Annotated in this window: 60 protein-coding genes, 1 other RNA gene, 1 pseudogene and 1 riboswitch (2 of these 63 cut by a window edge); of the genes and pseudogenes, 12 read left to right on the top strand and 50 right to left on the bottom strand. The window is 41.2% G+C overall.

The features are described from left to right. The 5 genes from ilvD to NSU11_RS10040 form a co-directional block, all read right to left on the bottom strand. Positions 1-1105, bottom strand: the 5' portion of a protein-coding gene (gene ilvD / locus NSU11_RS10020) for a dihydroxy-acid dehydratase (protein ID WP_024422739.1). Its footprint begins 572 nt before the window's first position; 1105 of the gene's 1677 nt are visible here — the first part of the coding sequence; its start codon is at positions 1103-1105; its stop codon lies beyond the left edge, outside the window. Between the two features lie 307 nt (positions 1106-1412). Further along, positions 1413-2549, bottom strand: a complete 1137-nt coding sequence (locus NSU11_RS10025; protein ID WP_034623507.1) for a conserved virulence factor C family protein — start codon at positions 2547-2549, stop codon at positions 1413-1415. Between the two features lie 30 nt (positions 2550-2579). Next, positions 2580-3191: an HD domain-containing protein gene (locus tag NSU11_RS10030; protein WP_226340829.1), complete on the bottom strand. Its 612-nt coding sequence runs from the start codon at positions 3189-3191 to the stop codon at positions 2580-2582. A gap of 13 nt (positions 3192-3204) precedes the next feature. Continuing rightward, the gene (locus NSU11_RS10035; RefSeq protein WP_025093096.1) at positions 3205-3687 is read right to left on the bottom strand and encodes a glutathione peroxidase; all 483 of its coding nucleotides are present in this window, start codon (positions 3685-3687) and stop codon (positions 3205-3207) included. Between the two features lie 74 nt (positions 3688-3761). After that, on the bottom strand, positions 3762-5444 hold the full coding sequence (locus tag NSU11_RS10040) for a formate--tetrahydrofolate ligase (RefSeq protein ID WP_044335198.1): 1683 nt from the start codon (positions 5442-5444) through the stop codon (positions 3762-3764). Positions 5445-5583: 139 nt separating this feature from the next. On the opposite strand from NSU11_RS10040, the gene metA reads away from it, so the two are divergent. Both metA and NSU11_RS10050 read left to right on the top strand, forming a co-directional pair. After that, complete coding sequence (metA, locus tag NSU11_RS10045; protein ID WP_024428133.1) at positions 5584-6492, top strand: homoserine O-succinyltransferase; 909 nt, start codon at positions 5584-5586, stop codon at positions 6490-6492. A 228-nt stretch (positions 6493-6720) separates the two neighbouring features. Continuing rightward, the gene (locus NSU11_RS10050; RefSeq protein WP_024422744.1) at positions 6721-7872 is read left to right on the top strand and encodes a diglucosyl diacylglycerol synthase; all 1152 of its coding nucleotides are present in this window, start codon (positions 6721-6723) and stop codon (positions 7870-7872) included. Positions 7873-7904: 32 nt separating this feature from the next. Here the strand turns inward: NSU11_RS10050 and NSU11_RS10055 are convergent, their stop codons facing one another. Next, entirely contained in the window at positions 7905-8606 is a 702-nt protein-coding gene (locus NSU11_RS10055) for an AIM24 family protein (protein ID WP_024422745.1), read from the bottom strand. 262 nt (positions 8607-8868) lie between these two features. On the opposite strand from NSU11_RS10055, the gene cspD reads away from it, so the two are divergent. Further along, complete coding sequence (cspD, locus tag NSU11_RS10060) at positions 8869-9069, top strand: cold-shock protein CspD (RefSeq protein ID WP_024422747.1); 201 nt, start codon at positions 8869-8871, stop codon at positions 9067-9069. 51 nt (positions 9070-9120) lie between these two features. On the opposite strand, the gene NSU11_RS10065 is transcribed toward cspD, so the two are convergent. The 3 genes from NSU11_RS10065 to NSU11_RS10075 all read right to left on the bottom strand — a co-directional run bounded on the left by NSU11_RS10065 (position 9121) and on the right by NSU11_RS10075 (position 10331). Further along, positions 9121-9303, bottom strand: coding sequence for a hypothetical protein (locus NSU11_RS10065; protein WP_008346368.1), 183 nt, complete (start codon positions 9301-9303; stop codon positions 9121-9123). A gap of 172 nt (positions 9304-9475) precedes the next feature. Continuing rightward, a complete protein-coding gene (locus NSU11_RS10070; protein WP_024422748.1) occupies positions 9476-9658 on the bottom strand; it encodes a zinc-finger domain-containing protein in 183 nt (60 codons plus the stop codon). A 1-nt stretch (position 9659) separates the two neighbouring features. Next, on the bottom strand, positions 9660-10331 hold the full coding sequence (locus tag NSU11_RS10075; RefSeq protein ID WP_024422749.1) for a ribonuclease H family protein: 672 nt from the start codon (positions 10329-10331) through the stop codon (positions 9660-9662). A gap of 94 nt (positions 10332-10425) precedes the next feature. Here NSU11_RS10075 and NSU11_RS10080 point away from each other — a divergent pair, with 94 nt between their 5' ends. Genes NSU11_RS10080 through NSU11_RS10090 form a run of 3 tightly spaced genes read left to right on the top strand, consistent with a single transcriptional unit; the run spans position 10426 to position 11680 of the window. Beyond that, the gene (locus NSU11_RS10080) at positions 10426-11115 is read left to right on the top strand and encodes a queuosine precursor transporter (RefSeq protein ID WP_025093094.1); all 690 of its coding nucleotides are present in this window, start codon (positions 10426-10428) and stop codon (positions 11113-11115) included. A 1-nt stretch (position 11116) separates the two neighbouring features. After that, positions 11117-11512, top strand: a complete 396-nt coding sequence (locus NSU11_RS10085; protein ID WP_025093093.1) for a reverse transcriptase-like protein — start codon at positions 11117-11119, stop codon at positions 11510-11512. A 42-nt stretch (positions 11513-11554) separates the two neighbouring features. Continuing rightward, positions 11555-11680 carry a small, acid-soluble spore protein L gene (locus NSU11_RS10090; RefSeq protein WP_135032195.1) on the top strand — a complete coding sequence of 42 codons (126 nt, stop codon included), beginning with the start codon at positions 11555-11557 and terminating at the stop codon, positions 11678-11680. Between the two features lie 14 nt (positions 11681-11694). Here NSU11_RS10090 and NSU11_RS10095 read toward each other — a convergent pair whose 3' ends face one another. From NSU11_RS10095 to NSU11_RS10125, 7 genes and pseudogenes are all read right to left on the bottom strand, one after another. Beyond that, positions 11695-12582, bottom strand: coding sequence for a 5'-3' exonuclease (locus tag NSU11_RS10095; RefSeq protein ID WP_135032193.1), 888 nt, complete (start codon positions 12580-12582; stop codon positions 11695-11697). Positions 12583-12860: 278 nt separating this feature from the next. Continuing rightward, complete coding sequence (locus tag NSU11_RS10100) at positions 12861-13124, bottom strand: YpbS family protein (RefSeq protein WP_024422753.1); 264 nt, start codon at positions 13122-13124, stop codon at positions 12861-12863. Between the two features lie 41 nt (positions 13125-13165). Beyond that, a complete protein-coding gene (locus NSU11_RS10105; RefSeq protein ID WP_197172699.1) occupies positions 13166-16762 on the bottom strand; it encodes a dynamin family protein in 3597 nt (1198 codons plus the stop codon). 133 nt (positions 16763-16895) lie between these two features. After that, complete coding sequence (gene fbpC / locus NSU11_RS10110) at positions 16896-17003, bottom strand: Fur-regulated basic protein FbpC (protein WP_306299200.1); 108 nt, start codon at positions 17001-17003, stop codon at positions 16896-16898. 64 nt (positions 17004-17067) lie between these two features. Beyond that, positions 17068-17577 (bottom strand): isoprenylcysteine carboxylmethyltransferase family protein, encoded by a 510-nt coding sequence (locus NSU11_RS10115; protein ID WP_034623498.1) that lies wholly within the window; start codon positions 17575-17577, stop codon positions 17068-17070. After that, positions 17574-18674: a 3-oxoacyl-[acyl-carrier-protein] synthase III C-terminal domain-containing protein gene (locus NSU11_RS10120; protein ID WP_197172698.1), complete on the bottom strand. Its 1101-nt coding sequence runs from the start codon at positions 18672-18674 to the stop codon at positions 17574-17576. Before NSU11_RS10120 ends, NSU11_RS10115 begins: the two co-directional genes overlap by 4 nt. Before the next feature lie 321 nt (positions 18675-18995). Then, positions 18996-19361, bottom strand: a pseudogene (locus tag NSU11_RS10125) (hypothetical protein); the annotation flags it as partial. Positions 19362-19653: 292 nt separating this feature from the next. On the opposite strand from NSU11_RS10125, the gene NSU11_RS10130 reads away from it, so the two are divergent. Further along, on the top strand, positions 19654-20511 hold the full coding sequence (locus NSU11_RS10130) for a polysaccharide deacetylase family protein (RefSeq protein ID WP_197172696.1): 858 nt from the start codon (positions 19654-19656) through the stop codon (positions 20509-20511). 189 nt (positions 20512-20700) lie between these two features. Here the strand turns inward: NSU11_RS10130 and pbuX are convergent, their stop codons facing one another. The 12 genes from pbuX to NSU11_RS10190 all read right to left on the bottom strand — a co-directional run bounded on the left by pbuX (position 20701) and on the right by NSU11_RS10190 (position 33659). Then, a complete protein-coding gene (gene pbuX / locus NSU11_RS10135) occupies positions 20701-22020 on the bottom strand; it encodes a xanthine permease PbuX (protein WP_254966250.1) in 1320 nt (439 codons plus the stop codon). After that, entirely contained in the window at positions 22017-22601 is a 585-nt protein-coding gene (gene xpt, locus NSU11_RS10140) for a xanthine phosphoribosyltransferase (RefSeq protein ID WP_125587080.1), read from the bottom strand. The genes pbuX and xpt overlap by 4 nt, the downstream gene beginning before the upstream one ends. 117 nt (positions 22602-22718) lie before the next feature. Continuing rightward, positions 22719-22818, bottom strand: a riboswitch (purine riboswitch). Positions 22819-22954: 136 nt separating this feature from the next. Beyond that, positions 22955-24460, bottom strand: coding sequence for a carboxypeptidase M32 (locus NSU11_RS10145; RefSeq protein WP_025093083.1), 1506 nt, complete (start codon positions 24458-24460; stop codon positions 22955-22957). A gap of 125 nt (positions 24461-24585) precedes the next feature. Further along, a complete protein-coding gene (locus NSU11_RS10150; RefSeq protein ID WP_024422761.1) occupies positions 24586-26523 on the bottom strand; it encodes an ATP-dependent DNA helicase in 1938 nt (645 codons plus the stop codon). Between the two features lie 75 nt (positions 26524-26598). Continuing rightward, positions 26599-26796 carry a hypothetical protein gene (locus NSU11_RS10155; RefSeq protein WP_024422762.1) on the bottom strand — a complete coding sequence of 66 codons (198 nt, stop codon included), beginning with the start codon at positions 26794-26796 and terminating at the stop codon, positions 26599-26601. A 105-nt stretch (positions 26797-26901) separates the two neighbouring features. Then, on the bottom strand, positions 26902-28056 hold the full coding sequence (locus NSU11_RS10160; protein WP_056767100.1) for a class I SAM-dependent RNA methyltransferase: 1155 nt from the start codon (positions 28054-28056) through the stop codon (positions 26902-26904). 108 nt (positions 28057-28164) lie between these two features. Continuing rightward, an RNA gene (gene rnpB / locus NSU11_RS10165) (RNase P RNA component class B) lies at positions 28165-28551 on the bottom strand. A gap of 61 nt (positions 28552-28612) precedes the next feature. Continuing rightward, the gene (gene gpsB / locus NSU11_RS10170; RefSeq protein WP_012010336.1) at positions 28613-28918 is read right to left on the bottom strand and encodes a cell division regulator GpsB; all 306 of its coding nucleotides are present in this window, start codon (positions 28916-28918) and stop codon (positions 28613-28615) included. Positions 28919-28993: 75 nt separating this feature from the next. Continuing rightward, positions 28994-29536, bottom strand: coding sequence for a DUF1273 domain-containing protein (locus NSU11_RS10175; RefSeq protein ID WP_056767102.1), 543 nt, complete (start codon positions 29534-29536; stop codon positions 28994-28996). 48 nt (positions 29537-29584) lie between these two features. Continuing rightward, entirely contained in the window at positions 29585-29824 is a 240-nt protein-coding gene (locus NSU11_RS10180) for a CotD family spore coat protein (protein ID WP_073206049.1), read from the bottom strand. Positions 29825-30140: 316 nt separating this feature from the next. Beyond that, positions 30141-31388, bottom strand: a complete 1248-nt coding sequence (locus tag NSU11_RS10185) for a ribonuclease H-like domain-containing protein (RefSeq protein ID WP_024422764.1) — start codon at positions 31386-31388, stop codon at positions 30141-30143. A gap of 24 nt (positions 31389-31412) precedes the next feature. Next, the gene (locus tag NSU11_RS10190) at positions 31413-33659 is read right to left on the bottom strand and encodes a DEAD/DEAH box helicase (protein WP_056767104.1); all 2247 of its coding nucleotides are present in this window, start codon (positions 33657-33659) and stop codon (positions 31413-31415) included. 159 nt (positions 33660-33818) lie between these two features. Here NSU11_RS10190 and NSU11_RS10195 point away from each other — a divergent pair, with 159 nt between their 5' ends. After that, positions 33819-34937 carry an NADH-dependent flavin oxidoreductase gene (locus NSU11_RS10195; RefSeq protein ID WP_342493572.1) on the top strand — a complete coding sequence of 373 codons (1119 nt, stop codon included), beginning with the start codon at positions 33819-33821 and terminating at the stop codon, positions 34935-34937. 54 nt (positions 34938-34991) lie between these two features. Here the strand turns inward: NSU11_RS10195 and NSU11_RS10200 are convergent, their stop codons facing one another. After that, a complete protein-coding gene (locus NSU11_RS10200) occupies positions 34992-35498 on the bottom strand; it encodes a PTS glucose transporter subunit IIA (RefSeq protein WP_024422767.1) in 507 nt (168 codons plus the stop codon). Between the two features lie 169 nt (positions 35499-35667). Here NSU11_RS10200 and NSU11_RS10205 point away from each other — a divergent pair, with 169 nt between their 5' ends. Next, positions 35668-36087: an Hsp20/alpha crystallin family protein gene (locus tag NSU11_RS10205; protein WP_056767106.1), complete on the top strand. Its 420-nt coding sequence runs from the start codon at positions 35668-35670 to the stop codon at positions 36085-36087. A 19-nt stretch (positions 36088-36106) separates the two neighbouring features. Here the strand turns inward: NSU11_RS10205 and NSU11_RS10210 are convergent, their stop codons facing one another. The 3 genes from NSU11_RS10210 to NSU11_RS10220 all read right to left on the bottom strand — a co-directional run bounded on the left by NSU11_RS10210 (position 36107) and on the right by NSU11_RS10220 (position 37343). Beyond that, positions 36107-36568 carry a YppG family protein gene (locus NSU11_RS10210; RefSeq protein ID WP_024422769.1) on the bottom strand — a complete coding sequence of 154 codons (462 nt, stop codon included), beginning with the start codon at positions 36566-36568 and terminating at the stop codon, positions 36107-36109. A 108-nt stretch (positions 36569-36676) separates the two neighbouring features. Further along, entirely contained in the window at positions 36677-37057 is a 381-nt protein-coding gene (locus NSU11_RS10215) for a YppE family protein (RefSeq protein ID WP_226340828.1), read from the bottom strand. Between the two features lie 49 nt (positions 37058-37106). Beyond that, a complete protein-coding gene (locus tag NSU11_RS10220; RefSeq protein ID WP_025093077.1) occupies positions 37107-37343 on the bottom strand; it encodes a DUF5446 family protein in 237 nt (78 codons plus the stop codon). 194 nt (positions 37344-37537) lie between these two features. Here NSU11_RS10220 and sspM point away from each other — a divergent pair, with 194 nt between their 5' ends. Further along, the gene (gene sspM / locus NSU11_RS10225) at positions 37538-37642 is read left to right on the top strand and encodes an acid-soluble spore protein SspM (RefSeq protein ID WP_024422772.1); all 105 of its coding nucleotides are present in this window, start codon (positions 37538-37540) and stop codon (positions 37640-37642) included. 24 nt (positions 37643-37666) lie between these two features. On the opposite strand, the gene NSU11_RS10230 is transcribed toward sspM, so the two are convergent. Then, positions 37667-38623, bottom strand: coding sequence for a DUF2515 domain-containing protein (locus NSU11_RS10230; protein ID WP_056767111.1), 957 nt, complete (start codon positions 38621-38623; stop codon positions 37667-37669). 46 nt (positions 38624-38669) lie between these two features. Between NSU11_RS10230 and recU the strand changes: the two genes are divergently transcribed. Further along, entirely contained in the window at positions 38670-39305 is a 636-nt protein-coding gene (gene recU / locus NSU11_RS10235; protein ID WP_024428112.1) for a Holliday junction resolvase RecU, read from the top strand. A 19-nt stretch (positions 39306-39324) separates the two neighbouring features. After that, positions 39325-42042 (top strand): PBP1A family penicillin-binding protein, encoded by a 2718-nt coding sequence (locus NSU11_RS10240; protein WP_056767113.1) that lies wholly within the window; start codon positions 39325-39327, stop codon positions 42040-42042. Between the two features lie 36 nt (positions 42043-42078). Here NSU11_RS10240 and NSU11_RS10245 read toward each other — a convergent pair whose 3' ends face one another. The 17 genes from NSU11_RS10245 to NSU11_RS10325 form a co-directional block, all read right to left on the bottom strand. Then, the gene (locus tag NSU11_RS10245) at positions 42079-42588 is read right to left on the bottom strand and encodes a YpoC family protein (protein ID WP_025093074.1); all 510 of its coding nucleotides are present in this window, start codon (positions 42586-42588) and stop codon (positions 42079-42081) included. Beyond that, positions 42585-43247, bottom strand: coding sequence for an endonuclease III (gene nth / locus NSU11_RS10250; RefSeq protein WP_024422776.1), 663 nt, complete (start codon positions 43245-43247; stop codon positions 42585-42587). The genes NSU11_RS10245 and nth overlap by 4 nt, the downstream gene beginning before the upstream one ends. A gap of 17 nt (positions 43248-43264) precedes the next feature. Then, positions 43265-43969, bottom strand: coding sequence for a DnaD domain-containing protein (locus NSU11_RS10255; protein ID WP_024422777.1), 705 nt, complete (start codon positions 43967-43969; stop codon positions 43265-43267). Between the two features lie 99 nt (positions 43970-44068). Next, entirely contained in the window at positions 44069-45361 is a 1293-nt protein-coding gene (gene asnS / locus NSU11_RS10260; RefSeq protein WP_024428109.1) for an asparagine--tRNA ligase, read from the bottom strand. A 114-nt stretch (positions 45362-45475) separates the two neighbouring features. Then, entirely contained in the window at positions 45476-45961 is a 486-nt protein-coding gene (gene tseB, locus NSU11_RS10265; RefSeq protein ID WP_056767115.1) for a cell wall elongation/penicillin-binding protein regulator TseB, read from the bottom strand. A 12-nt stretch (positions 45962-45973) separates the two neighbouring features. After that, entirely contained in the window at positions 45974-46144 is a 171-nt protein-coding gene (locus NSU11_RS10270; RefSeq protein ID WP_065214698.1) for a YpmA family protein, read from the bottom strand. 132 nt (positions 46145-46276) lie between these two features. Beyond that, the gene (gene dinG / locus NSU11_RS10275; protein ID WP_056767117.1) at positions 46277-49069 is read right to left on the bottom strand and encodes an ATP-dependent DNA helicase DinG; all 2793 of its coding nucleotides are present in this window, start codon (positions 49067-49069) and stop codon (positions 46277-46279) included. 113 nt (positions 49070-49182) lie between these two features. After that, the gene (panD, locus tag NSU11_RS10280; protein ID WP_024422780.1) at positions 49183-49566 is read right to left on the bottom strand and encodes an aspartate 1-decarboxylase; all 384 of its coding nucleotides are present in this window, start codon (positions 49564-49566) and stop codon (positions 49183-49185) included. Next, positions 49559-50425 carry a pantoate--beta-alanine ligase gene (gene panC / locus NSU11_RS10285; RefSeq protein ID WP_056767120.1) on the bottom strand — a complete coding sequence of 289 codons (867 nt, stop codon included), beginning with the start codon at positions 50423-50425 and terminating at the stop codon, positions 49559-49561. The genes panD and panC overlap by 8 nt, the downstream gene beginning before the upstream one ends. After that, a complete protein-coding gene (gene panB, locus NSU11_RS10290; protein WP_024422781.1) occupies positions 50422-51261 on the bottom strand; it encodes a 3-methyl-2-oxobutanoate hydroxymethyltransferase in 840 nt (279 codons plus the stop codon). Before panB ends, panC begins: the two co-directional genes overlap by 4 nt. Before the next feature lie 197 nt (positions 51262-51458). Beyond that, on the bottom strand, positions 51459-52442 hold the full coding sequence (locus NSU11_RS10295) for a biotin--[acetyl-CoA-carboxylase] ligase (protein ID WP_056767122.1): 984 nt from the start codon (positions 52440-52442) through the stop codon (positions 51459-51461). Next, entirely contained in the window at positions 52415-53617 is a 1203-nt protein-coding gene (locus NSU11_RS10300; protein ID WP_056767124.1) for a CCA tRNA nucleotidyltransferase, read from the bottom strand. The genes NSU11_RS10295 and NSU11_RS10300 overlap by 28 nt, the downstream gene beginning before the upstream one ends. After that, a complete protein-coding gene (gene bshA / locus NSU11_RS10305) occupies positions 53610-54755 on the bottom strand; it encodes an N-acetyl-alpha-D-glucosaminyl L-malate synthase BshA (RefSeq protein ID WP_342493573.1) in 1146 nt (381 codons plus the stop codon). The genes NSU11_RS10300 and bshA overlap by 8 nt, the downstream gene beginning before the upstream one ends. A 2-nt stretch (positions 54756-54757) precedes the next feature. Continuing rightward, complete coding sequence (bshB1, locus tag NSU11_RS10310) at positions 54758-55462, bottom strand: bacillithiol biosynthesis deacetylase BshB1 (RefSeq protein WP_024422785.1); 705 nt, start codon at positions 55460-55462, stop codon at positions 54758-54760. Further along, on the bottom strand, positions 55449-55868 hold the full coding sequence (mgsA, locus tag NSU11_RS10315; RefSeq protein ID WP_024422786.1) for a methylglyoxal synthase: 420 nt from the start codon (positions 55866-55868) through the stop codon (positions 55449-55451). The genes bshB1 and mgsA overlap by 14 nt, the downstream gene beginning before the upstream one ends. Positions 55869-55885: 17 nt before the next feature. Continuing rightward, positions 55886-56689: a 4-hydroxy-tetrahydrodipicolinate reductase gene (gene dapB / locus NSU11_RS10320; protein WP_041109607.1), complete on the bottom strand. Its 804-nt coding sequence runs from the start codon at positions 56687-56689 to the stop codon at positions 55886-55888. A gap of 5 nt (positions 56690-56694) precedes the next feature. Further along, positions 56695-57012, bottom strand: partial view of a nucleotide pyrophosphohydrolase gene (locus NSU11_RS10325; protein WP_342493574.1) — the 3' portion only. 18 nt of this gene lie beyond the right edge of the window; the window shows 318 of its 336 coding nt (coding positions 19-336); the start codon falls outside the window, past its right edge; its stop codon occupies positions 56695-56697.

Below are 57012 nucleotides of genomic sequence, written 5' to 3' on the forward strand. Positions count from 1 at the left end.
CAATTGGATAAATGACGTTATAATCTTTTACCTCATGCCCCGCAATGTTCTCGCCAAGCGTTTTCGCAGTGACGGTCATTGTATCTAAATGAAGAGCTCCTTCTTTTTTAGACAATTCATTTAGTGCTGCTGTAACGCCGCCTGCTTCATGTAAATCCTCAATATAAACGTCTGAAGCTGGAGCAAGTTTTGATAAATGAGGCACACGTTCTGCTACTTCATTGATACGTTCAAGTGAATATTCAACACCTGCTTCATTCGCAATCGCCAATGTGTGAAGAACGGTATTGGTTGAACCACCAAGTGCCATATCTAATGCAAATGCATTATCAATTGCTTTTTCAGTGACAATATCCCGTGGTTTAATATCTTTTTTGATAAGCTCCATGAGTTGTTTTGCAGACTTCTTCGCAAATTCTCTTCGCTCTGGTGATGTCGCCAAAATCGTTCCATTGCCAGGAAGAGCGATCCCTAGTGCTTCCGCTAAACAGTTCATTGAGTTAGCTGTAAACATACCTGAACAAGATCCGCAGGTTGGACAGCCAAACTGCTCTAATTCATTTAATTCCTCTTCATTGATTTTACCTGACTGGTATGCACCAACGCCTTCAAATACAGAAGAAAGAGAAATTTTTCTGCCATCACTTGTTCTACCCGCTTCCATCGGTCCCCCGCTCACAAAGACAGTCGGGATATTCACGCGCATCGCTGCCATCATCATTCCTGGTGTGATTTTATCGCAGTTAGGAATACAAACCATTCCATCAAACCAATGAGCAGATACAACGGTTTCCACAGAGTCCGCAATGATTTCACGGCTTGGCAATGAATATCTCATCCCGATATGACCCATGGCAATTCCATCATCGACGCCAATCGTATTGAATTCAAATGGAACCCCGCCAGCTTCACGAATGGCTTCCTTCACAATCTTCCCGAATTCCTGAAGATGGACATGTCCTGGGACAATATCAATATAGGAATTACATACGGCAATAAATGGCTTGCCGAAATCCTCATCCTTTACCCCCGCCGCTCTTAGCAAGCTTCGGTGAGGTGCTCTGTCGATTCCTTGTTTAATCATATTACTGCGTAGTTCTGCCATCTGTTTAAAAAGCCTCCTATACTACAAGTCTTGTTGACTGCATGATTTTGAGTTGATTTTATTTTACAAATTTTCTGTTTATTTAGCCACCTATGAATGACTGATGACTAACATGGCTGCTGAAGCAAGCGCTCAGCAAGGTTCGTGTCATAAAATCTGACCTCCAATATTCTATATTGGTACTACTATATAGAGTTTTTTCGCATATTTCAACAATATTCAAAATAATTTTTCTAAAAAAATTTTTCTGTCTATCCTTTTTAGAAAAACAAGCTGCTTTTCATTGGCAGCTTGTTCATCTATCTCATCATTCTGATGCGTTCTTTCTACTTTCTGTCATTTGCTTCCATACTGAGCCTTTTGCTTCTTCTCCATGCTCAATACGCTCAATCGCCATTTTCACTTGAAGACTGACTTCAAACTCAGGGTCTTGCTCTGCTTCTTTTAATGCTGAAAGTGCCGTTTCGTCCCCTTCTTCATAAAGGAACATAGCTGCACGCCAGCGGACGAGCTTACTCGGGTCCTTTAATGCTGCGATCATGGCTTCGCTAGCACTTGGGTCACCAAGGTCTGAAATACAGTCGCCAGCCGTTCTGCGGACCGTCACTGTTTTGTCTTCGAGCCCCTTATATAAAATAGGCAGAATGGCAGGATCTTCAATCATACCAGCATTCACAACGGCTTGTCTGCGAATAGACGTTTTTGGATCCTCCATTGCTTTCATTAAAACAGGTATGTCCTTTAGCTCTGGCTGCATTTGCTCTAAATGGGCAAAACGTTTTTTCCAATCTTCCTCTTGCAGCATGTCTTCTGTTACATCATATGCCTTTCGGTTCACCTGTCTATCTACAGCTTCCTGACCTTCTTTAACCGCCTCTGTTAATCGGGCTAAACGCTCGTCATCATAGGCTGCTTGCAGCTCCTCTGTGACTTCCTGACCGATATCAGCAAATTCTCCAAAACGAACGCCGTGTTCTTTCCACACACGTTCAAACACGACATTGTCTGAGCTGCTTCTAAGCTTTAAAATGGCTGCTTGAAAACGTTCAGGCATGCCAAACCGTTCTTCTCTTTCACCGTCTGACAGTTTGACCTGCATTGGAATCCCATTAAACATTTGGACAAACACTTTCACTTCACCAAATGTGTCATCGCCTGACTGCGATCCTTCCTGAAGACCTTCTGTTTCTTGTCCAAAGGCTTCTCTGACCTGTTGTAAAATACCCTGCCAGTCAAACTTTGCATTTCGCTCAACCGCTAAGAAATCTGCAACATGATAAACCCCTTTTACACCTTCAATGCTTAAAATACGCTTGATCATTTCTGGTGCTTCATCTTTTTGATCCTTTTTGTAGTTGTTGCTTTTACCGCCGGCAAGTGCTTCTGTCAAAATCACCTTCATGGTATTCGGACTTGGCGTTGGTTCTATTGCTGTTATTTTCATTGATATATCCTCCTTACACACATAAAGACCCTACTCATCTGTAAGGCCGCATTCTTCTTTCCACTTCTTGATAAATAAACTCATCAATTCATGCCGCTCATCAGCAAGCTGCTTTCCTGCATGAGTGTTCATCAAGTCTTTTAATTTGAGCAGTTTTTCTTCCATATGCTTTAGCACAGAGCCCTGCTGCGTGTCCTCTGTATAATGGGGCTCACCTGTAGCGCCAGCATACGTAAACACTCTAGCGATACCGCTTGCTCCTATCGCATCCAGCCTATCCGCATCTTGAACAATGGCCCCTTCTAACGTCATTGGCCTAAACTGCTTATGCCGATGACGAAAAGACATCGTTGTAATAATGTCCATGATATAGCGGATATCCCGCGTGTCCAATTCCCACAAAAGGAGCTGGTTCTCAAGCTGCTCCTTCGTAACCTTCCATTCACTTGACAGCTTTTCATCAATGACATCATGTACAATCGCCGCCATTTCGATGATAAAAAGAGAGCCGCCTTCCTGATTTGCAATACGAACGGCAAGCTGACGCACACGAGCAACATGAGCCGCATCGTGTCCAGTCGGTTCATTCTTCAGCCTGTCTGAAACAAAGGAGGCTGCTGCCTCCAATTGTTTTCGTTGCATGACTGTCACCATCTTATTTGTTAAGCAGAGCAATGATTGAGCTTTCTAATTCTTTTGGTGGTGTTTTCGGAGAGAATCGTTCAGTGACTTCTCCGTTTTGGTCCACGATAAATTTGGTGAAATTCCATTTCACTGTTTTTGTCCCAAGCACACCTTTCGCTTCACTTGTTAAATGTTTGAACAGCGGGTGCGCCTCTTCGCCATTGACATCTACTTTCGCAAACATAGGGAAGGTCACTCCATAATTCAAAGAACAGAACTCTTGAATGGCTTCTTCTCCTTCTGGCTCTTGGTTCATAAATTGGTTACACGGAAATCCTAAAATTTCAAGGCCCTTTTCATGATATTGATCATATAGCTCTTGTAATTGTTTAAATTGAGGAGTCAGTCCACATTTGCTTGCTGTGTTTACAATAATGAGCACTTTTCCTTTGTAATCTGCCATCGATTTTTCCTGACCGTTAATGGTCTTGACCTGAATATCATAAATTGACATCTCATAGCCTCCTAGGATTCACTTTTTCCTATCGTAACATGCTTCTTTTAGAAAATCGCTTTTTATGCTCCCGTTTAAAAGAGTCCTGTCACACTGCCGTCTTCTAATAAGTCCATTTCGAGAGCCGCAGGTTTTTTAGGTAAGCCAGGCATTGTCAAAATGCTTCCGGTTAAGGCTACAATAAACCCTGCTCCTACAGATGGCTTTAACTCTCGAATCGTAATGGTAAAGCCTTTAGGTCTGCCGATTAAAGCTGGATCATCTGAAAGAGAATATTGTGTTTTTGCCATACAAACCGGCAAATGAGCCCAGCCGTTTTCCTCAATGGCAGCCAGCTGCTTTCTTGCTTTAGTTGTGAGCGTGACCCCATCTGCCCCGTAAACCACTTTGGCCACTTTAGATAACTTTTCTTCGATGGAATCGTTCTCTTCATACAAATAGGTAAAGTTGTTCTTTTTCTTTTCAATGAGTGCTGCTAGTTCCTCGGCAAGAGCTGTCCCGCCTTCTCCTCCTTCTTCCCATACATTCACGGCTTTGACTGGATGGCCATGTTTGCCGCACCAATCTTCTATCGCTTGAATCTCTTCTTTTGTATCCGTTATAAATCGGTTTACCGCCACAATATATGGAAGACCAAAAGCTTGCACGGTTTCAATATGCTTTTCTAAATTATGTATACCTTCTAATACGGCGTGTGCATTCTCTTCTTTGAGTTCGGTTTTCTTCATTCCGCCATGCATCTTTAATGCTCTCACTGTTGCGACAATGACAACTGCACTAGGTTTGAAATCACCAGCTCTTGTTTTAATGTGCAGGAACTTTTCTGCTCCAAGGTCTGCACCAAATCCAGCTTCTGTAACGACATAATCAGCTAATTTTGCTGCCATTTTGGTTGCAATTAAACTATTGCATCCATGTGCAATATTAGCAAAAGGACCGCCATGGACAAGGGCTGGGGTTCCTTCAATCGTTTGAACAAGGTTCGGTTTGAGTGCGTCTTTTAAAAGTAGCGTCAGAACACCTTCATATCCAAGTGCTCCCACTGTGACTGGCTCGCCTTCTTGATTATAGGCAACAACAATAGAAGAAAGACGTTTTTTTAAGTCGTTTAAGTCTTCTGCTAAACAAAGGATCGCCATCATTTCGGAAGCCACTGTAATATCAAATCCGTCTTCTCTAGGATATCCATTTAACTGACCGCCAAGTCCGACAACGACCTGTCTTAATGCACGATCGTTTAAATCAAGCACCCGCTTCCACACAATGCGCCGCGTGTCGATACCGAGTTCATTTCCGTGATGGATATGGTTATCAATAAATGCAGATAAGGCGTTATGTGCAGATGTAATGGCATGAAAATCCCCTGTGAAATGAAGATTGATTTCTTCCATTGGCAGCACCTGTGAATATCCTCCGCCCGCTGCTCCGCCTTTAATCCCCATTGTAGGACCTAATGATGGCTCACGCATCGCAATGATCGCTTTTTTGCCAATTTTTTCGAAGGCTTGACCAAGGCCGACAGTTACGGTGGATTTCCCCTCACCTGCTGGCGTAGGGTTAATCGAAGTGACAAGAATCACGTGTCCTTCTTTTTGTTTCTTTAAACGGTCAAAAATAGTCAAAGAAATTTTCGCTTTTGTGAAACCATAGCATTCTAATTCTTCGTCATGTATTTGCAGCTTTGCTGCGATGTCTTGAATCGGTCTCAGCTTAGCCTTTTGGGCAATGTCAATATCTGATAAATGCTTTGTGATCATAACAAAACGGCCTCCTTTTTTTACAGAAACAGCATTCTTTTTTGCTCTATTTTTCATTGTAACATAATTGAAACATTGAAATATCGCCAGAAAGTTCCTATAATGAAGTGAAATTAGCTTTGGTTCAGGGGGTGGCGAGTTGCCTATAAACATACCAGTTCATCTGCCGGCAAAACAAATACTAGAGAGCGAAAATATTTTCGTCATGGATGAGACAAGGGCATTCAAGCAAGATATCCGTCCTTTGAATATCGTGATCTTAAATTTAATGCCAAAAAAAATACAAACTGAAACGCAGCTGCTGAGAATGCTCGGAAATTCTCCTTTACAAGTGTACTTTACGTTTTTGATTCCAAGTACACATACACCGAAGAATACGTCGAGAGAGCATCTAGATGAATTTTATACGACCTTTGAATCGATTCGCCATAAAAAATTTGATGGAATGATCATCACTGGCGCACCAATCGAGCACTTACCTTTTGAAGAAGTCTCTTATTGGAAAGAGCTGCAGGACATTTTGGACTGGAGTAAAACCAATGTGACGTCTACCCTTCATATTTGCTGGGGTGCACAGGCAGGTTTATATCACCATTACGGGATTGAAAAAATCAAGCTTCCTGAGAAAAAATTTGGCGTATTTGAGCATATTGTGAAAGAGAAAAAAGAAAGATTAGTCAGAGGTTTTGATGAAGTATACTATGTCCCACATTCTAGGCATACAGATATTAATACAGAACAATTAAAAAACACGCCGAATTTGAAAGTCTTGAGTATGTCTGAAGAAGCGGGTGTTTGTTTAATTGTTTCAGATGATGATAAACAAGTATTTTTAACTGGACATCCTGAATATGATACAGATACATTGATGCAGGAATATGAAAGAGATTTGTTGAAACATGATACAGTCCAAAAACCTGTCCACTATTTTATAGAAGATGGTGACACATTAATCCCAGTAAATCGCTGGAAAGCCCATGCAACCTTATTGTTTATGAATTGGCTTAATTATTATGTTTATCAAGAAACACCATATGTTTGGGAATAAAATAGACTGTGGTCTGATGATAAATCGTCAAAATGTGTTAAAATACAAATGGCTCTGTCTTCCATTATCAATTGAATCTGTTTGTTTTTTAAAATTAGTTTAATTCTTTCGTAACGAATGATATGCTCTAACTGTTTATATGTTATCTTTATGTATATGTAGACCTATGAGATTAATAGTTTTCGTACGAAGTTTTGTTGTTGTTGATTACATTTGAGGTGAATATTCTTGAATACCAATAAAAAAATATTAATCTTGACCGCAAATTATGGAAATGGACATATGCAGGTAGCAAAAACACTGTATGATGAATGCAAATCCCAAGGATTTGAACATGTTGTAGTTTCTAATTTGTATCAAGAATCGAATCCCATTGTGTCAGAAGTGACTCAATATTTATACTTGAAGAGCTTTTCCATTGGGAAACAATTTTATCGCTTGTTTTATTACGGTGTAGATAAAATTTACAATAAACGCAAATTTAACATTTATTTAAAAATGGGAAATAAGCGTCTCGATGAATTAATTCAGTTACACAATCCGGACATCATCATTATTACATTCCCAATGATTGTGGTACCAGAATACCGAAACAAAACAGGTAAAGTGATTCCGACTTTTAATGTCATGACAGATTTTTGTCTCCATAAGATTTGGGTACATGAAAACATCGACCGATACTATGTTGCAACCGATTATGTGAAACAAAAATTAGTGGAAATCGGCACACATCCAAGCGATGTCAAGGTGACAGGTATTCCTATTAGACCACAGTTTGAAGCAGACGTGCCAAAATCGATGATCTATAAGAAATATGGATTATCATCAGATAAAAAAGTTCTTCTCATCATGGCCGGTGCTCACGGTGTACTAAAAAATGTGAAGGAATTATGTGAGGCGCTGCTTCTCGACAGTGAAGTACAAATTGTTGTTGTATGCGGAAAGAACGCCGCGCTGAAACAATCGCTTAGCGTTCTTGAACAAGCACACCCAGATCAATTGAAGGCGCTTGGATATGTGGAACAAATTGATGAATTGTTCAGAGTAACAGATTGTATGATTACAAAACCAGGCGGCATTACTTTAACAGAAGCAACTGCAATCGGTGTCCCGGTCATTCTTTACAAGCCTGTCCCTGGTCAAGAAAAGGAAAATGCTCTTTTCTTTGAGGATTATGGCGCTGCCATTGTCATTAACAGACATGAAGACATTTTAGAATCTGTGACCAACTTGCTTCAGGATGAAGAAAAATTAGAAACAATGAAACAAAACATGAAAAAACTGCACTTAAAACAATCTTCTCAAACCATTCTGGAAGATATCGTCGAGCAGTCAGATCTCATCATGAATAACAAAACTTATGCTCGCGCATTATCATAAAAAGGTGTCCGTCAATGACGGACACCTTTTCTTCATCCTTGATTTCCATTTGTTGTGTATACTTCTTCAAACGGCTGAACGACAACAAAGCCGCTTCCGGTAAACTTCATTTGAATGGACTCTCCGCTTCCCCTGCCAATAAAAGTTTTAAATGAAACATCTGTCACAAATTCAGTTTTTAAATCCCCTGACCACGCAACAGTCGCATTCGGATCTGTATAAACAGAGTCACCTGGCTGAACAATGAGTGTCAGCGGCTCATAATGACTTGTGATTGCTACTAAGCCCGGCCCTTCTAATTTGACATTAAATAATCCACCTGCAAGCATGCCAGACACTTTTTTCATCAATTTGATATCCCAGCGGACAGATGGTTCAAACGCGAGCAGATCGTTTCCATTCACAAAAATGGATTCTCCTTGAGCCAAACGAAGAATCGAGATTTTTTTACCTTGATCTGCCACATATAATTTCCCATCACCTGTCGCCTTCATTAGTGAGGTGCCTTCTCCTGAGAGCATTTTTTTGAACATTTTTGAGACGCCGTGCTCAAAAACACCTTCACGTTCAAATTTGATTTTCCCACGATAGGAAACCATAGAACCCGTTTTTGCCCAAATCGTGTCAGTCAAATTAATTTCTAAAAGTCTTGATGTTTCAAGTTCGAAGACACCTTCTCCTTTATCTTCTTGCTGCGTATTCTGAACAAATTCTTCAAGTGTATAACGATTCATGATTGCACCTCTTTCTGTATTTTTTTTATATACGGACAAACTGCACGTGAGGTTCCGAAAAGAACGTTTTATATTTCATTGTTATTCACCAAAAAAACAAAAAAATCAAACATTCTGCTCAAAATTTGGCTCGCCTGCTTGACGCTTTACTTTTGATGGTGTATAGTGGAACCATCATTTAACAACTGCAAAGTCGTTAGGTGATGAAAATTTTTTTTAGTATGCCAAAAGGTGTGCTACAGTACTAGGAGGAAAAAGCAATATGCAAAACGGTAAAGTAAAATGGTTCAATAATGAAAAAGGTTTCGGCTTCATTGAAGTTGAAGGCGGAGACGATGTATTCGTTCACTTCACAGCTATCGAAGGTGACGGCTACAAGTCTTTAGAAGAAGGACAAGAAGTTTCTTTTGAAATTGTTGAAGGTAATCGTGGACCTCAAGCTGCAAACGTAACAAAACTTTAATCAACTAAATCAATGATGAAACGACAAAATAAAGAGAGGCCTATGCCTCTCTTATTTGATTTTCAGCTGAATTTCAATGGCTAAAATATTTTGCTTCAGTCGTTGTTCAATTTCAGAAATATCTTTTTCGAGAAAAGGTCTTCCCTTCTTTGCTACATCTACTAGCTGCTCTAGATCGCTGTATACCTCTTGAAATGTTCGATGTAATACCGTTTCGAAATCCTTATTATCCATGCCGGCCTTCCCCTTTTCCTCTATTATCCGTCACTTAGTCAAAAAGTAACTCAACCAAAACTTTCTATAGTTATATCGGCTCATTTTTCAGAATATGTTCTTTTTTTACACATTCTATCCGTTTTTTTTCATGAGCGGATGTTTGAGCAGGGAAAACCGGGGCGGCAGCGGCTTACTTTTTAAGCAGCGTCTGTCCGTATTCTTTTATTTTCTCTCCTACTGTGCATTGCTGAATACAAAAGGAATGGGCGTATTTTTTGCCATATTCCTTTCGGAAGTGCTTCTTAATCAAACAATCTGAACAATACGTGTCTTGGAGATCCGTCAATTCTTGTACTGCTGTTTTTTTATCCACATTATTCAGCTCCGTCTGCTTCTAATTTCAATTTACTTTCAATTGGAACGTCTGCAAGCATCTGCCTTGCAAGCTGATCCGCTTCTGCATTTTGTTTACGATCGATGACTTCATAGGTTGGCGTAAGCCTCAGCTCTTTTAAAGCCGATTCAATCCGGTCGAGCCATTTGTTATGTATATCATCATAACAAGGCCATTCTCCTTTTAATTGATTCATGACAACAAGTGAATCGCCTCTAATCGTGACAGAATTTCTGCTTGCTCCAAGGTCTTTTAATGCTTTGACTGCCTCAAATAAAGCCGCATACTCTGCTTCATTATTGGTGATTCCTTTGAAGGGCTGATTTTTTCTCAAACGATAAGCATCTTCTCCGAGCTTATAGTAGACGACAACCCCAAGACCAGAGTCGCCTGTTTCTTTGTGAAAACTTGCATCAAAATAGACCTGAAGCTGATCAGGTTCAAGCTTTAGTTCTTCATTTAGCTTTTCAAGTTCTTTAATAGACCACATCGCCCCTTTTTCATCTTCAAATGATAGGAGGGACTGTGGTTCTTTTTTATCGATATGTTTGGCTAAAATCAAGGCCTCTTTTAGCTCCATCCAATCTTCTTGGAAAAAAGCAATGGACCCAATTGATTTCACTTTCATTGTGTAGTGTGCTCTTAATTTCATTGATCACATCGCCTTCCTGTGCTTTTAAGGTAAACATACGTTATGCTATAATCAAAAAGTTACATTTTACAATGAGAAAGGAAGTTCATGTCACTTGTTTAATGAAGGTATTTGGATCTTATTTGCGATCATTAATTTTATCATTGTTCTTCTATTTTATAAAGGATTTGGCAAGATGGGCCTTTTCGTCTGGATTGGCTTTGCGACGGTTGCTGCAAATTTACAAGTGGTCAAAACCGTTGAATTGTTTGGCTTAACGGCAACACTTGGAAACATTTTATACGGCAGTGTATTCTTTGCAACGGACGTATTGAATGAAAAATATGGACAAAATGAAGCAAGAAAAGCTGTCTGGATTGGCTTTGCCACCCTTTTAACGCTAACCGTTGTCATGCAAGAGGCTTTACTTTTCCATCCCGCTCCATCTGACATTTCTCAAACATCGCTGGAAACCATATTTGGCTTTATGCCAAGGGTCGCACTTGGCAGTCTTGCTGCTTATATCATCAGTCAAATGTTAGATGTTTATGTATATTCGTTTATTCGCCGGATATTTCCTTCTGATGGTGCGCTCTGGGTGCGCAACGCTGGAAGTACGATGATCAGCCAGCTGCTTGATACATTGATCTTCACAACTATTGCCTTTCTTGGCACCTATCCATTTCATGTATGGATCGAAATCTTCATCACGACTTATGTGATTAAATTTATCGTCGCCGCGATTGCGACACCATACGCGTATGCAGCGAAAAGAATGGTTCCACTTGATGAAAGGGGGAAATAAATTGCCAGCTGAAATATACATTGATGGTGCTAGCGCAGGTAATCCGGGTCCTTCTGGCATCGGCGTTTTCATTAAATATGATGGAAAGGCAGAATCTTTCTCGATTCCTCTTGGATCAATGAGCAATCACGAAGCAGAATTTACCGCTCTCATTGAAGGGATGAAAATCTGCGTAGAAAAAGGACTGCGATCCGTTTCGTTTCGAACAGATTCACAGGTAGTTGACCGTGCGGCCAATGCAGGATTTGCTAAAAATCCAGCCTTTCAGCATTTTATAAAAGAGATGATCGAGCTTCAAAGCCAGTTTGATTTATTTTTCATTAAGTGGATTCCAAGTAAGGAAAATCAAGTAGCTGATCAGCTCGCTAGAAAAGCGATTCACCTTTCTAAAGGATGAATCGCTTTTTTTCGGTTATGCTAATGTATGAGGTGATACTGATTGGATAAAGAAAATAAAGGTCGTGTCACAAATGGGACAACCCCTCAAGGTGATGCGCAAACAAATGATAAGCAGCCACTATCTCAGCTCGAAAATAGAGCGAAGAAAAGCAATACAAAAAGATGACCTTAGAGATCGGCTTAGCTGATCTCTATTTTACTTAATCGATTCACCATCGGTTCAATCCCTTTGATTTGATGGTATCGCAGCATGGCAGCAGCCCGTTCTTGATTGATGTTCACCTTCGTCTCATCAATTGGACAGCTCAGCGGGACATCACATTTGATCTCTGCCAATAGACGAGAAAGCTTCAAATCTTCTAATCCTGCTTGCATTTTCTTTTGCTGGCCAGCCGTTAGTTCATGAACATTTTCTAATAATCCGTCAATGGTTTGATATGTTTGAATAAATTTTAATGCTGTTTTTTCTCCGATTCCTTTGACGCCTGGATAATTGTCACTTGAATCCCCCATAAGTGCTTTCATATCGATCAGCGCCTTTGGAGAGATACCCATTTCCTCTTCAAATAAGGCTTTTGTATAATGTTTATAGTTCCCGATTCCTTTTTGCATTAGAGCAACCGTCACTTGTTCATTCAATATCTGCAGCAAATCTCTGTCCCCAGTTAGGACAGTCACACGTGCTTCATTCCGATAGAGTGCCGCCAGGGTGCCGATACAATCATCTGCCTCAAAGCCCTTTATACCAACGTTTACAATTCCTAATTCTTCTGTCGCTTCCTTTGCTAAATCGAATTGCGGAATGAGCTCGACAGGCGCATCTCCTCGATTTGCTTTATAATCTTGAAACAATTCATTTCGGTATGTTTGGCTTCCCATATCCCAGCAGCAAACAATATGAGTTGGCTCAAATGTCTGAACAGCGGTTAATAAATGCTTCAAATAGCCATTTACTCCATTCGTTGGGACGCCGTGATCATTTATCATAAAATTGCGATGGACAGCCGTTGCATAGAACGATCTGAACAGAAGCGCCATGCCATCAACAAGCAATACGTGTTTATTCATTCTTATAAACTCCCTTTTTCAAAACAATACTCCTATTCTATCATAGAACATCGAATTCGACATAAAAAAGGCGCCTTCTTCTTTTGGAAAAGAAGTGGCACCTGAGGGATTACTTTTGACCGTATTGCATTTTTTTCGATTCTGCTTCTGCGTAGGACGGCATCTCTTTTTGTTTAGGGTGACGCTCATCCTGCTTTTTTGCATGCTGCTTTTTTTCCATCATCATTCCCCTTTCTCGGTTCACTTGTTAAGATGACCTAAAAAGAGAAAGTTACTCTTTACTTCTGTTTTCGTTCGACATACTCCCTGACCATATCAATCGTGACATGCTTACGCAGCGGAACAATTCCGCCTCGTGCAAGCTCATTCATCTTCGAGGTAATTTCATTGATCTCGTCAGTTGTAAATGGTTCGTTTTGCTCACACTTCAAAACAGCAGTCTCTATTGCCTGCTCTCTTTTCTGTTCAAGCGCAAGAAACGATTTGATATGAGCATTCTGTTTTTGTGAATGTGCGGAAATTTCTTCGTGTACGCTCGTCATTTTTTATCAACTGCTTTCTTTTTTATATAGTGTATCATGACTCAAATGGTTTTCAACTGGTTCTTCCATTCATTTGTTTGCTTGTATACTTGTTCTATCATCGCCTGCTCTTTCGCATCTGTCGTTAAGCTCATGATAAATGTTTGTTTTTGTTCACTCAGCTGCTTAAGCGCTTCTGTTTCATATCTTTCAGTAAAGGTCTTTACCATCATATCGTATCTGCTCTGTAATTCTTCTTTTTCTTTATCTGCCCATTTCGTCGTTAATTGGAAAAGGACATCTCGAATCGCTTCAATAAACGCTGCCTTCCCGTTTTGTTCAAAGAAAGCTTTCGCTGATTTTTGCTTCTTTAAGAGCGGCTCAAACGGCGTCAGGTCCGCTTCCACTTCAATTTGTTTCAGCTCGGCATTCTTCTCATCTGGCGGCGACAGCCGGAGAGAAAAGTAAGGATCTTCTGCACACGCAGCCTGTAACCCTTTCTCCCACTCCTCTTTGAAATATTGAGTGATAAACGATTCCATTCGAATATCAAGCGCTTTTATCTCCTGTACAAATTCAAATTCATAATCCTTTAACGCTTGTTCCAGCGCTTTTTTCAACTCCTGTCTGAAGTCCCCTTGAGATATTCCAGGATAAAAGGCTGTCTTTAACAGATCGTTTGCATAAAGTGACAAGCGCTGAACAATGTGGTACAGCTGTTCGTGCAAGTCCTTTTTCACACTTTCTGTTACTAGCTTAGATCGTTTAATATGGCTCATTTGATCAACGATCGCTTCATAGGATGTGTTTATCTTTTTCTTTTCTGCTTGCTTTTCATCTTCCGACTGATGCAGCGTCTCATGCAGCTTGTCAACTGTTCTACATAATGTACTCGCTTCAAAATACAGCAGCTCAATCGCATCTTTCGTTAATTCTTCCTCAATAAAATAGTCAAGCTGTGTTCTAAGCTGTGCATACTGGTTATAAGGCGACTGTCCCTTTCCTTCGATCTCTTCCTTGCTGGATACGTGATGAAGGTTTGGATGCCGGATGCCTTCTTTTGTGAGCTCATTTTTCACATAGTCAAAGACGGTTTCAAGCTCTGTTTGATCCTTTGCGAGGTCAGCTGCATTGATAATAAAAAACATTTTATCCATGCTAAAAGAATCTTTTACAAGCCCGAGTTTACGTAAAAATGACCGGTCTGCTTTTGAGAAAGAATGCTGGTAGTAAGTTAAATAAAGAAGGGCATCAGCATCCTTCATATATTGAAAGGCAATCTCTGTGTGACGTTTATTCATACTGCTGGCGCCTGGTGTATCAACAATCGTCAGTCCTTTATCTGTTAAAGCTGTACTTAAATAGACCGTCACTTCCTTCACCACACAAGAAACAGCCTCTTCTGCCACATATGGCTTTAATTCTTGAAGGGTGACATTGAGCGGCGTTTGTTTTTGAATCGAATCACGGAACTTTTCATGAGCGTTTAAAAAATGGTCAACAATGATGCGGTGATCTTGTTCAAGCTCTCTTTTTTTCAGCGTTCGCTCGAGTTTCGCTTGAAACGTATCTCCCTTTTCTTCTGTTATAGAATAACCGAGAATTTGATCGAGCTCTTCTAATATTTCCTGCTCGGTTTTAAACACCACTTTCACACTTTCATGCGGATGGTCTTCTGTCGGCCGGGTCAGCTTATTGATCGTGGCCGTCGTTGGTGTAGGAGATGATGGCAGCACCTTTCTCCCAACAAGGGCATTGGCAAACGAAGATTTCCCCGAACTAAAAGCACCGAATAAGGCGAGTGTAAATTCCTTCGCTTGCAGCCGCTTTGTTCGTTTTTCAAAGGACTTTCTTTGAGATTGAAGCGCGTTTAATGGCATTAAAATTTGAGAAAGCTGCTCAAACTGGTCAATCGACTGCGCTGTCGGGATATGCTGTGATTGTCGCATTTGATCAAGCTTTATCTGCTGCTGATTTTCTTTTTCGCTTTCTTCCGTATGAGTTGATGCTTGATTCTGATTTAGCTCGTCATGCTGCATCCGGTGTTTTTTCACATAAAACCAATCTTCTTCGATCTGCTCATTTGTTCCGTTTTGCCATATATCCCATACATGCTCAATATCTTTTCTGATTTGATCATTTTTTTCCATGCATTGCTCCAGCGCTTGGAGCTCCTGTGCTGCCTGGGCCCATTTATTTTGCTGCTTTCCCTTTTCATTCAGGAGCTGGGTTTTCAGCATCTCGGTCATTTGTTCAATCAATGGTATTGCTTTCTGTTTCGTCTGTCTTTTCAGTGCTTCACCAGCATCTTTTGCATATTGCAAAACGTATTCATTTGAAAATGTCGCACCGTGATGAATCACGTTTTCAAGCAGTGATTCTTCTACAGGCGTTTCAAACGCCATCACTTGATTTAATAATTCTTCACCAAGCTGATGCTTCTTGACTTCTTTTTTGAGCAGTTCAGCAATATGCCAGTCTACTTCTGCTTTCATTCTTGCTTTGACATCTGCTAAGAACTCGTTCGCCCGCTTTTCTTTTTCCTGCTCGGTTTTATTTTTCGCGAACAGCAGTCCTACCTTAAAGCCAGGTGCTTTCGATTCAATATAATCACTTGCTAGCTCCCTCATTTTAAATGGGGTTAGATTTGCATTTTTTAAAATGTTCTCAACTTCAGAAGACACTTCATCTTCTAACTGTTTTGCTCCATTTTCAATGAAGCTGCTTTTCGCTTCGAGTTCCTTCACTTCTTTTCTTTTTTCTTGAAGCTGAAAATCCAGACCCTCTTCCTGCAGCTCTTCTTTTAATGAGTCAATATGTTCTTTTAAAACGTGCTCTATTTTCTGCTCGGTATAGGCGCGAAGCGATGCTTTCGGCAATGTTTGTAATTCTTGCAGTTTCTCGATTAAACGAATCATTTCGTTTCTTGGATGCGCCTCATCGGTTACAGATGTAAAGTATAGGTGTTCTTCTTCAATGCCTTCTTTTTGAAGCATATCAACTACTTGATTTTTGTAGTCTTCAAACGCTGTCTCATGCTCATCATGTCGATCGACTTGATTTACGATGAAATAAAGATTTGGCACTTTCTCTTTAATGGAGCGAATGAAACGAATGTTTTCCTCCGAATGAACATGGTTGTAATGAACAACATAAAAAAGAGCATCTGCTTGATGAAGAATAGACGCAGCAGATAAAAAGTGAGCATGATCCGTTGAATCAATTCCGGGTGTATCAATCACTGCCACCTTTTCTTCCAGTCCTCTATAGTCCCCGCTAATTTCCACCATTTCAATCTGTTCTCCATCCTTACAAAAACGCTGAACTGCTTCTTTATCATAAGAACCGCTCATTTTTGCAAAACGGCCATCTGAGGTGTGAAGCTTTACTTCACTCTCCCCTTTCCTCACGACGACCAAGTTTGCACTTGTTGGAATTGGACTCGTTGGCAGGATGTGATCATGAAGCAGATGATTCACAAGTGATGACTTTCCAGCTGAATAGTGGCCGGTAAATGCGATATACACTTCTTCTTCTGCTTCCTTTTTGATAATTGATGCAAGTTTGGCTGCGCGTTCATGATCATCCCTTTTGAGAAGGCTTTGATATAAAGCACCTGTAGTTTGAACGAGCGAATCTCGAATAGACAAGTCTTCCATGACGATAAACCCCTTTGTTTTTAGAAAAGTCAGTTATGTATGTGATACCATTTTACACAAAATGAAGAGATTTTTCTTCTGATCTGAGGAAATAAAAAAAATCTGCTGCCCGATCAGTCGCAATTGACTGCGATCAGGAAGCAGATTTTTTAGAAACACCTTTTAATACGAAGCCAATTAATAGGCTGTATACACAGACCGTACCGAGTAAGAAAACCATTGTCATGTGATCACCGTCCATCCTTCGTGATTGAGAATGCTTATCATTAATGAAAGTGTATCACAATTGATAATGATTTTCAATATTAATTTAACAAATACTGATTGAGCGCTTTCTCTTCTGTTTGAATTCTCACAGCCATCATCCATGCATTTAAACATGTGAACAAAATGGCGGTAAAATAAGCATTAAACAAAAGCGGGATCAGCATAAGCTCAATCGCCACCACTACATAGTTAGGATGCTTTAACCAGCGATAAGGTCCTTTTTTCACCATCATCGCATTTGGTACAACTAAAATCTTTGTATTCCAATACGTCCCAAGAGAACATAATGCCCAGTATCGAATCACCTGTGTGGCCAGCAGGAAAACGAGAAGCACAAGAAAATAGCGCGACGGCGGCCTGTTTAACCCCCATACCTCAACCATAAGTGAGAGAAAAAAGCCCGCATGCATAGCGACCATATAAGGATAATGACTAGCACCAAATTCAATGGCACCGATCGCTTTTACTTTCTTTTCATTTCTTTTAGCCACAAGCATTTCAATAAGCCGCTGACAAACGAAGAAACCAATGACGAGCCAAATGATCATGATAAGACCTCCTCCCATTTCATGAGCAGCAGCTCTGAGGAAAAGCCCGGACCAAGCGCTCCGCAAAGACCCATATCTCCCGCTTCAGCAGATCGATGTTCAAGATAATGTTTGATCACATACAAAACTGTGGCAGAGGACATATTTCCGTGTTGTTTAAGTACCTCTTTTGATGAAAAAAGTTGATCGTCTTGTAAGGATAGACTTTCAATATAGGCGTCAATCACTTTTTTTCCTCCAGGATGAGCAAGAAAAACTGATAGATCTTCTGCCGAATACCCTTGCTGCTCTAAAAATTGATCGACCTGCTCTTTTAACCAGCCGGAAATAATGGAAGGAATGTCACGGGAGAAAATAACCCGAAAGCCGTCACTTGTAAATTCCCAGCCCATCACATCTTCAGACTCTTTCATTGTGACGGATTGTGTACCAATCACTTTAGGGACTGTTTTGAGATGGGTATATTCTGATACACCTTTTTCTCCAGTTAAGAGTACCGCGGCTGTCCCGTCTCCGAACAAAGATGTCCCGATTAAATTGCTTTTTGATTGATCTTGCGGCTGGAAAGTTAAACTGCACAGTTCACAGGCGACAACCAGCACCTTTGCTTCTGGAAATGCCCTTATGTATTCGTAAGCCCGGGACAACCCTGCCGCTCCGCCCCCGCACCCTAATCCCCAGATCGGTACTCGTTTCGTATAAGGCGAAAAAGGAAGAACATTCATCAGTTTTGCATCAAGACTTGGTGTCGAAAGGCCGGTGCTTGAAATAAAAAACAATGCATCGATCTCATCAAACGGAATCGGTTTTTTCAGGAACGCCTTCTCATGGAGACAGTGTATGACCGCTTCTTTTGCATGAGCCAATGCTTTTTCCAAATAGAGATTGTTTTTCTCCTCAAAAGAGTGGTGCGTCTGATACCATTCAATTGGCTGCACAAACTGTCTGCTCTCGATTTCTCCGTTTTGAAAAGCTCTGAGCAGCCGGTCGATATCTTTAAACGATCGTTTAAATTGGGATCTAGCAAAATCAGCCGCCTTTTTCTGATCCACATGATGTTTTGGCAGACTCGTTCCAACAGAAAGAATGTACGCCATCGGCTTCACCTCTTTTTCGATTAATATCCCCTATCGAAAAAAGGATATACATGCCAAAACGTCACAATTCAGTCAAAATATTTTCCTCCGGCTAACTTTTTGTCTTGACGACAATTGATAAATATTGGATAATATAGGTGAAAACATGATGTAGTTTTCCTCCTTCACAGGTTCGTTCTAAGCCAAGCGAACCTGCTTTTTTTATGCAAAAAAACACCTCTAAAAGAGAAGTGTTCAGACCGTAGAACCCCCCTTACTTTAAATAAAAGTGGGGGTTTCACTATAATTATAAAGGGTTTACGCTGGACATAGTGTTTTCCATGTATGATTTTGACTTGGTGTATAGTTAACTAGAAAAGAACAAGTTTTACAAACCTCTGAACCGGACACATATTGTTTAAATCCTTCTCTAGTCGTTGTACGGTAAGAGAGAATTTGCCGATATGGGCACAATATGCGTCCATACACGCATTCATTCTTTTTAAAATAATCTGCTGCTATTCTCGGACGAATGTAAGGCTTGACAGGTTTATCTCTTGATCTATAAAAAGTTAGCTCTGATTCAGTTGTACTGACTTTGATTTCTTTTGTTTCTTCTTTATTTTGTAGTGGTAAGAACTTTTCTCTATGATTTTTGAGATTAATCGCCTCTGTCTCCACTTTCCACATGAGCACCCTTTTTTCAATGAAATCGTCATTATACAACACTTTCATAAGGAATCTCCCTTTCGCTTCGAATTAATGGTCAAATCTGCTGCTATCTTAGCGTATAAATATTAACGTTTCGATCATTATTCGGAATGATTTTATTTAAACATGAATGGATCACCTTTTTTGCTGATCAACACAAAGTAACAACCATATAAAAAGGATTTTTTCCACTATATACTTAATCAATATGAGTACCAAGAAAAACAGTGAAAAAGAAAGGATCTACAACATGGTTCGGCTCTAAATTTAATTGACTGGAGTGATTGTAATGAAAAAGGTTTCCAGAAAAAAGACACCCTACAACACGATACTTCTCTCAAAGGTAATTGGTTTAGTGCTTCTTACACTGTTTCTCTTTTTTATCTGGGATATGTCTAAACCCCATTTGCAGGCGACAAATGGGCAAGCAAAAAATGTTGCCAGCAGTGACTTCCGTGACACAAGCATCAGTCTGATAGCAAAAGATCAGTCTACAAGAACATTGGATACACATTTTAAGACCAATCCAAACCAACAGGCAACGAATAAAACGGTCTTTTTAACATTTGATGATGGTCCTTCTGCTACATCAAATCAGCTGTTAAATGTATTAAAAGCACATCACGTGAAGGCGACGTTCTTCATGCTTGGACCGCAAATTCAAGCACACCAATCAACTGTGAAAAGACTTTATCAAGAAGGACATCAATTAGGTCTTCATGGCATGACGCATGATATAAACCTCTTTTATCAGAACAGCGAGTCTCCCGCAAATGAAATGAGAGAAGCTCAGCGTATTCTTGCCTCTGTTACAGGCGTCTACAGCCGTCTTGTAAGAACCCCCTTTGGCAGTGTTCCAAATTTAACATATCATCAAAAAGTACGTTTAAACCAAAATGGCTTTATTTACTGGGACTGGACGATTGATAGCCTTGACTGGAGATATAAAAACTCACAATATGTTCCAGAGGTATTGAATCAATTGCAAATGTTTGAGAAAAATAAACCATGGGAACCAAAAGTTATATTAATGCATGATCAACCCTCTACCACAAACTATTTAGACAGCCTGATTATACAGCTAAAAGCAAGGGGCTATACATTTGCAGTCATTAACGAAACAATGCCGCCGGTACAACATGAATAGTGCTAATCACAAAAAGCCCGTATCCAAAAGATGCGGGCTTTCAGCTTGTAGACAAACCCTCACACGCTCCTTCCTAGGATCCTAGGACTTCAAAGGTTTTTTATCAAGCTAAAAAGAAGACAAAGAGCTAAAATAAAAGGTCATTTTAGCTCTTTGTCCATCATCTGAACCCCTCTCCAAGAGAGGGGTTTACATAACAGATTGCTTAGGTTCTTCTACCAGGTCATGCCCGGCTTCTTTTTTAAAAGGAATCATGTGATAAATAATATGAAGCAAAATAGCGGTAAAGCTTCCGGCCACAATGCCGTTACTTGTTAATAATTTCATCGAATCTGGCAGATGCTCAAACATTTGCGGTACGACAGTAACTCCTAAGCCGATTCCCACGGAGCAAGCGACGATCAGCAAGTTCTCCTGCTTTGCAAAGTCCACGCGCGAGAGCATTTTAATACCGTATGCAATGACCATGCCAAACATGGCAACCATTGCACCGCCAAGAACTGATTTTGGAATAATCGTCGTAAAGGCAGCGATTTTAGGAAAAAGACCAAATAACATGAGCAATGCCCCTGTGACGACAATGACTTGGTTTTTCTTGACGCCTGTTAACTGGATCAATCCAACATTTTGCGAGTAGGCTGTATACGGAAAAGCATTAAAGATTCCGCCTAATAACACAGCAATCCCCTCTGCCCGATAGCCTTTAGCCAAATCCTTCTCTTTTAATGACCGGTTTGTTAAATCACCTAATGCGAAATAAACGCCTGTTGATTCAACTAATGACACAATCGCAACTAACGTCATGGTCATGATCGGTGCAAATTCAAAGGTCGGCATCCCAAAATAAAATGGCTCAATCATACGGAAAACCTGAGCGTTTGCCACCTCAGCTGTTTCCACTTTCCCCATAAACGCAGCAACTGCTGTCCCAAGAAGAATACCGATTAAAATGGCGATCGCCTTCATAAATCCTTTCGTGAATCGATAGAGCAGTACAATGATAAACAGTACAAGGAAAGCGAGTCCTAGATTTTCAAAAGAACCATAGTCCGCACTTCCTTCTCCTCCTGCCATATTGTTCATCGCTACAGGAATGAGGGTGATACCAATAATGGTGACGACAGAACCAGTGACAACAGGCGGGAAAAATTTCACAAGCTTTCCAAAGAAAAATGAAAGAAGAATGATAATACATCCTGAAGCGATAATACTTCCATAGATAGACGAAATCCCATACTTAGAGCCAATCGCAATCATAGGCGAAACCGCAGTAAATGTACAGCCTAATACAACGGGCAGACCGATCCCAAAGAAGCGGTTTTTCCATACTTGAAGCAATGTGGCAGCCCCGCACATGAAAATATCCGCCGAGATTAAGTAAGTCAGCTGTGCAGGCGTGAGCCCGAGCGCATCTCCAACAATGAGCGGTACAAGAACAGCACCGGCATACATCGCCAGCACATGCTGAATACCCAGTGAGAGCATTTTGACTTTTTTAGCGGCACTCATGATTGTACCTCCCGTACAAACGTGACTTTCCCTTCCTCAAGTGATTCAATACGTGCGAGCGACTCAACGCGGTAGCCCATTTGCACAAGCGCATTTCTTCCAGGCTGGAATGATTTTTCAATGACAATGCCAAATCCGGCTACTTTCGCCTTCGCCTGCTTTGCAATCGCAGCCAGTCCTTTCGCAGCTTCACCATTCGCTAAAAAGTCATCGATGATTAACACACAATCATTTTCACTAAGATGCGTATTTGAGACAGCAATCGTGCTTTCTACTTTTTTTGTAAAAGAGTACACACTGGCTGTTAACAGGTTATCCGTTAATGTGAGTGATTGACGTTTTCTTGCAAACACAACAGGTACTTGAAGAGCAAGTCCAGCCATCACAGCAGGTGCGATGCCAGAAGATTCAATTGTGATGATTTTTGTAATGCCATCATGCTGAAATAATCTAGCGAACTCTTGTCCGATCTCATGCATTAACACAGGATCAATTTGATGATTTAAAAAAGCATCTACCTTTAACACTTGATTTGACAGAACGATTCCTTCGTTCTCAATTTTTTGACGTAACAATTCCATCATTCTTCCCCCTAGCATATTGGCAAACATTCAATTTTTGGTATAAAAAAAGCATTGCTGTCCATGAGGAGCAAGCAATGCGAAAACGATCAACGGATCTTCAGCTCAAACAAGAGCTGTTTCATTTTGCTCACTCATAGTCGGACCGTATCGGTGTCCGGTAGAAACTTGCGTGCCATCATCACGCGATTATATGAGTGTTATAGTGTTCAAATTATAACAAGATTTCAGACGCTTGGAAAGCACTTTTCTAGAAAAATACCGAACTTAAATAATAGATCAGAACAAAATGTTCGTTTTTAGAATATTCAAGCATCAAAAAAGCACCCCTCTCATGAAAGGGTGCCCTTCTTTTATGATAAATACAGTTTCGTATATTTATCCGTTAAGTAGTCGATTAAATATTGCACATTTAATTCTTCACCTGTTGCATCTTGAATAATTTCAGATGGCTTTTTCCGTTTACCATGCTGGTGAACATGTTCCGTCAGCCATTCTTTTATCGGTGCAAAAGACCCAGTTTGAATGAGCTCATCAAAATTTGGTAAATCTTTGATCATTTGCTGCTTTAATTGCGCTGCATACATATAACCAAGGGCATATGAAGGGAAATAGCCAAAGCTTCCATCAGACCAGTGAACATCCTGCAAGATACCGAGTGCATCATTAGGAGGCGTAATACCAAGATACGCTTGATATTTTTCATTCCAAAGTGCAGGCAAATCTTCAACTGCTACTTCTTCATTGAAAATCGCTTTCTCAATTTCATAGCGGATGATAATGTGAAGCGGATATGTCAGTTCATCGGCTTCAATTCGAATGTAAGTCGGCTTCGATTCATTCACTGCATGCACAAAGTCTTCTAAAGAAACATCTTTAAATTGCTCAGGAGAAGCTTCTTGCAGCTTTTGATAATACGTTTTCCAGAAATCTTCGTGTCTGCCGATAAAGTTCTCAAAGAAAAGAGACTGTGATTCATGGATACCCATCGAAGTCCCATCACATAAAAGTGTTCCGCTCAGTGCTTCATCAATGTTTTGCTCATAAATCGCATGACCACATTCATGAATCGTGCCAAAGATCGCCATTCGAAAATCATGCTCATCATAACGGGTCGTCACACGTACGTCACCTCTGCTTAACGTTACAGCAAAAGGATGGACTGTTGTATCAAGGCGGCCTGCGTCAAAGTCATATCCTAATTCTTTTAAGAAAAAGAGACTCAATTCCTTTTGTTTATCGATTGGGAAGCTTTTCGATAAAAATGAAGTATCCGGCTTATTAGGTGAGGCTTCGATTTTTTTCACTAGAGGAACAATAGCGTCACGAAGTGCACCAAATTTTTGATCAAGCTGTTCAACCGTCATATCTGGCTCATAGTTATTGAGCAGCACATCATAAGGCGTTTTTTTCACGCCCCAATATTGGATGAAACGCTTGTTAAAGTCAATAAGCTGTTTTAAGTATGGTGCAAAGAGTGAAAAGTCTGATTTCTCCCTTGCTTCTACCCATACATGCTCCGCTTTTGATTGCAAAATCGAGTATTCTTTAAATTCTTCTTTCGGAATTTTACTGTTTTCATCATACTCTTTTTGTGATAATTCGAGCGCCTTCTGTGTATCTTTTGACAGCTCATCTCGATGTTTGTTTAATGCGAGAAGAAGATCTCTCATTTCATCAGAAGTCTTCATATTAAAAATATCACTTGATAATTGACCGATCGTTTCAGCTCTAAAATCCGCACTTTTTTTAGGTGCTTGTGTTCTAGAGTCCCAATAAAGTAAATGGAGCGCCTCTGTATAATGGGCGATTTTCCCTAGTAATTGATAAAACGCTTTCTCAGTTGCTTCAAGACTCATGCGTTTGTTCCCCCAATCAATAAAATATGTATGTACGTTTCAAGGCTACTTCAATGAATGTTCTTTTGTCAATGAAAAAGGAGGATACACCGTGGTATCCTCCTCATTTGCAAGTTTTCACCTATTTAAGATGTGATGATGGGCTTCACTGGCAGGACGGATTCAATTTTACTTTGAAGCTTAGTATCTTCCTGACGATCAAAGTAAATATGAATGCTTCCTGCGTCTTGGCTTGTCCGGATCAGTCTTCCGATCCCTTGGCGTAAGCGAAGCAGCATATACGGAAGGTCAACTTCAGCATGTGCATCCTTTGCTTCATTCCTTTTCGCTTCAAATACTGGATCATGCGGCGGATAAGGAAGTCCCCAGATGATCACATTCGTTAATGATTCACCTGGAATATCAAGCCCTTCCCACAGATGAACTGAGCATAACACGGATGTCTCATCAGCTTGGAACTTTTGAACAATCGTGCTGATTTCCTCGTCTCCCTCAAAATATACGTCAAACGGCAGTGATTCATTTGCTGCTTCAAGTTGTTTTCTAAAGAAATGAAGTTCATCAAATGAAGGGAAGAGAATCAGAGATCGTCCTCCATTTTCTTTCAGCTGAGTCATCACTTGCTGTGCTTTTGCCTCTTGCTCAGCGAGCTGCTGAATTCCATGGAAATAAATCTTCATTTGTTCATCGTAATCATACGGCGAAGCGACACTCATTGATAAGTAATCTTTAATCCCAAGACTTTCAGCTAAATAATCAAAGGATTGATTCTCAGACAATGTAGCGGAAGAGAAAATATATGGTCTTTTTTGAGAGAATACTTTTTCGCCAAGTACCTCTGCGACCGTCTTCGGCATCACAACAAATGTTGTATCTAATTCCTGTTTTTCCAGCCAGCTAATGGCATTTTTTTGATAAAGCGATAAAGAATACGCCATTTGTTCAATGTATTCTTCCACAACAGATAATTCGTATTGATCGATCGTATACATCTCAGATTCAAACACGAGCGCTTCTCCGATTTTTTCAAGCAAGTCACACAATTCACTTGCAGAACGCTTCACCTCATCGACACGCCCAATTTCAAGCCGGTGCGAGCCTTTGACTTCTTTGGCATGCGTTTTTAAGAGATAAAAGAACTCATCGTTTGTTGCAAGTGCATCTTCAACAAGCTCTGCAAATTCTTCGCGTATGTCGTTTTGCAAAAGACGTTCCAAAAATGTTTCGAGCGTTGATTGCTTCACTCGGTACGTTAACGCTTTTTGTGCGGCAAACTCGAGAAGATGTCCCTCATCAAATACGACGGAGCTATGCTCAGGAAGCAGCGGAAGCTGACCCTCACGTTTCCGGGATTCCTTCGTCCACACATGCTCCATGTAAAAATCATGTGAACAGATGATGAGATCTGTCGCTTTCCGGTAATGATCTCTTGATAAATTCAGACCGCAGCGATGACGCATATCGCACGTCAGGCAGTCCTGAAACGAGTCATAGCCAATTCGTGACCATTCATCATTTGATAACTCTGGATACTCTTTTCGATCGCCATACGGATAAAAGGTTTGCATGCCATGTGATTCATGAACAAATGAAGGCAGTGATTCATAAATATCGAGCCACTTTTCATCATCTTCACGCTGCATCGTTTTCTCCAGCTTTTTTAAGCATAAATATTGATCATGCGATTTACTTAATCTCGCATCTATTTGAATATCAAGGTGATTGGCAATTTTATAGATATCACCTTCTTGTTTAACGAGCTGTTCAATTAACGTTTCGTCTGCACATGCAATAATCGCAGGCTTCCCTGTATACCTTGCATATGTGACGGCAAATAATAAATAGACGATGGTTTTGCCTGTGCCTACCCCAGCTTCGGCAAACATCACACTTTTTTCTTTAAAGGCTCTTTCTAGTTGAAAAGCCATAAATATTTGTTCATCTCGAAGATCAAAGCCCTTTTCTGGCAAAATGTCATAAAACACATCACCAATCCAGTTGCCCAGTTCTTCGTAAAAATTGTGTTCTTTTGATAATGAAAAAGGCAAACGAGATGCTGTCACCTGCTTCAACCCCCAACTTTTGAATCATTCAGACATTCAATAGTACCATTTACGCTGGGGAAAAACAATCTTTTTTTATGAGCGCAGGCGATGCTGATAGCTTTCCTTCATTAAAAATGCATGCTCAGAACGTTCTATGTATGCCTGAGCCAGCGCCAAATCTTCAATGGCTGCCGTAAGCTGAGCAGATTGTCCACCTTCATGCCCTTCAATTTCTTGAGCAGTCGAAGCGAGTGCTTTTTGGATTAACTGAATTTGATCATAATGAATCATGAAGACACCTCTTTTTTTAAAATCAAGTTCAGTTTATTCCGTCTTGCTGAGAGTTATACCTTTTCAGCATAAAAAAGCCGCACCTTCTTTCGGTGCGGCTCTTTATTACGATTCAGTTGATTGCTTTCTAGGCGGGCGTTTTCCCCAATATTGATAATAGTCTGTTTTGATAAATCCGTTAAACAGTTTTCTCTTTTTCGTCGCTTTTCTTCCGAAGCACTCTTCGAATTTTTCGTGTGACGTCAAGATGTAAATGGACCATGTATCTAGGTTCTTAAACGCTTCACCCATTCCTTGATACATTTTTTCAACTGCTGGTTTATCACTCAGTCGTTCACCATAAGGAGGATTTCCGACAATCACACCGTACTCTTCTTTTGTTTGAAAGTCTTTTACTTGCATTTGTTTAAACTCAATCAGTTCACTCAGTCCTGCTTCTTCTGCATTCATTTTTGCGATATCTACCATACGATGGTCGATGTCACTTGCAATAATGCGGAGCGGCTGATCATAGTTTGCTTTTTCTTCTACTTCCACACGCGCTTTGTTCCATACGTCTTCACCGATCCATTCCCATGATTCAGACGCAAAATCCCGGTTAAATCCTGGGGCAATGTTTTGTCCTATCATCGCTGCTTCAATGGCGATTGTTCCTGATCCGCAGAAAGGATCAACAAACGGACGGTCAGGTGTCCAGTTCGTTAATAAGACGAGCGCAGCAGCAAGCGTTTCTTTAATAGGTGCTCCGCCTTGATCCATGCGGTATCCGCGTTTATGAAGACCTACACCAGATGTATCAAGCGTAAGAACCGCTTTATCTTTTAAAAGAGCGATCTCGATTTTATATTCAGGTCCCGTTTCTTCAAGCCATTCAGACTGAATGTTGTAGGAGGATTTAAGCTTTTGCGCAATGGCTTTTTTGACGATGCGCTGGCAGTCCGGCACACTGGCAAGCTGAGATTTAACAGATTTCCCGATGACAGGAAACGTACTGTTTTTTGGTAAAAAAGCGGCCCAGTCAATCGCTTTCGTCCGTTCAAAAAGCTCATCAAATGTTTTAGCCGAAAATTCAGCAACTTGTACCTTGATCCGGTCTGCTGTACGCAGCCAAAGGTTTGCACGGCAAATCGCAAGAGCATCCCCCTTGAAAATCACTTTTCCGTTGTCGACTGTGCACTCATAGCCAAGGTCTCTTACTTCTTTTGCAACAATTGCTTCAATTCCCATTGGAGCTGTTGCGATGAGTGTATAGGTTTTCATTGATTTATCACCTGTTTTCTCGTCCTTTTATGTATTCAAGATAAAAGCTCTCCATATGTTGAAATAGGAGAGCTTTGTTTCATCATGTTTATTATAACGGATTTAACGTTCTGTAAGCCATGTTTTGTTCCATCGTACTGCAAACGGCAAATGCCTCGTACTCAGGTGGTAATCATCTATCTACAGAATTCTCTGTCCTTCTCTCCGTTTGGTTCCTTTGAGAAAGTTCCCCTACCAAGTTTGGGTTTCTCGCTCGAGGGGTTTACCGCGTTCCACTCTCACCATTTCTAGTGAGACTTCGTCACTGTGGCACTTTCAAGGATACTTTGCCATATCCTAAAAAGGACGTAGGCATTTTTCCTGCCGTCAGCCTTTCCCAGGCTGCCCTGGCTTATTTTTTCGCCAGGCACGAACACTACGGGCATCTCAGCACCGTGCGAGCATGGACTTTCCTCTGCAATGCCCTAAATAGCATTACAGCGATTACCCGAACGTTAATCAATAAGCGTTATTATAAACGACAATGACATCTGACACAAGCTTTTTTCAGCAACACTCAATCATAAAGTTTGCTGCCGAAAACGTGTTTCTCAAGGTTCGATAGTCTTTTTAAAATATCAAAGTTTGTTGTATTAGACTGTGCAGGCTGTCTTTTCCCTTGTTCAACAGCTTCTTCAAGCTGTTTTGACAAGTGGAGGTTTTCTTGTTGAAGTTTTTCGATTTCTTGGTTGAATGTCTCATAGTCTTTAATGACCATATCTAAAAATTTATCGACTTCTTCTTGTTTGTACCCTCTGACACCTGTTTTAAATTCTTTTTCTAAAATTTCTTTCGCAGAAAGCTTTACTTTATCAGCAAGCATCTTTTTCACCTCATATCGTGAATTCATAGTATATTTTTTCAGAAATACGTGACGTTGTCAAATTTTCTCTTGCTTTTAATCAAAAAACGGATCTTCCGCCTCAACCTGCGCTCTTAGATCATCCATCGTGATGTACATAATCGGGTAATCGGTATAGGCTTCCGCCTCCCTGATCATATACTTCGGCGATCCCTCATGCTCGGGATCATATAAGACGAGAAGACCATCTGTTTTTTCAATAAAAAAGCGGTTCTTTTGTTTAAATTGTGCCGGACTTTCGTACGGTCTATGCGTGACACTTTCTACAAAATCGGCCTGTGCAAGAATTCCTTCATACAACACTTTGTTTTGTTCATTCCAGCGCTCTTCCTGTTCATAAAATGGCGTAATGACTGCAAGTTTTAACGCTGGATATTCCTCCTGAAGCTCAAACACCACTTCGGCTGTCCAAATTTCTGCCCCAAGCTGGCCTGATATGAGAACCCATTCCAGACCTTCTTCGATAAGGGCTGTCAGCCTTTTTTGAAGCTCCGCTTTTATGTATTGAAGTGCAGGCTCGTCTTGTTTGAATATCCCAAGCTCAAACGGCTTGTACCCTGTGACAGCAATAATTTTCATTTTTTCACCTGCTTTTAAAAAATGGGACTTATAAAAGTCCCATTCACTTTATCTGTTACAGCAAGGTCCACCGCAGTTAAAGTGTTGATGTGTTGTCGGGTCCACCTGAGAAAACGTATGCGGGAAGTAGTGAACATGTTTGAAATTATGGTGGTGAACATTTGTCACATGCTGCGGGTGGATATGCGGCACAATTGTTGTTGACTCGCTGTGTGTACAGCAATGATTCGTCGGATGAACAATTGGCTGTGTAACATTCGGATGGCAATGATGGTGATGATGGTACATGTAGCATTCCCCTCTCCTTTATTTTCTTACATTAACAATGTATGAATTAAGAGGTGTACATGTACTAATGCATTAACCTATTTTAAAAGTTGGCAAGAAAAATATCTTTATAGTTTGAAAACACAAAAGCGACCAAAATGACCACAAGAAAAAACAAGTAGAAAAGACCCTTATACATGCTATACGCTCCTCATTCAATATCTAACGTTATTTTACAGGATTCGCGGACTTTCTACAATAAAAGTGCTAAACAATTTTTATTTTCGGCCGAGAGCCGAACGTTGTCATTTTTTGCGCTTTCCCGGGTAATAATATTTCATTGCCCAGCTTTTCTCAATAGCCGTTTTTTTCGTTTCTCAAGCTCTTTTGTGTCTCGCTCGCTTAACGATGAGAAAGATAATAAAGATTCCGTGATGGAAAGAGCTGACCTTGCATCTTTTTGGCGATGCTCTTTACACTTCGCAAGCTCTATACCCGCTTTTAATGCTAAATGGACATCACTTGATTCAAATAATGTTTCCCAAATTCGAACTGCTTCATCCCACTCGTTTAGCCGTTTATATTGTAAGGAGAGATCAAAAGCCGCCTGATTGGCATGTTCAAAATCAGCACCTGTTAATTCCCGCAAATGCTTCGTAGCTTCCTGTACATCACGATGCGCAAGATGCCACCTAGCCAGCGCGTATTTCTCATCGTGCTCCTTTACTGCATCCATAGATAGAATTTTTTTGGATAGATGAATGTAGAGGCTGATTAACGAAAGGACGTCTAATTCATTATGAGTCAAAATCCCTTCAATGAGCTTCGGATTTTGTTCCTTTAAAAAGTGAAAATAGATCATCGGTGCCAAAAAACCCGGTGTGTCTCCTTCCCGGTGAACGTGCAGCTCTTCTTTTTCAACCACAGACAGCGCCATTCGTTCATATTTATGCTTCCACAACCGTCTTGACCCATGCAGAAGATCAAAGTGGCCAAACTCTGGAAGCGCAGGGATTTGATCTCGCAGCAAAGTATGTCTCGTTTTCACTTGCGGCCAATCGAATGATTTTCCATTATATGTAACGAGTGATTCTACGTTCACTTCATCGAGAAAGCTTTTATAAAGAGCCGCTTCATTTCCCGGATTTGTGAGCAGGTGCTGTTTCACCACTACTTTGTCAGCAAAGACCCGCGCATGTCCTAGCAAGAAGATCATATTTCCCGTTCCGCCAGATAATCCAGTTGTTTCTGTATCAAAGAAAAACAGTTCATGCGGCTTGTAACCTTTAGCCGATAGAGAATGCTGGATGCTGCTTTTGTTCCATGCCTCGATGATCTTTGGCAGTTCCGCAAACGAGTAGAGTCCATGCTTATCATCTAATGAATAGGTGACTTCTCGAATGAGACAAAAAGAATCCTCAAAGTGATAAGGAGCTGCTCCCAATTGCTCCCATTCCTTTAAAAATGGAATGTTATCGGCCGTCACAGGCTGAGGTTGCCCTTCCACTGCTTTTTGCCTTTTTTCGTTTGGCTGGTTGTGCGACAGGTGCTTCTTCATTCGATTTAATTTCCCTTTTAAAGACATGAGTAGGTATCTTCCTCCTTCCCCTTAAAATACAGACATCAATTCAACAATGCTGCTTTTTCCGCTCACCTCTTTCATTTCCATGCCAATGCAGGATGGACAGCCGTTCTCACAGCGGCACCGCTCTATCAGCTGAATGGCTGCACCTGCTATTTCATCGAAACGAGCTTGGACTTCTTTGCTTAAACCGATTCCGCCAGGGTAGTGGTCATATAAAAAGACTGTCGGTTTACCGGTATGTGCCGCTTTAATTTGTGAAACAACATGAATATCTGAGCGGTCACACATCACAAAAGCAGGTACAATGTGCTGAAGAACATTTGCGATGCCAAGCAGCAGCTGTTCAAGTGTCTTCTCTTCAAATCTCCGCTCTGCCTCGTGTAATTCAAACCAAGCCGCACTCGTATGAATTTCTTCTTCCGGTAAGTGAATCGGTCCAGACCCGATATTTTCACCAGTACTGAGCCGGATTTTTTTGAAAATTGTTGGCATTGCGTTGACAGTCACATCACCGTAGTGAACAGATACTGCTTCTTTCTCTGTTGTCTGATCGATTTCCAGTACCTTGAGCTGAACAGCTAAATTCGCATCTGTATAGTATTCTACATCTACTTGTTTCACATAAGCCTTCAAATGCTCGTAATCTAGCTTTTCTACTTGATACTGAACCCCTTCATGTAAATAAATCGCCTCATCATGAAGCAGTGTCATTGCACTGAATCGATCCATCTCTCCAATAATCCGAACATTCGCTACGTCGGATTGATCCACAATTACCACATTTTCTTGGCTTGCAGACCGCAGGCTGATGCCATGCGCTGGGAACGATTGATCTGACCAATAATACCGGTTCCCGCTAAAATGAAGAACCCCTTCCTCATGTAAGTATTGCAAAATGTCCTCTACTTCCATGCCGCCAAACTGTTCATCCGTCCGAAATGGCAGCTCGTAGGAAGCACATTTTAGATGATCCACTAAAATAATGAGATTTTCAGGATTGATTCTGGCTGCTTCAGGCGGTCTATTAAAGAAATATTCAGGGTGTCGGACAATATATTGATCAAGGGGTGAGGAACTTGCCACCATGATAATGAGCGCCTCCTCATGACGCCTTCCAGCACGTCCTGCCTGCTGCCATGTACTCGCTACACTGCCAGGATACCCCGTCATAATGCATACCTTTAGCTGACCTATATCTACCCCTAATTCTAGTGCGTTCGTGCTCACGACACCTAGAATGTCTCCTTCTCTTAACCCCTTTTCAATCACGCGCCGCTCTTTTGGCAAATAGCCTCCGCGATACCCGCGAATCGATTTTGGACCAATTTCTTTTTTCACAAGCTCTTGAATATGACTTAAAATCACTTCTACTCGTACTCTGCTTCTAGCAAAAACGATCGTTTGAATTTTTTCTTTTAAAAATGTTTTAGCCAATTGGTTGACGACAGTGGCAGCGCTTTGTCTAATATTTAATGGTTTATTCACCACCGGCGGGTTATAAAACACAAAATTCTTTTTACCGCTAGGCGCTCCGTTTCGTTCAATAAGATGCACTTTGCTCCCTGTGAGCTGCTGCGCCAGCTCTTTTGGATTTGCAATCGTTGCGGAAGTACAAATGAAAATCGGATCACTTCCATAAAATGCACAAATACGTTTTAACCTGCGAATCACATTAGCCACATGACTGCCAAAAACGCCTCGATATGTATGAAGCTCATCAATGACAATATACTTCAAATTCTCAAATAAACTGACCCATTTCGTATGATGAGGCAAAATAGCTGAATGCAGCATATCTGGGTTTGTGATGACAATATGTCCTGCTTGTCTGACTCGCTGCCGAATGGCCGGGGAGGTGTCCCCGTCATATGTTTCACTATGAATCGGAACATCCATCTCGTGGATGATCTCGTTAAGTTCACTCTTTTGATCCTGTGCGAGCGCTTTTGTTGGAAATAAATAAAGAGAGCGGTTTGTCTGGTCTTCTGCAATCGACTGAAGAACAGGCAGATTGTAGCAAAGCGTTTTACCTGAAGCTGTTGGTGTAACCGTTACTACATGCTCACCATTCATTACTCGTTCAAAGGCTTCTTTTTGATGAATATACAGCTCTTTCACGCCTCGTTTTTCAAGCGCCTTTTTTAGCCTGTCGTCCACTCTTTCAGGAACGGGTGAGGTCTGTGCAGGCTTTGCTTCAATTTCATGCCAATGTTCTACCTGTTCGTCTTTCTTTAATTCTTCTATCAGTTCGTTCATTGTTTTCTTTTTCATATTGCGTCCACCTCTCATTCTAGTGTACCGAATATTTGTTTGCATGACTAGGCGGCAATTTTTTGATGCGGACTTATGAGCAAATACTTTGAACTGTTGTAACAGTATCTATTACACTTCTAAAGTGAAATGATTTTATCAAGGAAGAAGATGATCAGATTGAAAAACGAATTTAAGCCTTTATTTGAACCATTTACGTTTCCAGGAGGCGCCTCTATTGATGGCCGGTTAGTGGTTGCTCCAATGACACACTTCGGTTCTCATGACGACGGCACCATTTCAAAAGACGAAATTGACTTCATTACAGCTAGATCAAGTGAAATGGGCATGGTCATTACAGCATGTGCGAATGTGACTCCAGATGGGAAGGCATTTGAAGGACAGCCTTCTATCGCAAGAGATGAAGATATCCCTGGCCTGAAAAAACTGGCTTCAGCTATCCAGGCAAAAGGAACAAAAGCCATCATTCAAATTCATCACGGCGGCTCTCAGGCTCTCCCTCATTTAGTTCCAAACGGTGATGTGGTTGCGCCAAGTGATGTGTTTAAAGATGGAAAACAAATTGCACGCGCTTTAAAAGAAGAGGAAATTACGCATATTATCGACTCCTTTAAAGAAGCGGCAAGACGAGCGGTTCAAGCAGGGTTTGACGGCGTGGAAATTCACGGGGCAAACGGTTATTTATTACAGCAATTTTACTCACCGCATAGCAATCAGCGTACAGATCAATGGGGAGGAAACGAAGAAAAACGTCTAGCTTTCCCTATTGCTGTTGTAGATGCAGTTAAAGAGGCCATCAAAGAGCATGCGGCTAAACCGTTTATCTTTGGATACCGGTTATCTCCTGAAGAACCAGAAACTCCTGGTTTAACAATGACAGAGACGTTTACATTAGTGGATGTTCTCAAAACAAAAAGCCTCGATTATTTGCATATCTCTTTAATGGAGATTGGCTCTAAAGCAAGACGAGGCGCAGATTCTAATAAGACACGTATGGAACTGCTAAAAGAACGCTGCGGCGATGCTCTTCCGCTTATTGGAGTAGGCAGCGTCATTACAGCTGAAGATGCACTCCATGCTTACAATCAAGGAATTCCTCTCATCGCTGTCGCACGAGAGCTGATCGTCGACCCAGATTGGGCAAAGAAAATTAAAGAAGGCAGAGAACAAGAGATTGAAACCGTCATTAAACGCAGCCAAAAAGACAAGTATCTTATTCCAGAAGGATTGTGGTCTGTCATAGAAGCGAGTCAAGGCTGGGTTCCAATGGAGGATTAATGTTCTCACCTCAATAAAAAACTACCCTATCAATGGGTAGTTTTTTTTCATGAACTATTTCATTTTCACTGTAAAGAGCTTGGACGTCTGCTTTTCTACAGAGCCTTTTGGTTCTTTATCAAGTCGTTCGATAAGGTCACCGTTCATAATCACAATCGGTGTCACTGTACTTGACGCTTTCTCTTCAATCAGTTCTAAATCACACGTAATAAGAGGATCCCCGATTTTCACCTTATCCCCTTCTTTCATGTGCGCTTCAAATCCTTCACCATTTAACCCAACTGTTTCAAGTCCGATATGAATCAGAAGCTCAAGCCCCGAGAGTGTTCGAATGCCAATTGCATGTTTTGTATGGAAGAGCTGAATGATTTCACCCTCTACTGGTGACACAATCGTCCCACTTTTTGGTTTTACTGCTACGCCGTCTCCCATCATCTTTTGAGAAAAGACGGGATCTGGTACATCAGTCATATCCATTAACTCTCCATCAACTGGAGAATAAATGACTTCTTCCTTTACATCATCTTGGTTTTTTCCGAAACCGAATAATTTTTTCAGCAATGTCAATTTGCTCCCTTCAAGCTTTGCTTCCTAAATCTATTTCGTGTATGAAACTTTACGCCCATACACCTTGCTTCATTCAACACTATTTAATCATAATTTTTTCCTCTCATCAATTGATAACCGCCTGAGCCCCCTCTGCATAGGCTGTAGATGAGAGGTGATTCAGATGAAACATGAAGGCGAAAAAAAACATGAAATGCTGGCAAATGAAGATATGCTATATGAAGCGATTGAACAATTTTTTGCATCCTCCCCGTTTCACGAGATATTAAATAGTGCAGAGGCACTCATGACCACATCGCATTCACTTGCATCCATTACGACCAATGTGACAGAGGATGAACAGAATGTGTATATCGAGATTCAATTTCCAGACCATTTTGTCGAAGGAGACATTGCGCTAGAAGTAAAAGCCCAATATTTACACTTATCAGTACAGGAAAAAATCAAAACGAATACGACTACCTCGTATTCAAGTTTTACTAAAACGATTTTAATGCCGGCAAAAATAGATGAGACAAAAATGAAGAGTGTGTGGAAAGATCAATCGCTTCATGTGTCTGCGCCAAAGCAAACAACCCAATAGTTCAATCTATTGGGTTTAGCTATGCTTTAAAAATGCTTGTAAATCCTTTCGCCAATGAGCCTACTTGATTCATTGTACTCATCATTTGGCCAGCTGTATCAAACATTTTGTTAAAATCGTATTGCCCATTCGTCTTTTTGAATTGTGACAGCACACTTTTAAATTGAGATGGCTGCTGTTTTTGCGGCCTTGGCAATGGATAAGGGTTCATAGGCGGCTGCATGGGCATCATGCCTGGAGGCGGCTGCATTTGGGGTGGATTCATCGCTTCAGGCGGCTGCATAAGCGGCACGTTTTCTTGGTATCCATAAGGCGGCTGATAAACAGTAGATGGTGCCTGATTCATTCCCCCTCCACCTTGATACGGCGGCATGAAATAGTCTGGAGGCTGCGGAGGCTGCTGCTGCATCTCTGGATACGGAAAAGGCCTTTGCTTGAATTGATTGAATTCATAAGGCTGCTGGTTTGAATAAGGGAACATCTATCTCGCTCCTCTCGCTCTCAACACATATTGATGTCACTCATATATTATGACCAAGAGCAGAAGATGTGCCTAAAGAAGCCATAAGAAAAACGCAGCATCATGTCTTTAGCTGCGCTTTTTGATTTCTTCTATTAAAAGGTTCAGAGTGTAAACCACTGACTCAACTAAATTTTTTACACGGGGTGCGTGCTGTTTACCAAAATAAGATTGCAGGACAACCTCTTTACCATTTTCTTTTACGGCTTCAAGCTGTTCTTGGTGTAAATATCTAGGTTTGGCCTGCTCAATAAACGAGATCGCAGCGGTGAGCCACTCCTCCATTTTCTGATCAAATGTAACAACGGCCGGCTGAATATCCGTATAAAAATCATACGATGGGTATTCCTCTTCAGCCTTTCCCTTTTGGTACTGCTTATACGCTTCTTCGATCCATATTCTCAAGTTTTGTGTATGTTCAAGTAATGTTTGATTATCCAAAGTGTTCACCTCTATGAACCATCCTATCAAACGTTTACCTATTGCTCAAATAGAAAAGCTATCCGGCGTGATATGCCGGTCTTGCTGCCAGTTTATACTCGGCTGCATGAAGCTTCACTTCACAGTCCTTTACTTCTGATTCAAGCCGGTCAATTATTTGTTCTTGCTCTTCTATCGCTGCACGTTTCGTCTGCTTCACAGCAAGAGACAGCTCTTCCTCCACCGCATCAATTTTCCGCTCGATTTCCTCTAACAACTGCATAATGGATTCTTTTGATACAAATTCGCTCATCATCAGATTCCTCCTTTATTGTCTCTCGTTACATTCTCTTTTCTTTCTCCCCCTCCTTCACACATGACAAAACTAGAAGCAAATCGCCAATCTAAGTGTAGATGAGCGCTATTTCTTCCTTTTCGACAGATGCTTGTCCTTCTTTGTATGATTGCGTCCGATTGTGTAAATTCTAAGGACAAAAGGAGGTAGATTTCATGAAAAAGCAGCCAGCACCAAAAGAGCAAAAGCCAAAAGGGAAAGAAAACAGTCCAGATCAGCTTGATAAAAAGCTCGGCGGTCCTAATCGTCCATCAACGTAAAAAAAAGCAGGCACCCCCTGCTTTTTATTTATGCAAAAAATAGTGCTCTAATGAGAAAAGAAAACGAAGCTGTCTTTTTTTATGGAAATACCAGTCGGTCAGATCAATCTGCTTTGGCAGCGGCTCTGCCTCAAATAAAGATGGACTCAATTTCTTTTGAAACCAATCTTCCCTTTGATCGTCTAATGAATGTGTCATCACCGGATAAACCGTCCGAAGAAAAGGTGTTGACCTTCTAGCGATCCCTAAAAACGGCTCAAAATCAAACCGAGACCCCGTATGCGGAACGGTATGCAAAAAATGATAAAAATCCGAAAACAAATCGGCTCGAAATAATAGTTTCGCTAGTTTTTTACCTAATGTAATGCGCTCCTTTACATTGGAAAACTTCCGTATGGTTATGCCGTACAAATGCCCGTCCACCGTTGGAAAAACAACGGTTTGGAAATGTCCCCACTCGCTGAAAAGATATTGAATCGAGTGAAAAACATTCTTTTTCAGAAGAGGATTTTGTATAATAGGAGATTGTATAGTATATTGTTCATTTATGATGAGTGCATATAGCAGACGCTCTGTGTCACGCTTTAGCCAGAAACGTTCCCACTCAGCGCTCATAAACCGAGACACGGAGAAATAAGGCAGCAGATGAAACAAAGGTTTACTGCATCGCTTAGACCATTCATACAAAAGAAGCTGAGGGTAAGCATCCGAAAAGATCAGCCAATTCGCTCTTTCATATGCTGTGAAAAAAAGGTGCCCCTGCTGATCCGTTAAACCTGGATGGAAGAGCTCGCCCTTTAAATCCGTCATGGACCACCCAGCATTTCTCGAGACAAAGGAAGCGAGCAGCGACCATTTCATCTCTGGATGCCGGTCATAAAAGCGCTTGTAAGCATTTGTCCTCGTCAGGTTGTCTTTATTTTTTGCTTTCGTTTCACGCAAAATTTGCTGAGTGATGATGTGCTCTTCTTGGGACAACATGGTGATCTCTCCAATACAAAATGCATTAAAAGGAGGCTGAAACTTGATGATTCGGTATCCAAACGGAAAATCGTATCAGCCCATTCAACAAATTGGGACAAAAAAAAGAATCAGCGGCGAATCCTCTTATAGTAACCGCGGGATGACGCTTGAGGCTGATTTAAATGAAACGAACCAATACTATTTGGTCAACGGGATCGCAGTCATTCATAAAAAGCCTACCCCAGTTCAAATTGTGAATGTGGATTACCCAAAAAGAAGTGCTGCTGTCATTAAAGAAGCCTATTTTAAACAATCATCCACAACAGACTATAACGGGGTGTACAAAGGCCGCTATATCGATTTTGAAGCAAAGGAAACCAAAAGCACTACCTCGTTTCCGCTCAAAAATTTCCACGACCATCAAATTGAGCATATGAAACAGGTTGAAAAGCAAGGCGGCATTTGTTTCGTTATTATATCCGCTTTTGGCTCCGTTTATTATTTGCCCGCTTCAGATCTCTTTTACTTCTGGGAGCGGCAGAAGAAAAACGGCCGTAAATCCATTAGCAAAGACGAATTAATGGAAGCTGGCCACATAATGACACTTGGATATTCGCCAAGAATTGATTATATTAAAGTAGTGGAGACACTTCATTTTTCGGATGAAAGCAATCAGCAATTACGTTCGAAAAAGGTTTAACACGAAAGGTTGAGATGTGATGTCTGATCAATTTACAAGTCGTGAACAGCGACGTAAAGCAAGTCAAGTTAACAATAAGAAGCAAAAGAACAAAAAAGGCAAAAAGAAAGCAGGTCTATTTAAAAAAATATTTTTATCTTTACTCGTGATCGGTCTACTTTGTTTAGTTGCCGGAATCACAACTTTTGCCGTTTTTGCATCAAGCGCTCCTTCTATTGATGATAGTAAGCTTAAAACACCATACTCTTCAAAGCTTTATGATAAAGACAAGAAAGTGTTTGCAGAAGTTGGTGCAGAAAAAAGAACGTATGTCTCGATAAAAGATATACCCGATGTGGTAAAAGACGCATTTATTGCGACTGAAGATGCACGTTTTTATAAGCACCACGGGATTGATCCAATCCGTATTGGCGGTGCCCTTGTCGCAAACGTTGAGGACGGCTTTGGTGCTGAGGGCGGAAGTACCATTACACAACAGGTTGTGAAAAACTCCCTCCTAACCAATCAAAAGACGTTAAAACGGAAAGTACAGGAAGTATGGCTCTCGATTCAGCTTGAGCAAAAATACTCTAAAGATGAAATTTTAGAAATGTATTTAAACCGGATTTTCTTCTCTCCTTATGCTTATGGAGTTGGGAAAGCAGCTGAACAATTTTTCGGAGTCACAGATTTAAATAAACTAACCGTTGCACAAGCTGCTACACTTGCAGGTATGCCGCAGAGTCCTTCTGCTTATAACCCAGTGAAACATCCCGAGGCAGCGGAAAAACGCCGTAATATCGTTTTAAGCCTTATGAAAAAACAAGGCTACATTTCAGAAAAAGAATATGACGTTGCAAAAGCAACCCCTGTCAGTAAGACAGTTGTTTCAGCTAGTAAATATAAGAGCCAAAACTCTAGTAAGTACTCTGCCTACATTGAAGAAGTGATGGAAGAAGTACAGAAAAAAGCCAAAGTGGATGCATCAACTGATGGATTAAAAATCTATACTTCCCTTGATCGAAATGCACAGGATCATCTAAATGATATCATCAATGGAGATTCAGTTGGATTTACGAAAGGGATGCAAGCGGGTGTGACCCTGCTTGATACGAAAAATGGTGAAATTCGCGCCATTGGCGGTGGACGTGATGTACCAGCCGGCGGCTTTAATTATGCGACGGATGCAAAACGCCAGCCAGGGTCCACAATCAAACCGATCTTAGATTACGGCCCAGTCATTGAAAACAAAAAATGGTCAACATATCAGCAAATTGATGATGCACCGTATACGTACTCAAACGGTACGCCGATTAATAACTTTGACAGAAGACACTTAGGGAAAATGTCGATGAGAAGTGCTTTGGCACAATCACGTAACATTCCTGCCCTAAAAGCTTTCCAAGAAGCTGGTACAGACAATGCCGTTCAATTCGCTAATAACTTAGGTATGGACTTACCTTCTGACATTCCAGAGTCCTACTCAATCGGTGGATTTGACGATGGTGTCTCCTCCCTGAAGATGGCTGGAGCATTTAGTGCATTCGGTAATAACGGATACTATAACGAACCGCATGCTGTCACGTCTGTTGAATTTAATGACGGTACAAAACTTGACCTTACGCCGGACTCAAAAGCAGCAATGAGTGATTATACAGCATTTATGATCACAGATATGCTGAAAACTGCTGTCCAATCTGGAACTGGTACACTTGCACAAGTACCGAACGTTCAAGTAGCTGGTAAAACAGGTACAACGAACTTTATAGAAAAAGATATTAAGACACACAATATCCCTTCTGGCGGTGCAAAAGATTCGTGGTTTGTCGGTTATACGCCGCAATATACAGCAGCCGTTTGGACTGGAATCGGTAATTCAAAAGATGCAGACGGCAAAGTATGGCTGAATGAAAACGAGCAGCGTGTTGCCAAAATTGTCTTCCAGCGATTAATTTCTCAAATTGATGATGGAAGCGGCTCATTTGAAAAACCAGACAGTGTCGTTGAAGCTACGGTTGAAAAAGGATCCGATCCTGCAAAATTAGCCGGACCGAATACACCAAGTGACAAGAAGACAACAGAATACTTTGTAAAAGGTACGGTTCCAACAAAAGTGTCTGACACTTTTGAGAAAAAAGAAGCCGATAAGCCTTCTGACTTAAAAGCGGTGTATGATGAAGAGAAAAAATCCATCACACTGACTTGGGGCTATTCTGACGACGCTGATGCTACATTTAATGTCAAGCAAGCAGTTGATAATGGCGGCTATAAAGATATTCAAAACAGCTCTGCTAAAGAAGCGGTCATCTCTGATGTGAAGCCTGGCTCCACTTATAAATTCCAAGTGACAGCCACTGTAGATGATGTCACAAGTAAAGCGGCTTCTACCTTCCTCACCATTAAGGATGACGCAGATGAGGAAGAAAAAGCGGATGATGAGAATAAAGAAGAAGAAGAACCGCAGCAGCCTGACGACGAACAGACAGACCAAACTGACAATAACAAAAATCAGCCCCCTGGCACTGATGAGCAAAAGCCTGATGACAAAAAAGATCAAGATAAGGATAAGGATCAAGACCAAGGTGGAAATACAGAAAACGGAAATAATGGTTCTTCAGAAAATGGCTCAGACAGTACAAATGGGAACAGCAGCAACTCGCAAACTGATAATAAAGATAAAAAGAAAGATGATGAGAAAGCCAACTCTCAAAGTTCCAATTCGCAATCAAATGCTACTTCTCGAAAAGAAGATGAATAATGAAAAAGCACTTGCCTCCTATGGCAAGTGCTTTTTTTAACGCTGCTGTCTGATTTTTTTTAATGCTTCATATTTTCCATACTGCTTTTTTAATTCCGTGTATAGCTCGTCCAATTGAATAAAGCAGTGATATTGAGTTGGTTTTAGCAAAATGAACTCTAAACGTTCCGTCCAATTAATCGGAGCAACAGGAAATGTCTCTTGCTTGATATGTTCCCATTCAAACGTTTGGACACTCTCCCCTTTGATCCAGTAAAACATCGCAATCATACTGACGATTCCTTGCAGCATATCATCTTCTTCACAGCGGGATTTTCTTGTTTGGAAACGAGGAAGCATTTTTTCTTTTAATTCGTCCCACAGCTCAAACATCACAGGAACAAATCCTTCCGTTTCCTGCCATGGAAACTCGTCTGTTAAAACTTCTGAAGATAGATCATATGCGAGCGGATTGGCTCTCAGTATATCTACTCGATCACCTTTAATCTCTACCTTTTTTTCTTTTAGCTTTTCGACATATGAGGTGAAAACAGCTGCCCCGCTCATGCCAGCTTCACCAATCCTTTTTTCAGCCTCTTCTGCCCTTCTCTGCACATATCAAGAAGTGGACACGATTCGCACTGCGGCCGCTGCGCCTTACAATGATATCTTCCAAAAAAGATTAGACGGTGATGCGTCACAGACCAATCTTCTTTTGGCACCTTTTTCATCAAGGTTTGCTCTACTTCAAGCACAGAATCCTTCCAGCGGCAGATGCCTAGACGCTTGCTGACTCGTTCTACATGTGTATCTACTGCTATTGCCGGTACTCCAAAAGCGACTGAAACGACGACATTTGCTGTTTTCCGGCCAACCCCAGGAAGCTTAACAAGCTCGTCCCGGTCCTTTGGTACTTCACCGCCATATTCTTCAATCAGCATTTTGCTCAACTTTTGAATGTTTTTAGCCTTATTTCGATAAAGACCAATCGAGCGAATATCTTGCTGGAGTTCTTCAAGCGGTACACTTAAATAGTCTTCTGGTGTTTTATATTTTTGAAATAACGTTTTGGTGACCTTGTTTACAAGCACGTCCGTACATTGAGCAGAGAGCGCAACAGCAATCACAAGCTCAAATGGGTTGGCATGAACAAGCTCACACTCAGCCTCTGGAAACATATCTCCTATAATATCTAAACACTCATTGATTTGTTTTTTTGATAACATGCCTTCTCCTTTATTGGTTATTGTTCCAGCCAATTATAAAAAGGAACTTGTCGTTTATAAGTGGACGTCTCTTCATTTGAAGGTGGCGTTTTCTGCTGAGAACGGAAGTGCTGGCTATGTTCTTTTGCTTCTTTCGCTGTTTTCAGCCCTTTCTTTTTCCACTCAAATAAAATTCGATCAATATAACGGAAATTTAATTTCCCTGATAAAACGGCTTCTCTTAGTGCTAGCCGAATCATCTCAGCATCATGATGGTCTTGATCCATCCAGATCGAAAGTGTTTCTCCTTCAAGAGGTGACAGCGGTCTGCCGAATTCATCTTCAAATAAAGCATATAAAGATTTTTCAGCCTGCACCTGTTGTTTTTGAACTTCTTTCGCCTGTTTTGTTTCTAAAAAGTCATACAGCACGCCCCATAAAGGTTCTACTGAGTAACGGTCATGCTGAATACCAGACCTGTCTTCAAATGGCTGAATCGAGATAAATCCTTTTTGAATCAGATGCTGAACCATATACGCGCACTCTTCCGCTGAAATGGTCATCCCTTGAGAAAGCTCTTCAAATGTTTGAAAGAAAACGCCTTGTTCTTCATTCATTTTAATCTTGAGCATCACCATCATCTGTGATTCATTCAGTCCTAACTGCTCATAATGAGCAATCAGCAAATTAGGCAAACTTGTCGACCCCATTTGCTGCATATTAATAAATTGCTGCCTATTCATCGGATACACCTCTTCACTTTAAGTATATCACGTTTTATTTCACGTGCCTCTCTAAAAAGACGTTTGAAAAAGCCTCCATTTGTTGGAGGCTTTCACGTCTTAAGGGTATAAACGGTTTAATAATCTTGGGAAAGGAATGGTTTCACGCACATGCGGCGCTCCGCTAATCCAAGCAACTGTACGTTCAAGTCCAAGACCAAAACCTGAATGCGGTACAGAACCGTATTGTCTTAATTCTGTATACCATTTGTAAGTTTCCTGATCAAGCCCATGTTCTTTCAATCTTGCTTCAAGAAGCTCTAAATCATGAACACGCTCAGAACCGCCAATAATCTCTCCGTAGCCTTCTGGTGCAATCAAGTCTGCACAAAGGACAACATCTTCACGATCCGGTGCTGGCTGCATATAAAACGGTTTTAATGATGTTGGGTAATGAGTGATAAACACTGGTTTATCATAGCTTTCGGCGATCGCTGTTTCGTGAGGCGCACCGAAGTCATCTCCCCATTCGATATCATCAAAGCCTTTTTCCTGCAAGAATTTTATCGCTTCATCGTAAGTGATGCGCGGGAATGGTGCTTTGATATTTTCTAATTTTGCTGTATCACGGCCTAGCGTTTGCAGCTCCACTTTACAGTTTTCAAGTACACTTTGTACAACATGAGACACATAATTTTCTTGATACTCAAGGTTTTCATTGAATTCGACAAAAGCCATCTCCGGCTCGATCATCCAAAACTCAATTAAATGACGTTTTGTTTTAGATTTTTCAGCTCTAAATGTTGGGCCAAATGAGAATACTTTTCCGAGTGCCATTGCTGCAGCTTCCATGTAAAGCTGGCCACTTTGAGAAAGGTATGCATCTTCATCAAAATATTTCGTAGCAAACAGTTCCGTTGTGCCTTCAGGTGCACTTCCAGTTAAAATTGGCGGATCTACTTTCACGAAACCTTCTTGATGGAAGTATTCATATGTAGCACGAATAATTTCGTTACGGATTTTCATAATGGCATGCTGTTTTTTAGAACGAAGCCATAAATGACGGTGATCCATTAAGAATTCTGTTCCATGCTCTTTTGGTGTAATTGGATAATCTGTCGCTTCATGAATCACTTCAATGGATTTCACTTGCAATTCAAAACCTAGCGGTGAACGCTCATCTTTTGTCACTTGACCTGTTACATAGACAGATGTTTCTTGAGTGACTGATTTCGCAAGCTTAAAGACTTCCTCTTCCACTTCTGCTTTTACTACGACTCCTTGAATAAAGCCTGTCCCGTCACGCAGCTGCAAAAATGCAATTTTTCCGCTTGAACGTTTATTGGCAATCCATGCGCCGATTGTTACTTCTTGATCGACGTGTTTGAACACTTGATTAATCGTTGTTTTCAACATAATTCCCTCCAAAGCCAGAAAGAAACTCACCTTTAGACAGGTGTGAATCTTTTTTCATACATTTTATTATAACCGTTCTAAATCAGCATGGTCAACGCAAGACAGGAGAAACTACGGTGTTAAATTTTTTTCCACGTGTCCTGTCGAGAAGTCGACATAGCTGAAGCTATATTGATTGTTTTCATTTAAGTATGTCACTTCCCAAAGAAGTACGTCACCTTCTCTCGCTAATTTGACTTCTTTTAGCTTAGAGACCGTGTTCTCCTTTTGAACGGCTTGTACTGCTTGATTCGAGGTAATGCCTTCTTTTGCTTTTTTTGCGATCACTTTTTCTTTTTTGCTGGCAGGAACCCAAACGTAGATCGTTTCATTCTGTTTGTTTTTCCCTTCAACAATAAATTGTTTTTCTTTCCCGACAAAGGTTTCCACTTGCTCCACTTGTACGATGTTTGCTTGTTCTTTTGCTCGTTCGATCGCTGCTTCATGCCCTTGTTCTCTTTGTCCCATGGCAATTTGATAAATCCACGTAAAGCTGATGATGCCAATAAGCAGAACGAGAGCCACTACAGATGAAATAATCCAGACTATTTTTTTCATGTCAAGCTTCCCCTATGTGCGATATATCGTAAATACCGCTTGATTTTGGTCTTCTTGATCTAATGCTAATCCAAACATGAGATCTTCTCTTTTAAGCGTTCTGTTCAATAAATCAACGATTTTGTATAGGTCTTCTGAATGCTTAATTTGAACAGTTGAAAGTACCTCTATTTTACTTTCCACTTCTAATTCCTCCTCGGTACGTAAATATTGTTAGTCATACTTTTCTGCACGGGAACCGATACTATTTTTACAACGGAACACAAAAAGCCGTTACGATAAATTAACTCCAAACCCACACCAGCTAAAGGCCGCTTATGACAGCGGCTTTTCGTTGTTAAGGTTTTCTATATACGCCTCAAGTGACTCTTTTGACATCTCGTGAACCGGCGCATGAGGGAGTGATTCTAAAAATAGTTTTCCATATGAAGCTGTTTTCACTCGGCGGTCTAAAATCAGCAATGTGCCTATGTCTTTTTCAGAGCGCAGCAAGCGTCCAGCTCCTTGCTTAAAGGTTAACACAGCTTCTGGTAAAGCGACGGCTTTAAACGGATTCTTCCCTTGTTTTTTAGCTGCATCACATTTGGCTTCAATGAGAGGAGAATCAGGCGGCCTGAACGGAAGACGTGCCATGATGACTGTTGTCAGCTCTGAGCCTGGAAAATCAACACCTTCCCAAAAACTACCCGTACCAAGTAAAATAGCTTGTTTTGCTAATTTGAACATTTTCGTTAATTTTACGGGGCTTCCGCCTGTCAAACCTTGAGCAAAAAGGGCTGACTGCATCCCTTCTGTTTTTAGCTCTTCATAGACTGCTTTTAACATCTCATGTGAATTAAACAAAACCAATATTTTTGCATGCTGCTGCTTTTCCATAACCTTAATATATTGCGCAGCCTGCTTTACATAATCTCGTTCATCACGGTTTGTAATCGGCGGCATGTCTGCTGGAACAATGACCTTAAGCTGTTTTTCAAGTTCAAAAGGTGAATCAATTTGCACAAGATGAGGGTAAAAATCTTGCAGGCCAAACCGTTCCAAGCAATAATCAAAGCGGTGATTGATGGTGAGTGTCCCTGATGTGAGGACAACACTCTTTTTGTTCATAAAGAAACGATCAGCCAAAAGCTCCCCAGTATCTAACGGCTGTGCATGCATAAAGACTGCGTTTTTGGCACCTTTTGCATCAATTTCAATCCAAACCGTTTCATCGTTTTTCGGTTCAAAGATAAACCGGTACAGTGTACTGCAAAAAGTATGCATAAACGACATGACTTGGTCGTATTCCTCTGCTTCAAAGGCAAAGTGTTCTGTCAGCTGATCACTTTTTTGAAGAAGCTCATTTTTTTGCTGTTCATACAGTTTCTCACAAGCAATTAACAAGGAACAAAGCTTACTTGCCGTTTCTTTAATCCGTTTCCACTGAGCATGCTTTGAATGATGACGTACTCTATGAATGAGACGATTGATGTCGGCTTTTGGTTTTGTCCTTTTCACAAATGAATGGACGGTGCTAAAGAAAGCGTCACTTTCCATTTGAAGCTGATTGAGATACTCATCCATTTCAATAAAGGTGTCTGTCTGTAACCCTGCATGATGAAATCTCTTTTTCAGTTTCTTTAACAGTCCGCCTTGCAAGGAGCCAAGCTGCGTTAATTTCGCGTGAAGCTGGATATAAGACGCACTATCCCCTAGTGTTTCATTGGCTGTTTTCTCAAATTGATGGGCTTCGTCTATCACATATACGTCAGCATGCTGAAAGATAGACGATGCCTCCGTTTGTGATAAAAGCAGACGATGATTCGTTAAAATTATATCAGCTGTTCTTGCCCTTTTTTTGGCGCGCTCATAAAAGCAATACTCTTTAAAACGGCGCTTTTTCGATGTAAACGGCATATGCACACAAGAAATGCGGTCTTTTATATTGGCAGCTCCTGACGGTAAATTCAGTTCAGATAAATCACCTGTTTCTGTTACAAGGAGCCACATTAAAATTTGCGCCTTCGTTAAGACGACATCATAGTTATCATCTTCCTCATGAAGCACATGCTCAAACTTATCTAAACAAATGTAATGCGCCCGACCTTTAAATACACAGGCAGCAGGCTCAAACGGAAGCAATTGATTCAACATCGGCACATCGCGCTGAAGCATTTGCTGCTGCAAAAGTATGGAATATGTACTAATAATGACAGGTTTTCCTGATTTCCTCGCTTCTAGAGCAGCTGGGATGAGGTAAGCGAGCGTTTTTCCAATACCCGGTGCCGCTTCAATTAATGCATAGGCTCTTTCATGAAACACGTCTCTCACTTTATTCATCATCGTAAGCTGGCCTTCTCTTACCTCATAGCCTTCTACCGTTTGCGGAAGCTTCTTTTTGATTTCCTCAAACAGCTGTTCATCATCTTCACTTACTGAATGTGTCGCCCTGCTGATAGGATTGGTGACATTTTTTACAGCAAAAGAGCCGACTTCCACTAAAGAATCTTCCCAGCTAGCATGGCTTGTTTCAAGCTGCTTAATTAAAAGTCCTATATCACTTAGGAGATAAGAGGATAATCTGCGCAGCTGCTTCAGCACATTTTTCGGTGTATGTTTTAATTGATGTAATAAAGTTAAAAATAACATGGCAGTAACTTCCGCATCACTATCCGCCCTATGCGGGTGGTCATGTGGAAGCATGAGCTCTTCACTTAATTCAGTGAGCTTATAACCTTCAAGCTCAGGATAAAGAATTCTAGAGATCTCAACTGTATCAATTGCTAGCACATCCAGCTCATTTTTCCCGCATGCTTTTAGTTCATCATTTAAAAAATTCAAGTCAAAATGAACATTGTGCGCAACAAAATAAGCACCCTGTATGAGATCATACACCTCTTGGGCAATGTCCTCAAAAAACACCGCATCGTCAACCATGTGCTGCTGAATGCCTGTCAGCTGTTCAATAAATCCTGGGATTGCTTTTCCCGGGTTCACATATTTTGAATACCGTTCGACAATTTGTCCATTTTCAATGACCACCGCAGCTATTTGAATGATTTTATCACCCTTTTTAGGTGAATTCCCGGTGGTTTCAATATCAACGACAACAAACCTTTGATCGGTCATAAAATGGACACCTCAATTCCTCGTTTCACCCTAAAGTGAAACACGCTCTGGACAAAATAGATGAAACAGAACAGCCTCTCTTCTGAAACTGTTCTGTTTCCACGGAGCCTGCGTTATAAAATCGTTCTCGCAGGCTCTTGTCCAATCATTTGTTCAATTTGATTTTGTTTATTTAACACGACCACTTTTGGTGTATGTGTCTTAGCTTCTTCTTCTGACAGCATCCCATAAGCGATAATAATGACCTCATCCCCTGGCTGAACCAATCTCGCCGCCGCCCCATTTAGACAAATGACACCGCTCTTTCTTTCGCCGGGAATAATATATGTTTCAAGTCTCGCGCCATTATGATTATTGACAATTTGTACTTTCTCATTTGCCATCATACCTGCCGCATCAAGTAAATCTTCGTCAATTGTAATACTTCCCACATAATGTAAGTTTGCTTCTGTTACCGTTGCTTTATGAAGCTTAGATGTCATAAAGGTTCTATACATGTTTTTCACCGCTTTCAGGAACATGGAAAATCACATTATCAATCAGTCTTGCCCGTGAGAATTTCACCGCAACCGCCATAATGACTTGACCTGCTAACTGCTGAAGCGGCTCAAGTTCTGGATAAGAATAGATCTCAATATAATCAATTTCTCCGCACGTCTGAACAAGTTCCTCTTCAATCAGCTGATACACACGACTGACATCACGTTCACCGTTTTCAACAGCTGACCGTCCTTTTTTTAATGCGCGGTATAAAGCGGGTGCTTCTTGTCTTTCTTTTTCTGACAAGTACACATTCCTTGAGCTTTTCGCTAAACCGTCTTCTTCTCTGACTGTCGGTACAGATACAAGGTGAAGATCAAAGAAGAAATCCTTGATCATCGCATCGATCACAGCGACTTGCTGTGCATCCTTTAGTCCAAAGTAGACATTTGTTGGTGACACAAGATGAAACAGCTTTGTGAGCACAGTGACAACGCCGTCAAAATGTCCTGGACGTTTTTTTCCGCATAAGACATCTGTCCGCTTTTGAACCGTCATCGTAATAGATGGTTCATTTTGGTACATTTCCTTCACATCAGGTGTAAATAAAATATCCACCCCTGCTGCTTCTGCCAGACGCTGGTCTCTTTCCATATCCCTTGGATAGGATTCAAAGTCTTCATTTGGTCCAAATTGCAACGGATTGACAAAAATACTCATCACGACAATGTCATTTTGACTTCTTGCCTCTTTCGCAAGCGTCAGATGTCCTTCATGAAGAAAACCCATCGTTGGGACAAAGCCGATGGAATGCTGTTTTTCTTGATGCTGCTTGATTAATTCTTTTAGCTCGTGAATATGGGTGACAACATTCATTTTTTGATTCCCCCATATAAGCCATCAAGGACTTCTTCTTTGATATGAAACGTGTGCATGTCCTCTGGAAATGTGCGTGCTTTTACTTCTTTCGTATATTGAATGAGCGCTTCTTCTAAAACAGTATCAATTTGCGCGTATTGTTTCACAAACTTAGGTGTTCTAGACACCCCGTATCCTACCACATCATGGTAAACGAGAACTTGTCCGTCTGCCTCAGCTCCTGCACCAATTCCGATCACAGGAATCTTCAGCATGTCGGTAATTCGTTTTGTCAGTTCGCCAGGTACGCATTCCAGCACAAGAGCGATTGCACCGGCTTCCTCACATTTCAAGCTGTCTTCAATCAATTTTTGAGCACTTTCGTGGTCTTTTCCTTGCACTTTATATCCGCCAAGTACACCAACTGATTGAGGTGTGAGGCCTAAATGACTGACGACAGGAATTCCGCCTCTTGTTAAAGCTTGAATGGATTCAAATACTCCATCTCCGCCTTCTAGCTTTAAGGCATCGGCACCACTTTCTTGCATGATGCGTGCAGCATTTTTCATTGTTTCTTCTAACGAATAATGGTAAGACATAAATGGCATATCAGTCACAACAAATGTGTCTTTTGCGCCTCTTTTCACTGCTTTTGTGTGATGGATCATATCATCCATCGTGACTTGAACTGTGGAATCTAGTCCAAGTACAACCATCCCAAGTGAATCACCAACTAAGATCATGTCGACTTCCGCTTTTTCCGCTTGCTTTGCAGCTGGATAGTCGTATGCGGTCAGCATCACAATAGGTTCGTTTTGTTCTTTCATTTTGAAAAAATCTAGCTTTGTCTTCATTTGTTCCTCCTCATTCTGGAGAGGAGATGGCTTGCCTCACATCACATGCTTTGATTTCTCATGTGCGGCGAATCATCCCTCTGTCCAAGTCCCTTAGGATCAAGGCAGAAATTTATCGAATTTTTCTTCCTAACAGGTACAGTTCTTTGCAGATACTGCCCACACGAAGTATATCAAAAATGTGCCGGGTGTTCCACTCAAGTTGACTTGATCTCAATGTCTGCGGAGTAGATTTTTTGGATACCGTCCTCCGTTTCAAGCAATAAAACACCTTCTTCATTGATGCCAAGCGCCTTCCCCGTATATTGCCCATTGACGGTGCGGGCAACAATATGTTGACCGATCGTCATCGCAAACGATTCCCATAATTGTTTAATGGGCGCAAATCCTTGCTTCATATAATCATCATATCTTTTTTCAAAAGTGGACATGATCTGTTGTATAAGTGCAGCACGATCCACTTTTTCATTCAGTTCCATCCGCAGACTTGTGGCGACATCCTTTAGTTCTTCCGGAAAGTCATCAGCTGTTTGGTTCACATTTATGCCCGGTCCAATAATGACCGCATGAACCTGGTCAGCTTCTGCTTTTAATTCAGTCAGAATGCCAACGACCTTTTTTCCATTCAACAAAATATCGTTTGGCCATTTAATAGATGGACTGAGTCCTGTTTGCTGCGCAATTGCTTCTGCGATGGCTACAGATGCCAAAAGCGTCATTTGCGGCGCTTTATGCAGCGGAATTTCAGGCCGGAGAATGAGACTCATCCAAACGCCTGTCCCATGTGGTGAATGCCACGTTCTTTGAAGACGCCCTTTTCCGTTTGTCTGATGATCACTGACAACGATCGTGCCGTGGGGCGCACCTTCATTTACAAGATCATGGGCAATCAGCTGAGTTGAAGCGACTTCTTTCTGAAAGTAAATATGCCTGCCGAAGCTCTCTGTTTCAAGACCAAACAGAATTTCGTCCTCACTAATTTTGTCCGGTTTACGAAGCAGACGGTATCCTTTTCTTCTAACTGCTTCTACCTCATACCCCTCTTTTCGCAAGTCCTCCATATGCTTCCACACAGCTGTTCGGGAACAGCCAAGTTCATCACAAATCTGCTGACTTGAGACAAAATCCTCACTGGATGCTGTAAATAGTTCAATTAATCGTTTTCTAATTGCGGATCGCATGCTTTAAGCCACTCCTCTATGGCTTCTTTTCGGTTTTCTAAACGGTTTTGCAAAACGGCTTTTTTCACAAAATTGAGCTCCTCTGCAATCCATTTCCCAGACGACTTTTGCCGAAAGGCCATTAAATCTTTTCCTGAAACAGCGAGGTCTTGGAGCTTTTTAATCGGCAGTGCATCATAAGAACGCTTCGCTGCCTCCAGCTCATCAAAGAAAATGCGGCGCTCATGTTTTAGCTGTGTGATCTTCAAACTAGATAAGAGCACGTGTTCACCAGCTTCAAACATGTTTTCCGCATCCCAGTCACAATCAACGTATTTACTAATGGCTACTGCTTCTTTCAAAAGCTTGGTTGACAGCTTCCATTCTTTTAAGAAGGCCGCAGCCTCCGCTTCATCTAGGCCGAGCAAATGGATGCAAGCCCCCCATACCTCTTCTAGTCCATCCAGTAAGTAATATGGAAAGGCTTGAAAGGATTCATGAAGACGCTCCTCTTTGAGACCTGGCAATTCTTCATATAAATTGGTTGAAATGAGTACTTGAATGGCCTGCTCACAATGACGGCCTTTTAAAAGCTTCTCCATTTCAATCTTTTTGCGCTCAACTGATATGTTGGCAAGCAGATGCTTATCCTTTTTCATAGCTTCAGCCGTTTCATCAGCGAGTTCAAAGCCAAGCTGGCTTAAAAAACGGACAGCTCTCATCATGCGAAGCGCATCTTCTTGAAAGCGGCACGCAGGATCTCCAACAGTTTGAATTCGTTTCCGCTTAATATCCTGTTTACCACCTACATGATCAATAATTTCTCCATTTATATCCATGGCCATTGCATTAATCGTTAAATCTCTTCTTAAAAGATCTTCCTTAAGCGACGTAATAAACGCCACTTCTTTCGGTCTGCGAAAATCTTCATATTCTGATTCCGTTCGAAACGTCGTGACCTCATAGCTGACACCATCATGCAACACAATGACAGTGCCATGCTCCTTACCGACATCTACTGTTTTTTCAAATAAAGACTCAACCTTATCAGGTGTTGCATCTGTCGCAATATCGATATCACCGATTTCCCGTCCTAATAGAACATCTCTCACCGCTCCGCCAACAAAGTAAGCCTGATGCCCATGTTCGTGCAGTGTATGTAATATAGGGATCGCATGTGTGAATGGTTCATTCATCTTCATCATCACCTTCGATCAATTCTAGGTAAAGCTTCTCATATTCACTCACAATCTTATCAGAGGAGAAATGAGCCTGAACACTAGACTGAGCTGCCGCTGACACTTTTTCATGAAGCGCTTCGTCTTTCAGCAGAGACACTGCGTGCTTTGCTGCTCCGTTTATATCGCCGAGCGGGACAAGAAACCCTGTTTCTCCATGTGTAATGACCTCTGGAATACCGCCGACATCCGTACCGATACAAGGAACACCGCACGCCATTGCTTCAAGAAGCACAAGCCCAAAACTCTCCTTCTCTGAAAGAAGCAGCTTCAAATCACTTATTGAATATAGCTCCTCAACCTTCTCTTGCTTGCCTAAAAATAACACACGGTCTGTCAGTCCTAATTTTTTCACAAGTTCACATACAACCGATTTCTCAGGACCATCACCAATGAGCAGCAGCTTTGCCTGCACCTGTTCAACAATCTTTTGAAACACATGAATCACGTCATGCACCCGTTTCACCTTTCGAAAGTTTGATACATGAATGATGACCTTTTCGTTCGGTAAAAGACCATAATGTGTCTTTAGCAAATCGTGATCTTCACGCAAATACACCCGTTCATCTACAAAATTATGAATCGTATCAATCTTTTTATCTGGTTTAATGAGATCGTATGTCTGCGCAGCTAATGAATGCGATACCGCTGTTACGCGATCTGATGATTCGATGGCGAACCGAATCACTTCTTTTAATGATGGGTCATAGCCTAAAACCGTAATATCCGTTCCATGAAGCGTCGTAACGACTTTCACAGAGTGTCCAGTCATTTGTTTGGCTAGAAACGCACAGACAGCGTGCGGGACTGCATAATGCGCATGAATAATATCAAGCTTTTCTCGTTTTGCGACTTCTGCCAATTTACTTGCCAGCGCAAGGTCATAAGGCGGATATTGAAAAACTGCATATTGATTCACATCCACCTCATGAAAATAAATATTCGGATATACTTTATTAAGCCTAAACGGAATGCTAGAGGTAATGAAATGAACATCGTGCCCTTTTTCAGCTAAACGTTTTCCAAGCTCCGTGGCTATAATGCCTGAGCCGCCGACACTTGGATAACAAGTAATTCCGACCTTCAGTTTTTTCATAATTACCCCCCAAGTAAGTCATCGTCCAACAAAAGTGGTTTCTTTGTGATAAACCCTTCTGCATAAGCTTTGTTGACTTCTCTTCCATACATAGACTCTCTCATTTTGACAAAATCAATATAACCGTTCACAAGAGGTGTCTCTACTGAGTTTGCCGATTTAACAAATTGGCTTTTATACGCATGCAGGCTATCAATTTTTTGGTGCATTTCCTCAGAAATATCGATCACAAAATCTGGACGATGGTGCCCATTAATCATGTAATAATACATTTGGCTTATTTTATGCGCTGGCTGCTTGTATGAATCTTCAAATTTATGTATACCTGCAGAAAAAGCGGCCTCTTCTACAAGTGAGCCCGCATGACCATGATCTGGATGCCGATCTTGGTGGTACGGAGCGAAAATCAGTTTCGGTTTGTAAGTTCGAATCACGCCCGCAATTTCCTTCATCGCTTCGTCGTTTAGATAAAGCCCTCTATCTGGCAGTGTAAGCTGGATTCTCGCTCTGACACCTAAAATAGCGGCGGCGGCTTTTGCTTCTTCTTTGCGGCTCTCGACTGTTCCATTTGAAGATAATTCAGCCTGGGTCAAGTCGCAAATCCCGACGCGCGCCCCTTTTTTTACGTATTTTGCAATCGTTCCGCCCATTCCGATCTCTACATCATCGCTATGGGCACCGAATGCAAGGATATCAAGTCGTTTCATTTGTTCCTCCGTTTTTTGCTACATCTCGAAAATCAAACGTACCTTTATTTAAATTCCTGACTAAAATTTCAGCAGTTCCCATATTGGTGGCTAATGGAATGGTATACACATCGCAAAGCCGGATGAGTGCAGATACATCCGGTTCATGCGGCTGCGCAGTTAGCGGGTCTCTAAAAAAGAGCACAAGATCCATTGCATTATCAGCAATTAAAGCACCGATCTGCTGATCTCCCCCAAGTGGTCCTGATTGGAAACGATGAATGGGAAGCCCCGTCGCTTCTTTCACTCTCAAACCTGTTGTCCCTGTTGCGTAAAGTGTATGATCTGCCAAAATATCACGGTACGCAGTGGTAAACTGAATCATGTCACTTTTTTTCTTATCATGAGCGATTAAAGCAATGTTCATCAGGAATCCACTCCTTATTAGTCGATGATATTTTCTAAACCATAAACGAGCTGATCAATGTGCATGACCTGCTCTACTGAAAGCTTCACGCCTGACATAAAGGATGCACGGTTATAAGAATCATGACGAATGGTGAGCGTCTGTCCGTCCATTCCAAACAGCACTTCTTGATGTGCAATCATGCCAGGAAGTCTCACGCTGTGCAGACGGATACCATCATAATCTGCTCCTCGTGCACCTTCGATCAATTCTTTCTCTTCTGGATGTCCCTGCTTTTTGCTTTCTCTTACTTCTGCAATCATTTCAGCCGTTTTTAAGCCCGTACCGCTTGGGGCATCTAGTTTTTTATCATGGTGAAGCTCAATGATTTCAACGTCAGGAAAATAATTCGCTGCCATTTTGGCAAATTTCATCATTAAGACCGCACCGACAGCAAAGTTTGGTGCAATAATACAGCCTATGCCCTTTTCTTCTGTTAATTGCTGAAGCTCTTTTAGGTCATCTTCTGAAAATCCAGTTGTTCCGACGACTGGACGCACGCCATGTTCAAGTGCTTTTTTTGTATGTACTTTCCCGATTTCTGGTGTTGTTAAATCAATTAATACATCTGGTGCTGTTTCTGAAAGACACACATCAATATCCGTATAAATTGGCGCATGAGATGTCGTATGAATCACATCAGATAATTTTTTTCCTTCATGCGTGTGATCAAGTGCTGCCACCAGCTCAAAATGGCCTGTTTCTTCCGCCAGCTTCACAGCCTCTATCCCCATTCTTCCTCTTGCTCCAGCGATTACTACTTTGATGGTTTCGTTCGTCATCGTCTCTACTTCCCTTCTATTTTCGTCCAGCGGTCTTTATCTCTTGTGTTGAATTTATGCATCACACGATCATGTGCTTCTTCTAGTGAAATATCAAGTGAATTAGCAAGGCATGTTAACACAAACAAAACATCGCCAATTTCTTCTTCCATGCTTTTTTCTGTTTCCGTTGTTTTTTTCGGCTTTTCTCCATAGTAATGGTTAACCTCTCTTGCCAGCTCCCCTAATTCTTCTGTCAGGCGGGCCATCATGGCAAGCGGGCTGAAATAGCCTTCTTTAAATTGTCCTATGTAATCATCTACTTCTTGCTGCACGTGACGCAG

This window comes from Bacillus sp. FSL R5-0712, assembly GCF_038593285.1.
GTDB lineage: Bacteria > Bacillota > Bacilli > Bacillales > Bacillaceae > Bacillus > Bacillus safensis.

What these genes read in the sequence shown, in the direction of transcription:
- NSU11_RS10025 (WP_034623507.1), bottom strand. Translation starts at nt 2,549, where the DNA reads ATGAAAATAACAGCAATAGAACCAACGCCAAGTCCGAATACCATGAAG.
- NSU11_RS10030 (WP_226340829.1), bottom strand. Translation starts at nt 3,191, where the DNA reads ATGCAACGAAAACAATTGGAGGCAGCAGCCTCCTTTGTTTCAGACAGG.
- NSU11_RS10035 (WP_025093096.1), bottom strand. Translation starts at nt 3,687, where the DNA reads ATGTCAATTTATGATATTCAGGTCAAGACCATTAACGGTCAGGAAAAA.
- NSU11_RS10040 (WP_044335198.1), bottom strand. Translation starts at nt 5,444, where the DNA reads ATGATCACAAAGCATTTATCAGATATTGACATTGCCCAAAAGGCTAAG.
- NSU11_RS10055 (WP_024422745.1), bottom strand. Translation starts at nt 8,606, where the DNA reads ATGAATCGTTATACACTTGAAGAATTTGTTCAGAATACGCAGCAAGAA.
- cspD (WP_024422747.1), top strand. Translation starts at nt 8,869, where the DNA reads ATGCAAAACGGTAAAGTAAAATGGTTCAATAATGAAAAAGGTTTCGGC.
- NSU11_RS10065 (WP_008346368.1), bottom strand. Translation starts at nt 9,303, where the DNA reads ATGGATAATAAGGATTTCGAAACGGTATTACATCGAACATTTCAAGAG.
- NSU11_RS10075 (WP_024422749.1), bottom strand. Translation starts at nt 10,331, where the DNA reads ATGAAATTAAGAGCACACTACACAATGAAAGTGAAATCAATTGGGTCC.
- NSU11_RS10095 (WP_135032193.1), bottom strand. Translation starts at nt 12,582, where the DNA reads ATGAATAAACACGTATTGCTTGTTGATGGCATGGCGCTTCTGTTCAGA.
- NSU11_RS10100 (WP_024422753.1), bottom strand. Translation starts at nt 13,124, where the DNA reads ATGACGAGCGTACACGAAGAAATTTCCGCACATTCACAAAAACAGAAT.
- NSU11_RS10105 (WP_197172699.1), bottom strand. Translation starts at nt 16,762, where the DNA reads ATGGAAGACTTGTCTATTCGAGATTCGCTCGTTCAAACTACAGGTGCT.
- fbpC (WP_306299200.1), bottom strand. Translation starts at nt 17,003, where the DNA reads ATGGACGGTGATCACATGACAATGGTTTTCTTACTCGGTACGGTCTGT.
- NSU11_RS10115 (WP_034623498.1), bottom strand. Translation starts at nt 17,577, where the DNA reads ATGATCATTTGGCTCGTCATTGGTTTCTTCGTTTGTCAGCGGCTTATT.
- NSU11_RS10120 (WP_197172698.1), bottom strand. Translation starts at nt 18,674, where the DNA reads ATGGCGTACATTCTTTCTGTTGGAACGAGTCTGCCAAAACATCATGTG.
- NSU11_RS10130 (WP_197172696.1), top strand. Translation starts at nt 19,654, where the DNA reads ATGAAAAAGGTTTCCAGAAAAAAGACACCCTACAACACGATACTTCTC.
- pbuX (WP_254966250.1), bottom strand. Translation starts at nt 22,020, where the DNA reads ATGAGTGCCGCTAAAAAAGTCAAAATGCTCTCACTGGGTATTCAGCAT.
- xpt (WP_125587080.1), bottom strand. Translation starts at nt 22,601, where the DNA reads ATGGAATTGTTACGTCAAAAAATTGAGAACGAAGGAATCGTTCTGTCA.
- NSU11_RS10145 (WP_025093083.1), bottom strand. Translation starts at nt 24,460, where the DNA reads ATGAGTCTTGAAGCAACTGAGAAAGCGTTTTATCAATTACTAGGGAAA.
- NSU11_RS10155 (WP_024422762.1), bottom strand. Translation starts at nt 26,796, where the DNA reads ATGATTCATTATGATCAAATTCAGTTAATCCAAAAAGCACTCGCTTCG.
- NSU11_RS10160 (WP_056767100.1), bottom strand. Translation starts at nt 28,056, where the DNA reads ATGAAAACCTATACACTCATCGCAACAGCTCCAATGGGAATTGAAGCA.
- gpsB (WP_012010336.1), bottom strand. Translation starts at nt 28,918, where the DNA reads ATGCTTGCTGATAAAGTAAAGCTTTCTGCGAAAGAAATTTTAGAAAAA.
- NSU11_RS10175 (WP_056767102.1), bottom strand. Translation starts at nt 29,536, where the DNA reads ATGAAAATTATTGCTGTCACAGGGTACAAGCCGTTTGAGCTTGGGATA.
- NSU11_RS10180 (WP_073206049.1), bottom strand. Translation starts at nt 29,824, where the DNA reads ATGTACCATCATCACCATCATTGCCATCCGAATGTTACACAGCCAATT.
- NSU11_RS10185 (WP_024422764.1), bottom strand. Translation starts at nt 31,388, where the DNA reads ATGTCTTTAAAAGGGAAATTAAATCGAATGAAGAAGCACCTGTCGCAC.
- NSU11_RS10190 (WP_056767104.1), bottom strand. Translation starts at nt 33,659, where the DNA reads ATGAAAAAGAAAACAATGAACGAACTGATAGAAGAATTAAAGAAAGAC.
- NSU11_RS10205 (WP_056767106.1), top strand. Translation starts at nt 35,668, where the DNA reads ATGAAACATGAAGGCGAAAAAAAACATGAAATGCTGGCAAATGAAGAT.
- NSU11_RS10210 (WP_024422769.1), bottom strand. Translation starts at nt 36,568, where the DNA reads ATGTTCCCTTATTCAAACCAGCAGCCTTATGAATTCAATCAATTCAAG.
- NSU11_RS10220 (WP_025093077.1), bottom strand. Translation starts at nt 37,343, where the DNA reads ATGATGAGCGAATTTGTATCAAAAGAATCCATTATGCAGTTGTTAGAG.
- sspM (WP_024422772.1), top strand. Translation starts at nt 37,538, where the DNA reads ATGAAAAAGCAGCCAGCACCAAAAGAGCAAAAGCCAAAAGGGAAAGAA.
- NSU11_RS10230 (WP_056767111.1), bottom strand. Translation starts at nt 38,623, where the DNA reads ATGTTGTCCCAAGAAGAGCACATCATCACTCAGCAAATTTTGCGTGAA.
- recU (WP_024428112.1), top strand. Translation starts at nt 38,670, where the DNA reads ATGATTCGGTATCCAAACGGAAAATCGTATCAGCCCATTCAACAAATT.
- NSU11_RS10240 (WP_056767113.1), top strand. Translation starts at nt 39,325, where the DNA reads ATGTCTGATCAATTTACAAGTCGTGAACAGCGACGTAAAGCAAGTCAA.
- NSU11_RS10245 (WP_025093074.1), bottom strand. Translation starts at nt 42,588, where the DNA reads ATGAGCGGGGCAGCTGTTTTCACCTCATATGTCGAAAAGCTAAAAGAA.
- nth (WP_024422776.1), bottom strand. Translation starts at nt 43,247, where the DNA reads ATGTTATCAAAAAAACAAATCAATGAGTGTTTAGATATTATAGGAGAT.
- NSU11_RS10255 (WP_024422777.1), bottom strand. Translation starts at nt 43,969, where the DNA reads ATGAATAGGCAGCAATTTATTAATATGCAGCAAATGGGGTCGACAAGT.
- tseB (WP_056767115.1), bottom strand. Translation starts at nt 45,961, where the DNA reads ATGAAAAAAATAGTCTGGATTATTTCATCTGTAGTGGCTCTCGTTCTG.
- dinG (WP_056767117.1), bottom strand. Translation starts at nt 49,069, where the DNA reads ATGACCGATCAAAGGTTTGTTGTCGTTGATATTGAAACCACCGGGAAT.
- panD (WP_024422780.1), bottom strand. Translation starts at nt 49,566, where the DNA reads ATGTATAGAACCTTTATGACATCTAAGCTTCATAAAGCAACGGTAACA.
- panC (WP_056767120.1), bottom strand. Translation starts at nt 50,425, where the DNA reads ATGAATGTTGTCACCCATATTCACGAGCTAAAAGAATTAATCAAGCAG.
- panB (WP_024422781.1), bottom strand. Translation starts at nt 51,261, where the DNA reads ATGAAGACAAAGCTAGATTTTTTCAAAATGAAAGAACAAAACGAACCT.
- NSU11_RS10295 (WP_056767122.1), bottom strand. Translation starts at nt 52,442, where the DNA reads ATGCGATCCGCAATTAGAAAACGATTAATTGAACTATTTACAGCATCC.
- NSU11_RS10300 (WP_056767124.1), bottom strand. Translation starts at nt 53,617, where the DNA reads ATGAATGAACCATTCACACATGCGATCCCTATATTACATACACTGCAC.
- bshA (WP_342493573.1), bottom strand. Translation starts at nt 54,755, where the DNA reads ATGAAAAAACTGAAGGTCGGAATTACTTGTTATCCAAGTGTCGGCGGC.
- bshB1 (WP_024422785.1), bottom strand. Translation starts at nt 55,462, where the DNA reads ATGAAACGACTTGATATCCTTGCATTCGGTGCCCATAGCGATGATGTA.
- mgsA (WP_024422786.1), bottom strand. Translation starts at nt 55,868, where the DNA reads ATGAACATTGCTTTAATCGCTCATGATAAGAAAAAAAGTGACATGATT.
- dapB (WP_041109607.1), bottom strand. Translation starts at nt 56,689, where the DNA reads ATGACGAACGAAACCATCAAAGTAGTAATCGCTGGAGCAAGAGGAAGA.